At 72.1% G+C, this 55,988-nt stretch carries 51 protein-coding genes and 2 pseudogenes (1 of these 53 only partly in view); 24 read left to right on the top strand and 29 right to left on the bottom strand.

What is annotated here, in order from left to right; all coding sequences use genetic code 11:
• The 9 genes from Q5762_RS24280 to pssA form a co-directional block, all read left to right on the top strand.
• On the top strand, positions 1–446 hold the 3' portion of the coding sequence (locus Q5762_RS24280; protein WP_315894339.1) for a 3-hydroxybutyryl-CoA dehydrogenase. Its footprint begins 1,336 nt before the window's first position; only the last 446 of its 1,782 coding nucleotides appear in the window; its start codon lies beyond the left edge, outside the window; it ends in the stop codon at positions 444–446.
• A 121-nt stretch (positions 447–567) separates the two neighbouring features.
• The gene (locus Q5762_RS24285; protein ID WP_315894340.1) at positions 568–1,416 is read left to right on the top strand and encodes a TetR family transcriptional regulator; all 849 of its coding nucleotides are present in this window, start codon (positions 568–570) and stop codon (positions 1,414–1,416) included.
• A gap of 368 nt (positions 1,417–1,784) precedes the next feature.
• Positions 1,785–3,122 carry a crotonyl-CoA carboxylase/reductase gene (gene ccrA / locus Q5762_RS24290; protein WP_315894341.1) on the top strand — a complete coding sequence of 446 codons (1,338 nt, stop codon included), beginning with the start codon at positions 1,785–1,787 and terminating at the stop codon, positions 3,120–3,122.
• Positions 3,123–3,136: 14 nt separating this feature from the next.
• Positions 3,137–5,278, top strand: coding sequence for a protein meaA (locus Q5762_RS24295; RefSeq protein WP_399495255.1), 2,142 nt, complete (start codon positions 3,137–3,139; stop codon positions 5,276–5,278).
• Entirely contained in the window at positions 5,275–6,237 is a 963-nt protein-coding gene (locus Q5762_RS24300) for a CoA ester lyase (protein WP_315894342.1), read from the top strand. The genes Q5762_RS24295 and Q5762_RS24300 overlap by 4 nt, the downstream gene beginning before the upstream one ends.
• 5 nt (positions 6,238–6,242) lie before the next feature.
• Entirely contained in the window at positions 6,243–6,767 is a 525-nt protein-coding gene (locus Q5762_RS24305; protein ID WP_315894343.1) for a MaoC family dehydratase, read from the top strand.
• A gap of 2 nt (positions 6,768–6,769) precedes the next feature.
• Positions 6,770–7,975, top strand: a complete 1,206-nt coding sequence (locus Q5762_RS24310) for an acyl-CoA dehydrogenase family protein (protein WP_315894344.1) — start codon at positions 6,770–6,772, stop codon at positions 7,973–7,975.
• Between the two features lie 169 nt (positions 7,976–8,144).
• Complete coding sequence (locus tag Q5762_RS24315) at positions 8,145–8,801, top strand: phosphatidylserine decarboxylase (protein WP_315894389.1); 657 nt, start codon at positions 8,145–8,147, stop codon at positions 8,799–8,801.
• Positions 8,794–9,669 (top strand): CDP-diacylglycerol--serine O-phosphatidyltransferase, encoded by an 876-nt coding sequence (pssA, locus tag Q5762_RS24320; RefSeq protein ID WP_315894390.1) that lies wholly within the window; start codon positions 8,794–8,796, stop codon positions 9,667–9,669. Before Q5762_RS24315 ends, pssA begins: the two co-directional genes overlap by 8 nt.
• A 91-nt stretch (positions 9,670–9,760) precedes the next feature.
• Here the strand turns inward: pssA and Q5762_RS24325 are convergent, their stop codons facing one another.
• From Q5762_RS24325 to Q5762_RS24345, 5 genes are all read right to left on the bottom strand, one after another.
• Positions 9,761–11,035, bottom strand: coding sequence for an ABC transporter substrate-binding protein (locus Q5762_RS24325; protein ID WP_315894345.1), 1,275 nt, complete (start codon positions 11,033–11,035; stop codon positions 9,761–9,763).
• Positions 11,032–12,135, bottom strand: a complete 1,104-nt coding sequence (locus tag Q5762_RS24330) for a branched-chain amino acid ABC transporter permease (protein ID WP_399495256.1) — start codon at positions 12,133–12,135, stop codon at positions 11,032–11,034. Before Q5762_RS24330 ends, Q5762_RS24325 begins: the two co-directional genes overlap by 4 nt.
• A complete protein-coding gene (locus tag Q5762_RS24335) occupies positions 12,128–13,018 on the bottom strand; it encodes a branched-chain amino acid ABC transporter permease (RefSeq protein WP_315894346.1) in 891 nt (296 codons plus the stop codon). Before Q5762_RS24335 ends, Q5762_RS24330 begins: the two co-directional genes overlap by 8 nt.
• On the bottom strand, positions 13,015–13,860 hold the full coding sequence (locus Q5762_RS24340; RefSeq protein WP_315894347.1) for an ABC transporter ATP-binding protein: 846 nt from the start codon (positions 13,858–13,860) through the stop codon (positions 13,015–13,017). Before Q5762_RS24340 ends, Q5762_RS24335 begins: the two co-directional genes overlap by 4 nt.
• Before the next feature lie 217 nt (positions 13,861–14,077).
• Positions 14,078–14,896 carry an ABC transporter ATP-binding protein gene (locus Q5762_RS24345; RefSeq protein WP_315894348.1) on the bottom strand — a complete coding sequence of 273 codons (819 nt, stop codon included), beginning with the start codon at positions 14,894–14,896 and terminating at the stop codon, positions 14,078–14,080.
• A gap of 179 nt (positions 14,897–15,075) precedes the next feature.
• Between Q5762_RS24345 and Q5762_RS24350 the strand changes: the two genes are divergently transcribed.
• Positions 15,076–16,281 carry a helix-turn-helix domain-containing protein gene (locus Q5762_RS24350; protein WP_315894349.1) on the top strand — a complete coding sequence of 402 codons (1,206 nt, stop codon included), beginning with the start codon at positions 15,076–15,078 and terminating at the stop codon, positions 16,279–16,281.
• A gap of 761 nt (positions 16,282–17,042) precedes the next feature.
• Here the strand turns inward: Q5762_RS24350 and Q5762_RS24355 are convergent.
• Positions 17,043–18,197, bottom strand: coding sequence for a glycerate kinase (locus Q5762_RS24355; protein ID WP_315894350.1), 1,155 nt, complete (start codon positions 18,195–18,197; stop codon positions 17,043–17,045).
• Between the two features lie 112 nt (positions 18,198–18,309).
• Here Q5762_RS24355 and Q5762_RS24360 point away from each other — a divergent pair, with 112 nt between their 5' ends.
• From Q5762_RS24360 to Q5762_RS24370, 3 genes are all read left to right on the top strand, one after another.
• Positions 18,310–19,995 (top strand): BCCT family transporter, encoded by a 1,686-nt coding sequence (locus tag Q5762_RS24360; protein WP_315894351.1) that lies wholly within the window; start codon positions 18,310–18,312, stop codon positions 19,993–19,995.
• 99 nt (positions 19,996–20,094) lie between these two features.
• Positions 20,095–21,168, top strand: coding sequence for an ADP-ribosylglycohydrolase family protein (locus Q5762_RS24365; protein ID WP_315894352.1), 1,074 nt, complete (start codon positions 20,095–20,097; stop codon positions 21,166–21,168).
• A complete protein-coding gene (locus Q5762_RS24370; RefSeq protein WP_315894353.1) occupies positions 21,165–21,656 on the top strand; it encodes an NUDIX hydrolase in 492 nt (163 codons plus the stop codon). The genes Q5762_RS24365 and Q5762_RS24370 overlap by 4 nt, the downstream gene beginning before the upstream one ends.
• Before the next feature lie 6 nt (positions 21,657–21,662).
• Here the strand turns inward: Q5762_RS24370 and Q5762_RS24375 are convergent, their stop codons facing one another.
• The 6 genes and pseudogenes from Q5762_RS24375 to Q5762_RS40040 form a co-directional block, all read right to left on the bottom strand.
• Complete coding sequence (locus tag Q5762_RS24375; protein ID WP_315894354.1) at positions 21,663–22,079, bottom strand: universal stress protein; 417 nt, start codon at positions 22,077–22,079, stop codon at positions 21,663–21,665.
• Between the two features lies 1 nt (position 22,080).
• Complete coding sequence (locus Q5762_RS24380; protein WP_315894355.1) at positions 22,081–23,619, bottom strand: APC family permease; 1,539 nt, start codon at positions 23,617–23,619, stop codon at positions 22,081–22,083.
• 95 nt (positions 23,620–23,714) lie between these two features.
• Complete coding sequence (locus tag Q5762_RS24385) at positions 23,715–24,935, bottom strand: saccharopine dehydrogenase C-terminal domain-containing protein (RefSeq protein WP_315894356.1); 1,221 nt, start codon at positions 24,933–24,935, stop codon at positions 23,715–23,717.
• Between the two features lie 70 nt (positions 24,936–25,005).
• Positions 25,006–25,179 carry a hypothetical protein gene (locus tag Q5762_RS24390; RefSeq protein ID WP_315894357.1) on the bottom strand — a complete coding sequence of 58 codons (174 nt, stop codon included), beginning with the start codon at positions 25,177–25,179 and terminating at the stop codon, positions 25,006–25,008.
• A gap of 1 nt (position 25,180) precedes the next feature.
• The gene (locus Q5762_RS40035; protein WP_399495257.1) at positions 25,181–25,363 is read right to left on the bottom strand and encodes a hypothetical protein; all 183 of its coding nucleotides are present in this window, start codon (positions 25,361–25,363) and stop codon (positions 25,181–25,183) included.
• 95 nt (positions 25,364–25,458) lie between these two features.
• Positions 25,459–25,662 (bottom strand): annotated as a pseudogene (locus Q5762_RS40040) (NUDIX domain-containing protein); the annotation flags it as partial.
• A 64-nt stretch (positions 25,663–25,726) separates the two neighbouring features.
• Here Q5762_RS40040 and Q5762_RS24400 point away from each other — a divergent pair.
• Positions 25,727–26,446 carry a Sir2 family NAD-dependent protein deacetylase gene (locus Q5762_RS24400; protein ID WP_315894358.1) on the top strand — a complete coding sequence of 240 codons (720 nt, stop codon included), beginning with the start codon at positions 25,727–25,729 and terminating at the stop codon, positions 26,444–26,446.
• Here the strand turns inward: Q5762_RS24400 and Q5762_RS24405 are convergent.
• On the bottom strand, positions 26,443–26,940 hold the full coding sequence (locus tag Q5762_RS24405) for a methylated-DNA--[protein]-cysteine S-methyltransferase (protein ID WP_315894359.1): 498 nt from the start codon (positions 26,938–26,940) through the stop codon (positions 26,443–26,445). The two genes, Q5762_RS24400 and Q5762_RS24405, sit on opposite strands and share 4 nt — an antisense overlap.
• A 15-nt stretch (positions 26,941–26,955) precedes the next feature.
• A complete protein-coding gene (locus Q5762_RS24410) occupies positions 26,956–28,449 on the bottom strand; it encodes an AlkA N-terminal domain-containing protein (RefSeq protein ID WP_315894360.1) in 1,494 nt (497 codons plus the stop codon).
• Positions 28,450–28,683: 234 nt separating this feature from the next.
• Here Q5762_RS24410 and Q5762_RS24415 point away from each other — a divergent pair, with 234 nt between their 5' ends.
• A complete protein-coding gene (locus Q5762_RS24415) occupies positions 28,684–31,479 on the top strand; it encodes a SpoIIE family protein phosphatase (RefSeq protein ID WP_315894361.1) in 2,796 nt (931 codons plus the stop codon).
• Between the two features lie 80 nt (positions 31,480–31,559).
• On the opposite strand, the gene Q5762_RS24420 is transcribed toward Q5762_RS24415, so the two are convergent.
• Positions 31,560–33,620 carry a SpoIIE family protein phosphatase gene (locus Q5762_RS24420; protein WP_315894362.1) on the bottom strand — a complete coding sequence of 687 codons (2,061 nt, stop codon included), beginning with the start codon at positions 33,618–33,620 and terminating at the stop codon, positions 31,560–31,562.
• A gap of 307 nt (positions 33,621–33,927) precedes the next feature.
• Here Q5762_RS24420 and Q5762_RS24425 point away from each other — a divergent pair, with 307 nt between their 5' ends.
• Positions 33,928–35,844 carry a cellulase family glycosylhydrolase gene (locus Q5762_RS24425; RefSeq protein ID WP_315894363.1) on the top strand — a complete coding sequence of 639 codons (1,917 nt, stop codon included), beginning with the start codon at positions 33,928–33,930 and terminating at the stop codon, positions 35,842–35,844.
• Here the strand turns inward: Q5762_RS24425 and Q5762_RS24430 are convergent.
• A complete protein-coding gene (locus Q5762_RS24430; protein ID WP_315894364.1) occupies positions 35,783–37,006 on the bottom strand; it encodes an aromatic amino acid transaminase in 1,224 nt (407 codons plus the stop codon). The genes Q5762_RS24425 and Q5762_RS24430 overlap by 62 nt on opposite strands.
• Positions 36,999–37,922 (bottom strand): DMT family transporter, encoded by a 924-nt coding sequence (locus Q5762_RS24435; protein WP_315894365.1) that lies wholly within the window; start codon positions 37,920–37,922, stop codon positions 36,999–37,001. The genes Q5762_RS24430 and Q5762_RS24435 overlap by 8 nt, the downstream gene beginning before the upstream one ends.
• Positions 37,923–38,102: 180 nt before the next feature.
• On the opposite strand from Q5762_RS24435, the gene Q5762_RS24440 reads away from it, so the two are divergent.
• Entirely contained in the window at positions 38,103–38,591 is a 489-nt protein-coding gene (locus Q5762_RS24440; RefSeq protein ID WP_315894366.1) for an Lrp/AsnC family transcriptional regulator, read from the top strand.
• Between the two features lie 144 nt (positions 38,592–38,735).
• A complete protein-coding gene (locus Q5762_RS24445) occupies positions 38,736–38,867 on the top strand; it encodes a hypothetical protein (RefSeq protein ID WP_315894367.1) in 132 nt (43 codons plus the stop codon).
• Positions 38,868–38,993: 126 nt separating this feature from the next.
• Here the strand turns inward: Q5762_RS24445 and Q5762_RS24450 are convergent, their stop codons facing one another.
• The 3 genes from Q5762_RS24450 to Q5762_RS24460 form a co-directional block, all read right to left on the bottom strand.
• On the bottom strand, positions 38,994–39,572 hold the full coding sequence (locus tag Q5762_RS24450; protein ID WP_315894368.1) for a tellurite resistance TerB family protein: 579 nt from the start codon (positions 39,570–39,572) through the stop codon (positions 38,994–38,996).
• Positions 39,573–39,668: 96 nt separating this feature from the next.
• Entirely contained in the window at positions 39,669–40,193 is a 525-nt protein-coding gene (locus Q5762_RS24455; protein ID WP_315894369.1) for an O-acetyl-ADP-ribose deacetylase, read from the bottom strand.
• Positions 40,194–40,200: 7 nt separating this feature from the next.
• The gene (locus Q5762_RS24460) at positions 40,201–41,622 is read right to left on the bottom strand and encodes an NAD(P)/FAD-dependent oxidoreductase (RefSeq protein ID WP_315894370.1); all 1,422 of its coding nucleotides are present in this window, start codon (positions 41,620–41,622) and stop codon (positions 40,201–40,203) included.
• A 209-nt stretch (positions 41,623–41,831) separates the two neighbouring features.
• On the opposite strand from Q5762_RS24460, the gene Q5762_RS24465 reads away from it, so the two are divergent.
• From Q5762_RS24465 to Q5762_RS24480, 4 genes are all read left to right on the top strand, one after another.
• Positions 41,832–42,848 carry a hypothetical protein gene (locus Q5762_RS24465; RefSeq protein WP_315894371.1) on the top strand — a complete coding sequence of 339 codons (1,017 nt, stop codon included), beginning with the start codon at positions 41,832–41,834 and terminating at the stop codon, positions 42,846–42,848.
• 142 nt (positions 42,849–42,990) lie between these two features.
• Complete coding sequence (locus tag Q5762_RS24470) at positions 42,991–43,575, top strand: hypothetical protein (RefSeq protein ID WP_315894372.1); 585 nt, start codon at positions 42,991–42,993, stop codon at positions 43,573–43,575.
• 103 nt (positions 43,576–43,678) lie between these two features.
• Positions 43,679–44,734 carry a biotin/lipoate A/B protein ligase family protein gene (locus tag Q5762_RS24475; protein WP_315894373.1) on the top strand — a complete coding sequence of 352 codons (1,056 nt, stop codon included), beginning with the start codon at positions 43,679–43,681 and terminating at the stop codon, positions 44,732–44,734.
• A 22-nt stretch (positions 44,735–44,756) separates the two neighbouring features.
• Positions 44,757–45,647: a hypothetical protein gene (locus Q5762_RS24480; RefSeq protein WP_315894374.1), complete on the top strand. Its 891-nt coding sequence runs from the start codon at positions 44,757–44,759 to the stop codon at positions 45,645–45,647.
• Here the strand turns inward: Q5762_RS24480 and Q5762_RS24485 are convergent.
• From Q5762_RS24485 to Q5762_RS24495, 3 genes are all read right to left on the bottom strand, one after another.
• Positions 45,644–47,056: an amidase gene (locus Q5762_RS24485; RefSeq protein WP_315894375.1), complete on the bottom strand. Its 1,413-nt coding sequence runs from the start codon at positions 47,054–47,056 to the stop codon at positions 45,644–45,646. The two genes, Q5762_RS24480 and Q5762_RS24485, sit on opposite strands and share 4 nt — an antisense overlap.
• Positions 47,057–47,170: 114 nt before the next feature.
• Positions 47,171–47,854: a DUF6766 family protein gene (locus Q5762_RS24490; RefSeq protein ID WP_315894376.1), complete on the bottom strand. Its 684-nt coding sequence runs from the start codon at positions 47,852–47,854 to the stop codon at positions 47,171–47,173.
• Between the two features lie 81 nt (positions 47,855–47,935).
• Positions 47,936–48,334, bottom strand: coding sequence for a hypothetical protein (locus Q5762_RS24495; RefSeq protein ID WP_315894377.1), 399 nt, complete (start codon positions 48,332–48,334; stop codon positions 47,936–47,938).
• Positions 48,335–48,568: 234 nt separating this feature from the next.
• Between Q5762_RS24495 and Q5762_RS24500 the strand changes: the two genes are divergently transcribed.
• Positions 48,569–48,724: a DUF6131 family protein gene (locus Q5762_RS24500; protein ID WP_315894378.1), complete on the top strand. Its 156-nt coding sequence runs from the start codon at positions 48,569–48,571 to the stop codon at positions 48,722–48,724.
• Between the two features lie 216 nt (positions 48,725–48,940).
• Here Q5762_RS24500 and Q5762_RS24505 read toward each other — a convergent pair whose 3' ends face one another.
• From Q5762_RS24505 to Q5762_RS24525, 5 genes are all read right to left on the bottom strand, one after another.
• Positions 48,941–49,942, bottom strand: a complete 1,002-nt coding sequence (locus Q5762_RS24505; RefSeq protein ID WP_315894379.1) for a TIGR03842 family LLM class F420-dependent oxidoreductase — start codon at positions 49,940–49,942, stop codon at positions 48,941–48,943.
• Positions 49,943–49,954: 12 nt separating this feature from the next.
• Positions 49,955–51,358 carry a dihydropyrimidinase gene (hydA, locus tag Q5762_RS24510; protein WP_315894380.1) on the bottom strand — a complete coding sequence of 468 codons (1,404 nt, stop codon included), beginning with the start codon at positions 51,356–51,358 and terminating at the stop codon, positions 49,955–49,957.
• 28 nt (positions 51,359–51,386) lie between these two features.
• A complete protein-coding gene (locus Q5762_RS24515) occupies positions 51,387–52,667 on the bottom strand; it encodes an aspartate aminotransferase family protein (protein ID WP_315894381.1) in 1,281 nt (426 codons plus the stop codon).
• Positions 52,664–53,506: a nitrilase-related carbon-nitrogen hydrolase gene (locus Q5762_RS24520; RefSeq protein WP_315894382.1), complete on the bottom strand. Its 843-nt coding sequence runs from the start codon at positions 53,504–53,506 to the stop codon at positions 52,664–52,666. The genes Q5762_RS24515 and Q5762_RS24520 overlap by 4 nt, the downstream gene beginning before the upstream one ends.
• A gap of 198 nt (positions 53,507–53,704) precedes the next feature.
• Positions 53,705–54,262, bottom strand: coding sequence for a TetR/AcrR family transcriptional regulator (locus tag Q5762_RS24525; RefSeq protein WP_315894383.1), 558 nt, complete (start codon positions 54,260–54,262; stop codon positions 53,705–53,707).
• Between the two features lie 99 nt (positions 54,263–54,361).
• On the opposite strand from Q5762_RS24525, the gene Q5762_RS24530 reads away from it, so the two are divergent.
• On the top strand, positions 54,362–54,976 hold the full coding sequence (locus Q5762_RS24530) for a DUF2867 domain-containing protein (protein WP_315894384.1): 615 nt from the start codon (positions 54,362–54,364) through the stop codon (positions 54,974–54,976).
• Positions 54,977–54,997: 21 nt separating this feature from the next.
• Here Q5762_RS24530 and Q5762_RS24535 read toward each other — a convergent pair.
• Positions 54,998–55,988: pseudogene (locus Q5762_RS24535) on the bottom strand (hypothetical protein); the annotation flags it as partial.

Below are 55,988 nucleotides of genomic sequence, written 5' to 3' on the forward strand. Positions count from 1 at the left end.
GGATGCACTTCTTCAACCCGGCGCCCGCGATGAAGCTGGTGGAGATCGTCCGTACGGTCCTGACCGCCGACGACGTGCACGCCACGGTCCGCGAGGTCACGGCGAAGATCCGGAAGCACCCGGTGGACTGCGGCGACCGGGCCGGCTTCATCGTGAACGCGCTGCTCTTCCCGTACCTGAACAACGCGATCAAGATGGTCCAGGAGCACTACGCGTCCCTGGACGACATCGACGCCGCGATGAAGCTGGGCGGCGGCTACCCGATGGGGCCGTTCGAGCTCCTCGACGTCGTCGGCCTGGACGTCTCGCTCGCGATCGAGCAGGTGCTGCACCGCGAGTTCCGTGACCCGGGCCTGGCCCCGGCGCCCCTGCTGGAGCACCTGGTGGCGGCCGGCTGCCTGGGCCGTAAGACGGGGCGCGGCTTCCGCGAATATGCCCGTCGCTGAGCCCTCCGCGGGCTGGGGAGGGTTGCTGAGCCCCGGGAGCGCCTCCGGCACCCCGGGCGCGGGCCCCGGCGACCCTCCCCCACCTGGGCACACTCCCGCACTGATGCAGTACGTTCAGGACATGTCCAAGGCCGCGAAGTCACCCCGTGCCACGTCCACGCCCGACGCTCAGGAGAGCCCGGCCGGCACCCGTGCGGCCGCACAGCGGCTGAAGATGCGCCGTGAGCTGGCGGCCGCGGCCATGGAGCTCTTCGCGACCAAGGGGTACGAGGCCACGACGGTCGACGAGATCGCGGCGGCGGCCGGGGTCGCCCGCCGGACGTTCTTCCGCCACTTCCGCTCCAAGGAAGAGGCGATCTTCCCCGACCACGACGACACCCTGGTGCGGGCGGAGGCGGTCCTGAACGCCGCCCCGCCGCACGAGCACCCGCTGGACACCGTCTGCCGGGGCATCAAGGAAGTCATGAAGATGTACGCGGGGTCCCCGGCGGTCTCCGTGGAGCGGTACCGGCTCACCCGCGAGGTACCCACCCTGCGGGAGCGCGAGATCGCCTCGGTGGCCCGCTACGAGCGGCTGTTCACCCGCTATCTGCTGGGCCACTTCGACGAGCGCGACCACCACGACGGCAACGACGACCCGCTGCTCGCCGAGGTGGCAGCCTCGGCGGTCGTCACGGCCCACAACCACGTGCTGCGCCGCTGGCTGCGCGCGGGCGGCCAGGGGGACGTGGAGGCGCAGCTGGACCACGCCTTCGCGATCGTGCGGGACACGTTCGGCTCCGGCATAGGCGCCCGGCCGGCCTCGGCCGGCCAGACCGGCCAGCAGGCCGGCCCCCAGACGTCCGCACCGGTGGCGACGGCGGCCACAGCGACGATGTCCGGCGAGGGCGACGTGGTGATCGCCGTGGCCCGCACGGACGCGCCCCTGGACGAGGTCATGCGGACGATCCAGCAGGCCCTGAAGGGCTGAGCTCCCCCTCGTACGGCGAAGGCCGCCCCGGCACCCGGGGCGGCCTTCGCCGTTTTTGTCCTGCCCTTCGATCGATCATCGCTCATGTGTGACCGGCAGATTGCATATGAGTGAAATTGTTGGCACCCAGTGCCTTGTCAGGTGACACGCGGTGCCATACGTTGATGTTGTCCGGGCGGTCGGCGCGCAGAGGTCTCCTCGTGCGCCGGCTGTCCCCACAAGCGATCGTGATTGTGCGCCCGGACGCCTGCGTCACAGGCAACTTCAGCGCCCACCAGGCGCGGCCCCACCGCACCACCCGCCGAACCGACGGCACACCTCCACCGCAGCAACTCCCCTCGACGAAACCGCACCGCCGGAGGCACCCCGTGAAGGACATCCTGGACGCGATCCAGTCCCCGGACTCCACGTCCTCGGACTTCGCCGCCCTCAAGCTCCCCGAGTCGTACCGCGCCGTGACCGTCCACAAGGACGAGACCGAGATGTTCGCGGGCCTCGAAAGCCGCGACAAGGACCCGCGCAAGTCGCTCCACCTGGACGACGTGCCGCTCCCCGAGCTCGGCCCGGGCGAGGCGCTGGTCGCCGTCATGGCCAGCTCCGTGAACTACAACTCGGTCTGGACCTCGATCTTCGAGCCCGTGTCGACGTTCGGCTTCCTGGAGCGCTACGGCCGGCTCAGCGACCTCAGCAAGCGCCACGACCTGCCGTACCACGTCATCGGCTCCGACCTCGCGGGCGTCGTGCTCCGCACCGGCCCGGGTGTGAACTCCTGGAAGCCCGGCGACGAGGTCGTCGCGCACTGCCTCTCGGTCGAACTGGAGTCCTCGGACGGCCACAACGACACGATGCTCGACCCCGAGCAGCGCATCTGGGGCTTCGAGACCAACTTCGGCGGCCTGGCCGAGATCGCCCTCGTCAAGTCCAACCAGCTGATGCCGAAGCCGGACCACCTGAGCTGGGAGGAGGCGGCGGCCCCGGGCCTGGTCAACTCCACCGCGTACCGCCAGCTGGTCTCCCGTAACGGCGCCGGCATGAAGCAGGGCGACAACGTGCTGATCTGGGGCGCGAGCGGCGGACTCGGTTCGTACGCCACCCAGTTCGCGCTGGCCGGCGGCGCCAACCCGATCTGTGTCGTCTCCTCCCCGGAGAAGGCCGACATCTGCCGGGCGATGGGCGCGGAGGCGGTCATCGACCGCAACGCCGAGGGGTACAAGTTCTGGAAGGACGAGCACAACCAGGACCCGAAGGAGTGGAAGCGCTTCGGCAAGCGCATCCGCGAGCTCACCGGCGGGGAGGACGTGGACATCGTCTTCGAGCACCCGGGCCGCGAGACCTTCGGCGCGAGCGTCTACGTCACCCGCAAGGGCGGCACGATCGTCACCTGCGCCTCGACCTCGGGCTACAACCACGAGTACGACAACCGCTACCTGTGGATGTCGCTGAAGCGGATCATCGGCTCGCACTTCGCCAACTACCGCGAGGCGTGGGAGGCCAACCGCCTGGTCGCCAAGGGCAAGATCCACCCGACGCTCTCCAAGGTCTACTCCCTGGAGGACACCGGCCAGGCCGCCTACGACGTGCACCGCAACCTGCACCAGGGCAAGGTCGGCGTCCTCGCGCTCGCCCCCGAGGAGGGTCTCGGCGTCCGTGACCCGGAGATGCGCGCGAAGCACATCGACGCCATCAACCGCTTCCGTAACATCTGAGACCGGGGCCGTACATGACAGAGCGTCAGACTGCGCCTGCGGCTGAGGGCGCGCCGGAGTCGAAAGAGACGAAGGCAAGGGAGCGAAGCGACCGCGGACCGAGGAACGTCGACACCGGCACAGAGCGCCCTCAGCCGCAGGCGCGGAAGGAAAAGGACCGGCCGTGGCTCATGCGGACGTACGCCGGTCACTCGACCGCCGAGGCGTCCAACGAGCTGTACCGGCGCAACCTCGCCAAGGGGCAGACCGGCCTCTCGGTCGCCTTCGACCTGCCCACGCAGACCGGCTACGACCCCGACCACATCCTCGCCCGCGGCGAGGTCGGCCGGGTCGGGGTCCCGGTCTCGCACCTCGGTGACATGCGCCGGCTGTTCCAGGACATCCCCCTGGAGCAGATGAACACCTCGATGACCATCAACGCCACGGCGATGTGGCTCCTGGCGCTCTACCAGGTGGTCGCGGAGGAGCAGGGCGGCAAGGACGTCGTCACCCGGCTCCAGGGCACCACCCAGAACGACATCGTGAAGGAGTACCTGTCGCGCGGGACACACGTCTTCCCGCCCGGCCCCTCGCTCCGCCTCACCACGGACATGATCACCTACACGGTGAACCACATCCCGAAGTGGAACCCGATCAACATCTGCAGCTACCACCTGCAGGAGGCGGGGGCCACTCCGGTCCAGGAAATCTCGTACGCGATGTCCACCGCGATCGCGGTGCTCGACGCGGTCCGGGACTCCGGCCAGGTCCCGGCGGACCGCTTCGGCGAGGTCGTCGCCCGTATCTCGTTCTTCGTGAACGCGGGCGTCCGCTTCATCGAGGAGATGTGCAAGATGCGCGCCTTCGGCCGCATCTGGGACCAGGTCACGCGCGAGCGGTACGGCATCGAGAACGAGAAGCAGCGCCGGTTCCGCTACGGCGTCCAGGTCAACTCGCTCGGCCTGACCGAGGCGCAGCCGGAGAACAACGTCCAGCGGATCGTCCTGGAGATGCTGGCCGTCACGCTCTCCAAGGACGCACGCGCGCGTGCCGTCCAGCTGCCCGCCTGGAACGAGGCGCTGGGCCTGCCCCGCCCCTGGGACCAGCAGTGGTCGCTCCGGATCCAGCAGGTACTCGCCCACGAGTCCGACCTGCTGGAGTACGAGGACATCTTCGCGGGCTCGCACGTCGTCGAGACCAAGGTCGACGCCCTGGTGACGGAGTGCCTTGCGGAGATCGAGCGGATCCAGGCGATGGGCGGCGCGATGGCCGCCGTCGAGTCCGGCTACCTCAAGTCGCAGCTGGTCTCCTCGCACGCCGAGCGGCGGGCCCGGATCGAGGCCGGCGACGAGAAGATCGTCGGCGTCAACATCTTCCAGTCGACCGAGGAGAACCCGCTCACCGCGGATCTCGACACGGCGATCATGACGGTCGACCCGGCCAACGAGGCCAAGGTCGTCGCCAAGCTCCACGAGTGGCGCGACAACCGTGACGAGAGCCGTGCCCAGGAGACGCTGGCAGCGCTCAAGGCGACGGCGGCCGGGGACGGCAACCTCTTCGCCGCGACCCTGGAGTGCGCGCGGGCCGGTGTGACGACCGGCGAGTGGTCCTGGGCGCTGCGGGACGTCTTCGGCGAGTTCCGCGCCCCCACCGGCGTCTCCTCCGCCCCGGTCGCGGTGACCGCCGAGGCGGGGACGCCGATGGCTCTCGTACGGGAGAAGGTGACGCGTACCGCAGACGAGCTGGGCTCCGGGCGGCTGCGGCTCCTGGTCGGCAAGCCGGGCCTGGACGGGCATTCCAACGGGGCCGAGCAGATCGCGGTACGCGCGCGTGACGCCGGTTTCGAGGTGGTCTACCAGGGGATCCGGCTGACGCCCGAGCAGATCGTCGACGCGGCCCTCGCGGAGGACGTGCACTGCGTCGGTCTGTCGATCCTCTCCGGCTCGCACGCCGAGCTGGTGCCGGACGTCCTCGACCGCCTCCGGGAGGCCGGCGCGCAGGACATCCCGGTCATCGTCGGCGGGATCATCCCGAACGCCGACGCCGTAGAACTGAAGCGGGCGGGTGTGGCCGCCGTCTTCACCCCGAAGGACTTCGGTATCACCGAGATCATCGGCCGTATCGTCGACGAGATCCGGAAAGCGAACAAGCTCGACCCCCTGGAGGTCCCCGCATGACGACCGTGAACCGGCTCCGGCCGCGCCGCTCCTGCCTCGCCGTCCCCGGCTCCAACCCGCGCTTCCTGGAGAAGGCCCAGGGGCTGGACGCCGACCAGGTGTTCCTGGACCTGGAGGACGCCTGCGCGCCGCTCGCCAAGCCCGATGCCCGCCACACCATCGTCAAGTTCCTCAACGAGGGCGACTGGACCGGCAAGACGCGCGTCGTTCGGGTCAACGACTGGACGACCCACTGGACGTACCGGGACGTCGTCACCGTCGTCGAGGGCGCCGGCCAGAACCTCGACTGCATCATGCTGCCGAAGGTCCAGGACGCCCAGCAGATCGTGGCGCTCGACCTGCTGCTGACGCAGATCGAGAAGACGATGGGCTTCGAGGTCGGCAAGATCGGCATCGAGGCGCAGATCGAGAACGCCCAGGGCCTGAACAACGTCAACGCCATCGCGCAGGCCTCGCCGCGCGTGGAGACGATCATCTTCGGCCCGGCCGACTTCATGGCCTCCATCAACATGAAGTCGCTGGTCGTCGGCGAGCAGCCGCCCGGCTACGGCGCCGACGCCTACCACTACATCCTGATGGCCATCCTGATGGCGGCCCGCGCCAACAACCTCCAGGCCATCGACGGTCCCTACCTGCAGGTCCGCAACCCCGAGGGCTACAAGGCGGTCGCCCAGCGCGCCGCCGCGCTCGGCTTCGACGGCAAGTGGGTGCTCCACCCGGACCAGGTCGCCGCCGCGAACGAGATCTTCTCCCCCTCGCAGGAGGACTTCGACCACGCCGAGCTGATCCTGGACGCGTACGACTTCTACACGTCCGAGGCCGGTGGCAAGAAGGGCTCGGCGATGCTCGGCGACGAGATGATCGACGAGGCCTCCCGCAAGATGGCCCTGGTCATCTCCGGCAAGGGCCGCGCCGCCGGCATGCAGCGCACCAGCAAGTTCCAGATCCCGGAGGCCTGAGTCCGATGCAGTTCGGCCGCACCTACGAAGAGTTCGAGATCGGCGCCGTCTACAAGCACTGGCCCGGGAAGACGGTCACCGAGTACGACGACCACCTCTTCTGCCTGCTGACGATGAACCACCATCCGCTGCACATGGATGTGAACTACGCCGAGAACACCACGGACTTCGGCAAGAACGTCGTCGTCGGCAACTACATCTACTCGCTGCTGCTCGGCATGTCCGTGCCGGACGTCTCGGGCAAGGCGATCGCCAACCTGGAGATCGAGTCGCTGCGCCACGTGGCGCCGACCTTCCACGGCGACACCATCTACGGCGAGACCACGGTCCTCGACAAGACCCCGTCGAAGTCGAAGAACGACCGCGGGATCGTGTACGTGGAGACCAAGGGCTACAAGCAGGACGGCACCCTCGTCTGCGTCTTCCGCCGCAAGGTGATGGTCCCCACCGAGACGTACATCAAGGAGCGCGGCGGCGAGCAGCCCGGCCGCCCCACCCTGATCGAGCCCGCCAAGAAGACGGAGAAGTAGCCATGGCCCGACTCGCCCAGACCGCCGGGCTCACGGACGTCCAGCAGGAGATCCTCAAGACCGTCCGGGAGTTCGTCGACAAGGAGATCATCCCGGTCGCGACGGAGCTGGAGCACCGCGACGAGTACCCGCAGCAGATCGTGGACGGGCTGAAGGAACTCGGCCTCTTCGGTCTGATGATCCCCGAGGAGTACGGGGGTCTGGGCGAGTCGCTGCTCACCTACGCGCTGTGCGTGGAGGAGATCGCCCGTGGCTGGATGTCGGTCTCCGGCATCATCAACACGCACTTCATCGTGGCGTACATGCTCAAGCAGCACGGCACCCAGGAGCAGAAGGAGTACTTCCTGCCCCGGATGGCGGCCGGCGAGACGCGTGGCGCGTTCTCGATGTCGGAGCCGGGCCTCGGCTCGGATGTGTCGGCCATCACGTCGAAGGCCGTGAAGGACGGCGAGGAGTACGTCCTCAACGGTCAGAAGATGTGGCTGACGAACGGCGGAACGTCAACGCTCGTCGCCGTTCTCGTCCGAAGTGACGAAGGACACCCCGAGGGCACGGCGCCCCACAAGTCGATGACGACCTTCCTCGTCGAGAAGGAGCCCGGCTTCGGAGAGGTCCGCCCCGGCCTCACCATCCCCGGGAAGATCGACAAGATGGGTTACAAGGGCGTCGACACCACCGAACTCATCATGGACGGACTGCGCATTCCGGCCAATCGGGTCCTCGGCGGGACCACCGGCCGAGGGTTTTACCAAATGATGGACGGCGTGGAAGTCGGCCGCGTGAATGTCGCGGCACGTGGCTGCGGCGTCGCTCAGCGTGCCTTCGAACTGGGTGTCTCGTATGCCCAGCAGCGCCACACTTTCGGCAAGCCGATCGCCCAGCACCAGGCGATTCAGTTCAAGCTCGCCGAGATGGCTACCAAGGTCGAAGCCGCTCATGCCATGATGGTGAACGCAGCACGCAAAAAGGACTCCGGGGAACGAAACGACCTCGAAGCAGGGATGGCGAAGTACCTCGCCTCCGAATACTGCAAGGAAGTCGTCGAGGACGCCTTCCGTATCCACGGTGGGTACGGGTTCTCGAAGGAGTACGAGATCGAGCGTCTCTACCGTGAGGCGCCGATGCTGCTCATCGGCGAAGGTACCGCCGAGATCCAGAAAATGATCATCGGTCGCAGGCTCCTCGAGGAGTACCGGCTCCAGGGTTGATTGTCGCTTTTGCGTCGGTTCGGCCGCGAAGAAGATCACACCCCGTGTTCGCCTTCCGGCCGTCGACTCGGCTTCTGGCTTACCCAGTTGCGGCCCGCAACCGATAGCATCGTTTGAAAGCCGCCGTCCCCTGTTGCCAGTGCGGCATCATCCGCTACGAAGGTCATCCATGCCCCACAGCCAAACCTCTGCACCTCGCGACAGCCTCACCGGCGTACGCATCGCACGCGGAGCATCGCCGTGGCTTCTGCCGACCGTCGCCACCGCGGCGCTGAGCCTCGTGCGTGCGCGCAGGTCTCGGCGTGCCGCGGCCATCGCCGTGCCCACCACCGCGCTCGCGGCGGGCATGCTGTGGTTCTTCCGCGACCCCGAGCGTGAGATCGCTCAGGGCCGGGTCATCTCCCCCGCCGACGGTGTGGTGCAGAGCATCATGCCGTGGAAGGACGGACGCACCCGGGTCGCCATCTTCATGAGCCCGCTGAACGTCCACGTCAACCGCGCGCCGCTGGCCGGCACGGTGACGTCCGTGGAGCACGTCCCGGGCGGGTTCGTCCCGGCGTTCAACAAGGAGAGCGAGAACAACGAGCGCGTTGTCTGGCACTTCGACACCGAGCTCGGTGACATCGAGATGGTGCAGATCGCCGGTGCCGTGGCACGGCGCATCGTGCCGTACATCCCCCAGGGGACGAAGGTCGAGCAGGGCGAGCGCATTGGTCTGATCCGCTTCGGATCGCGCGTTGACATCTACCTTCCGGAAGGTGTCGACGTCGCCGTCGAGGTCGGTCAGACCACGACCGCGGGGGTGACTCGCATTGACCGTGATTGATCCCGACACCAGGGCCGCCGACTGGGCCGCCGACGCGGACGAGGACTCGGCCGACGAGGCCGAGGAGATGCCGCTGTCGTTGCGGCTGTCCATAGCGGACGCCCTCACGCTCGGTAACGCCACGTGTGGATTCATGGCGGTGTACTTCACCACCACCGGCATCCTCATCCCGCACCTCACCGGCAGCACGGAGACCGGCATGGCGCGCAACAGCGCCGCCACCGCCGTGATCCTGATGCTGGCCGCGGCGATCTTCGACCTCTTCGACGGCATCGTGGCGCGCAAGCTGCGCTCGTCGCCGATGGGCGCGGAGCTCGACAACCTCTCGGACCTGATCAGCTTCGGTCTGGCCCCGGCCTACTTCGTACTCGTGTACGGCATGGTCACGCCCGGCGCGCAGCAGAAGGTCTCGGCGGTGGCCGCGATCGTGGTGTTGCTCGCGGTGGTGCTCAGGCTCGCGAGATTCTCCTGCGTGACCATGAAGGACGGCATGTTCCAGGGCATGCCGAGCCCCTTCGGCGCGCTGACGGTGGTCTCGATCGTGCTCCTGGAGCTGCCGTTCATCCCGACGCTGCTCGCGATCATCGGGGTCGCCTGGCTGATGGTGAGCCGGGTCGAGTACCCGAAGCCGCGGGGCATCCTCGCGGTGGCGATGCTCAGCTGGATCGTGGGTGCGATGGGCATGCTGGCGGCCTGGGCGTTCGACGCCCCGGGCGGGCAGCTCCTGCTCCAGACCGGCTGCGCGCTGCAGGTGGTGCTGGGCGCCGTGATCCCCCTCTTCGCGACGGCCCGGCGAGTGAACACCTTCCGCGACAACCGCCGCGAGAGCCGCGAGGCCCGCCAGGCGGAGGCGGCGCAGCTGCCGTAGGCGGTACGTGCACGTGTACGACGAAGGGCCCGGGTGCTTCCCCAGCACCCGGGCCCTTCGTCGTACCCGCCTCGGTTCCGTACGGCCGGGGTCAGCCGACCTTGGGGGTGAACTCCTTCGCCGTGTCCGAGACGAAGGGTTCGCGGACCGTGCGCATGCCGCCGGGGACGGTCTTGTCGGGCTGGATGATCACCGACTCGCGGGACGACGGGGCCTTCGGGTCGCTGAAGTCGTGCGTCATGCCGAAGCCGAGGTCGACGTCCTTCAGGGTCAGCAGCGCCTTGTCGATGCCCTCACGGGTGAGGTCCTTGCCGGCGCAGGCCTTCTTCAGTGCCTCGCCGAAGACGCTCGCGGCCGTCCAGCCGGCGACGATGCCGTTGTCGAGGCTGTCGCTCGGGTACGCGGCCTTGTAGTCGGCGACGAGCTTCTTCGCCGACGCGGTGTCCGCGCCGATCGGCAGGCTCGGCGAGGCGAACCAGTACATCTTCTCCAGGGCCGGTCCGGCCTGGGTGCCGAGCAGCTGCGGGGCGAAGGCCGAGTTGTTGCCGATGACCGGCACCTGGAGCTTCGTCGCGGCCGCGACGCCGACCAGGGAGGCGGCCTGCCGCGGGCCCGCGCTGATCACGATGCCCTTGACGCCCGCCTGCTTGAGCGCCGCGACCTGCGCCGACATGTCGTTGTCGGTCGGCTTGATCTTCTGCTCGACGACCGTGAGGCCCGCCTTCTCGGCCGCGTACTTCGAGCCCGCGAGCGCGTTCTCGCCGTAGTCGCCCTCGAAGTAGACGTGGCCGAGCTTGTCGCCCGACTTCAGCCCCTTCTCCTTCACCAGGAAGTCGACGGCGTTGATCGTCTCGACGTCGTACGTGGTGCCCAGGACGCGGATGTACGGGGAGCCCAGCAGCGAGGCGGACCAGGCCTGGGGCAGGACGAGCCCCTTGTCCTGGCCGTCGACGCGCTGCTTGACCGCCGCCACGAACGGGGAGCCGATGAACTGGGCGTAGCCGACCACCTTCGGCTCCAGCTCGGTGTACGCGGAGAGCGCCTTCTGCGGGTCGTAGCCGTGGTCGCGGACGGTCAGCTCCAGCTGCCGGCCGCAGATCCCGCCGGACGCGTTGACCTGCTTCACGTACAGCTGCTGCGCCTGCGTGACGCTCTTGCCGAGGGTGGCGTACACGCCGGTCATGTCGGTGAGCGCGCCGAGCGTGATGGTGGTGTCGGTGACGCCCTTGCCGGCCTTCACACCGCCCGCGCCGGTGTCCTTGTCGTCGCCGCTCTTCGCCTTCGAGCTGCAGCCGGCGGCGGTCAGGGCGACGAGGGTGGCGAGCGTGACGGCCAGGGTTCTGGTCGCCGGTCGTCGGTGGGTCATCGGTCCTCCCGAGAGGAGTGTGAGGGTTGGGCGGTTCGCTTGGGTTTCCGGGCGGCCAGCCGGGCCAGGCCGCCGGGCAGGAAGAGCACCACCGCGACGACGGCGGCGCCGTAGAGGTAGCGGGCGGCCTCCCCCGGTGCGATCCCGCCCGTCCCGGGGGCGGAGACCAGGGGAAGCGTGTCGCTGTACCGGTTGAGGAGCTGCGGCAGGAGGGAGACGAAGACGCCTCCGATCACCGCGCCGGCGACCGAGCCGAGACCGCCGATGACGATCATGGCCAGGTATTCGAGGGAGAGCAGCATGCCGAAGTACTCCGGCACGGTCCGCTGGAAGACCAGCGCGAGGAGCACGCCCGCCAGACCCGCGTACATGGACGACAGGACGAAGACGGCGGCGCGGTAGCGGGCCACGGGGATGCCCATGACGCCCGCGGCGATCCGGTGGTCCCGGATGGCGTTCATGGCGCGGCCGGGGCGGCCGCGCAGGACTCCGCGGGCGAAGAGGGCGCCCGCGAGGAGGAGGACCAGGCCGAGGTACCAGAGCTTCTCGGCGGAGCCGAACGGGACCTGGGCGACGAGGAGTTCGGTGTCGTCGAAGGTGAGGCCGAAGAGGCTGAGCGGGGGCACGGCCCGGCCGTTGAAGCCGCCGGTGAGGTCGTGGGCGTTGAACAGGACGTGCTGGCCGATGAAGATCAGCGCGAGGGTGGCGATACCGAGGTACGCGCCCGTCAGCCGGCCCGCGATGGGGCTGAACACCCCGCCCGCCAGGCCCGCGAGGACGACGGCGAGGACGGCGGCGAGCCAGCCCGGCAGGCCGAACCCGGTGAGCCCGTCGGAGCCGTCGCCGGCGAAGGCGCAGTAGCCGTAGGCGCCGACGGCGAGGAAGAAGGCGTGGCCCATGGAGAGTTGGCCGGTGGCGCCAGTCAGCAGGTTGATGCCGATGGCGCCGATCGCGGCGGCCATGGCGAAGAGCCCTGCCTGGAGCCAGAAGCGGTCCAGGTAGAAGGGGAAGGCGACCAGGAGGAGGCCGGCGACGGCCCAGCCGTAGACGCGGGGGCGGGCGAGGGCGGCCACCGACCGGGGTGCGAGGGTCTCAGACACGGGCCAGCTCCTTCGTACCGAAGAGTCCGGCGGGGCGGATCAGCAGCACCGCGACCATCACGAGATACGGGGCGAGGTCGCCGATGCCCCGGCCGAGGAAGGTCAGATCGCCCTGGTAGCCGGTGGCGAGGGACTCGGTGACGCCGACCAGGAGGCCGCCGACGAGGGCGCCGGTGGTGGAGTCGAGGCCACCGAGGATGGCGGCCGGGAAGGCCTTCATCGCGGCGAACGAGGTGGAGCGTTCCAGGCCGGGGGTGGGGAAGACGGTCAGGAAGAGCGCGGCGACGGCGGCGAGGCCGCCGGCCACCGCCCAGGCGCCGAGCGAGACCCGGCCGAGCCGGATGCCCATGAGGGCGGCGGTCTCCTGGTTCTCGGCGGCGGCGCGCATGGCGACGCCCCAGGAGGTGTACCGGAAGGCAAGCAGGAAGGCGGTGATGAGCAGCGCCGCCGCGAGGAAGGCCGCGATCCGGGTCTGCGCGAGGGTGACCGGGCCGAGGGTGACGACGGCGTCGCCCCAGGGGTCGCCGAGCGACAGGATGTCCGTACCGATGCGGCGGGTCAGTTCGGTGGCGAGCAGGATGTCGACGCCGATGGTGACGATGGCGAGGACGCTGTGGTCGGAGCCCCGGTAGCGGCGCATGACGAGGAACTCGACGGCCGCGCCGACCAGCGCCGCGCCGCCGATGCCGACGAGCAGCGCGGGCCAGAAGCCGATGTCGTCGTGGAGCACGGCGGTGAAGTAGCCGCCCGCGAGGAGCAGGGAGGCGTGGGCGAAGTTGACGACCTCGGTGGCGCGGAAGATCACCACGAAGCCGAGGGCGATGAGGGCGTAGATGGATCCCAACGAGACGCCGTTGAGCAGGAGTTCGGCGAAGGTGGTCACTCGGCGGTCTCCTCTCCGAGATAGGCGCGGACGACCGCCGGGTCGTTCTGTACGTCGCCGGGGGCGCCGTCGGCGATCCGGCGGCCGAAGTCGAGCACGGTGACGGCGTCGGCGAGCCGCATCACCACTCCCATGTCGTGTTCGACGAGGACGATGGAGATCCCGAGGCTGTCGCGGACGCCGGCGATGACGGCGGCGGTACGGCGCCGCTCGTCGGCGGTCATGCCGGCGACGGGTTCGTCGAGGAGCAGCAGCTGGGGCTCCATGCAGAGCGCGCGGGCGAGTTCGGCCAGCTTCTGCTGCCCGTACGGGAGCGAGCCCGCGGGCTGCGCGAGCTGCTTCTCCAGGCCGACGAAGGCGGCGATCTCGCGGACGCGGGCGCGGTGGCGGGCGTCCTCGCGGGCGGCGGCGGGCAGCCTGAGCCCGGCCGAGACGAAGCCGGTGCGGGTGAGCCGGTGACGGCCGAGCATCAGGCTGTCCTCGACGGAGGCGCGGGGCGGCAGCGCGAGGTTCTGGAAGATGCGGGCGACGCCGAGGTCGGCGATCTTGTGCGGGGGCAGGGCGGTGAGTTCGTGGTCGCCGAAACGGACGCTGCCGGAGGTGGCCTTGTAGACCCCGGAGAGCACGTTGAAGCAGGTGGACTTGCCGGCGCCGTTGGGGCCGATGACGGCGTGCACGGTGCCGGGCCGGACGGTGAAGGAGACGGCGTCGAGGGCGGTGAGGCCGGCGAAGCGGACAGTGAGGTCCCGGACGTCGAGGGCGGGAACCGCGGCGATGCCCGCCCGGGACGGCGTGGTGTCGGCCGCGCCCGCTGCCTTTCCGGGAGACGGGGTCTGGCTCATCGGTCCTCCCCACGGGACAGGGGCGGGCGGGAAGCGGCGGCGTGCGGTGCGCGGGCTGCCGCGGGACGGGGATGGGAAGCGGCGGCGTGCGGTGCGCGGGCTGCCGCGGGACGGGGATGGGAAGTGGCCGCGTGCGGTGCGCGGGCTGCCGCGGGACGGGGATGGGAAGTGGCCGCGTGCGGGGCGCGGGCTGCCGCGGGACGGGCGGAGGTCGTTGTCATCGGCCGCCCTCCCAGCGGGAGAGCACGGGGTGGACCGTGGCGGCGGTCGCCGCGTCGGCGGCGGCGTCCTCGTCCACGACGCCCAGATAGCGGCGGCGGACCTCGTCGGACGCGGCGAGTTCGGCGGCCGGCCCGGACAGGGTGACCTCGCCGACCTCCAGGACGTACGCCCGGGAGGCGAGCCGCAGCGCGAGCGCCGCGTTCTGTTCGACGAGGAGGACGGCGGTGCCCTGGGCGTTGATCTCGCGGATCGTGTCGGCGATCCGGGCGGCCATCAGCGGGGCGAGGCCGAGCGAGGGCTCGTCCAGGAGCAGCAGCTTCGGCGAGGCCATCAGGGCGCGGCCGACGGCGAGCATCTGCTGCTCGCCTCCGGAGAGGAGGCCGGCGCGCTGGTGGGCGCGTTCGGCGAGGACCGGGAAGAGCTCGTGGACGCGCTTGAGGGCCGTAGCCCTGGTGGCGCGGTCGCCGCTCGCGCCGAGCGCCCCGGCGCGCAGGTTGTCCTCGACCGTCATCCGGGCGAAGACCTGCCGCCCCTCCGGTACCTGGGAGACCCCGGCGGCGACGATCCGGTCGGGGGCGAGCCCGCCGATCGGGCGGCCGCCGAAGGTCACGGTGCCGGAGGTGACGGCTCCGCCGTGGAACGACAGTGTGCGCGAGACGGCGCGCAGCAGCGTGGACTTGCCCGCTCCGTTGCCGCCGAGGACGGTGACGACGCCGCCTTCCGGCACGGCGAGCGACACCTGCCTCAGCGCACGTACCGGTCCGTATCCCGCCGACAGGTCCGCTACCTCGAGGGCGAGTGCGGTCCCTCCCATGGCTCCCCTTCCGTGGCCCGTTCAGTGGCGCTCACCCCAGCACCGCGGTGCCCGTCCGTCCACGTGCGGCGGCCGAAACGCTGCCGGTGACCAGCGGACGCGGCGGTGGGTTGTGCACGCGCACAACACCGCGTGTCAGGGGCCTGTCGGGATGGGGTCCGGGGTGGCATCCTCCGGGCATGGGACGGCGCAGACCGCGTACCGGCGACGACTGGAAGCTGCTCGCGGAGGCGTGTACGGCGCTTCTGGAGCGGCTGCCCGAGCTGGTGGACGAGCATCTGAGGGAGCTGCACGAGTACGAGCCGGCGTACGGCCGGATCGTGCCGTACGACCAGCACTGGCGGGAGGCCCAGGAGGCGATTCGGATCGGGATCGAGATGATCTCGGCGCCGCGGGACTCGCCGCGGCGGGATCTGGAGCACGCGGACGAGCTGGGGCGGCGGCGGGCGGAACAGGGCATGCCGCTGGAGCTGCTCGTGCACGCGTACCGGCATGCCGGGCAGCTGGTGTGGGACGCGCTGATCGAGGACGCGTCGGGGTTTCCGCCCCGCCTTGCCGCCTTGACCCAGTCGGCGACGATCATGTGGTCGGCGGTGGACGCGCAGGCGGACACGGCGTCGGAGGCGTACCGGGCGACGGAGCTGGAGCTGCGGCGGCGTACGGACGAGCAGCTCCAGGCGCTCCTGGACGCGCTGCTCCAGGGGCAGCGCTCGCCCGAGGTCACGTCGCGTGCGGCGGCGGGCCTGGACCTGCCGGAACACGGGCGGTACGCGGTGGTGGTGCTGCGGCACGACCGCCGGGAGGTGCCGGAGCCGTTCCACCGGCGGGTGCGGGGGGCCGGGGTGCGGTTCCTGTGGCGGATGGGCGCGGACTGCGAGATCGCGGTGGTGTCGCTGGCGGAGGGCACGGGCCTGGACGCGCTGTCGGAGCTCCTTGAGGGGCGGTGCCCGGGCCCGGGCGGGATCAGCCCGGTGGTGACGGGCCTTGCGGAGCTGGGCCGGGCGCGGCGGCTCGCGGAGCTGGCGCTGCGGACGAGTCCGCCGGAGTCACGTCTGATCGTCCGTCTCGACCGCCGGATGGCGGGGGCGCTGGTGGTGGGGCAGCCGGAGCTGGCGGGGCTGTTGGTGGCGGATGTGCTGGGTGCGTTGCTTGAACTGGATCCGGCGGATCGGGCGGTGTTGCTGGAGACGCTGGATGTGTGGCTGGACTGCGAGGGGTCGGCGGGGCGGGCGGCGTCTCGCCTGTACTGCCACCGGAACACGGTCTTCAACCGCCTGCGCCGCCTGGAGCAGCTGACGTCGCGGTCGTTGTCCCGGCCGCGGGACCTGACGGAGATGACGCTGGCGCTGGACGCGTTTCGGTTGACGGGGGTGGGGGCTACCTGAGGCCGGGGGCCGCGCCGCAGGCGGGCGGGGCTCAGTACGGACTCTCCCGGCGCCGGGGGCCTGGCCCGCAGCGGGGGCGGGGCCCATGACGGCTCACCCACCCGCCCGGGGGCGGTCCCCCGCCGCGGACGGGCGCGGCTCAGAACGGACTCCCCCACCCCACCCCTTCCCGAAACCCTGCCGGGGGCGGGTGGGGGTACGGCCCGGGGCCCGGGTACGGCCCGGGGGGCGGGTACGGCCCGGAGGGGCCGGGTACGGCCCGGAGGGGCCGGGTACGGCCCGGAGGGGCCGGGTACGGCCCGGAGGCGACGCCCCCCGGACCCCGTTACGGGGCGGCAGCTTCGCGCCGCCAATCGCCACACCCGACCACACCCGTTGTGGACAATCGTTCCGCTGGGGCGATGGGGGTCCCCCTGCTCGAGCGAAGCCGAGAGCTTGGGGGAGGGTGGGGGAGGGTGGGGGAGGGTGGGCACAGCGGAACGGGGCCCTGGCTGGCGCGTCCGCTCCGTGAGCCCGGCGACCACGGGGGCGGCGGCTTCGCGCCGCCGGCAACCACGGGCGCGCCGTACCGCCCGCGGCCGGCGCCCCCTGTCGGGCGCCCATGGGCCCGGCCACCGCGGAGAGCGGCGGCTCTGCGGTGCCGGTGGCCCCGGCGCCGTAGCGCAAAGGCCAAAAGCGCCCCTGGCAGGCGCCCGTGGGCCCGTCCGCCACGGAAGCCGTGGCTTTGCGGGGCCGGTGACCCGGGGCGCCCCCACCCCGCCCTACGCCAAGTAGTCCTCGGCGATCGTCGCCGCGACCCGCTCCAGCAGCGGGCCCGCGTTCGGGATGGACTTGGCCGGGTCGGGTTCGAGGGCCGAGAGGGGGTACGCGCGGGCGATGCCCGCCGCCGTCAGGGCCTCCGGGGTGAGAGCCAGGCGGCCGCAGACCGCGACCACCCGCTTGCCCGCCGCCCGCGCCGCCGCCGCGACGCCCGCCGGGGCCTTGCCGTGGAGGGTCTGCTCGTCCAGCGAACCCTCGCCGGTGATGACCAGGGTCGCCCGGTCGAGGGCCGGGGCGAAGCCCAGGACGTCGAGCATCAGCTCGATGCCGGGGCGGAAGCTCGCGTCCAGGCCGACCAGCGCCCCGTACCCGATGCCACCCGCGCCACCCGCGCCCGGCGCCATCGCACACTCCGACGCCTTGGGGCCGATCGCCTTCTCCAGGACCGTGACGAAGTGAGCGAGGGCCGCGTCCAGCGTCGCCACGTCCTCCGGCGTCGCGCCCTTCTGCGGACCGTAGACCGCCGGCGCGCCCTTCGGGCCCGTAAGGGGGTTGTCGACGTCGCTCGCGAGGATCAGGTTCACCGCGGCGAAGCGCGGGTCCAGGGCCGACAGGTCCGCGGAGACGAGCCCCGCCAGTGCCGCGCCGCCCGGGCCCACCGGCTCGCCCTCCGCGTCCAGGAAGACCGCGCCCAGCGCGGCCAGCATCCCGGCCCCGCCGTCCGTCGTCGCGCTCCCGCCCACGCCGAAGACGATCGTCGTCGCCCCCGCGTCCAGCGCCGCCCGCAGCAGCTCGCCCGAGCCGTACGTGGTCGACGTCAAAGGCGCGAAGACGCCCGGCGGCAGCAGCTGGAGGCCTGACGCCTCCGCCATCTCCACTACCGCCGTCCCGTCGCGCAGCGCGAACGCCGCCGTCACCGGGTCGCCGACCGGCCCCGTCACCCGTACCTCACGTCGTTCGAAACCGGCCGCCACCGCGGCCGCGACCGTACCGTCGCCGCCGTCCGCAACCGGCAGGGTCTCCACTTCCAGCTCCGGGACGACCCGTCGCAGACCTGCTGTGACCCGCTCCGCGACCTGTACGGCCGTGAGCGAGCCCTTGAACTTGTCGGCCGCGACGAGTACGCGTGCGACCTCAGTTACTGCTCCGTCCGTCACCTTGCATCCCTTGCTTTCGAACGTGCAGTCGCGCCGTGGCCGACCCTATCCGCACCCCCAGACGGCGTGCCACCCCCTGATAAGGCGATATTCCGCACCATAGTGGGTCCATATGAGCACGGAACCGGATCCGATCGATCAGAAAGATCAGCAGGCCCCCGACCTCACGGTCGTCGGCATCGGCGTGGCGGCGGTCGTCGCGATGGTCGGCTGGGCCGCTCTCGGCAAGGACTCCTTCGACAGCGCCTCCTCCTCCGCCCTGAGCTGGGTCCTGAACAACTTCGCCTGGCTGTTCGTGATCGCCGCCGATGCGTTTCTCGTCCTGTGTGTCGTGATCGCCGTAAGCCGTTACGGGCGGATTCGGCTCGGGGCCGACGACGCCGAGCCCGAGTTCACCAATCTCGCCTGGATCGCCATGATGTTCAGCGCGGGCATGGGGATCGGCCTGATGTTCTACGGGGTCGCGGAGCCGCTCCAGCACTATCTGTCGCCACCTCCGGCGAGCGGCGCCGAGCCGGGCACCGGCGAGGCGGCCCTCACCGCCATGGAGTACTCGTTCTTCCACTGGACGCTCACGCCCTGGGCGATCTACGGCATCGCGGGCCTCGCCCTCGCCTACGCGGGCTTCCGCAAGGGCCGCGGCTCCCGGCTCAGCTCCGCGTTCGTCCCGCTCATCGGCGCCCGCAGGGCGGCGGGCTGGCAGGGACAGGCGATCGACCTGCTCGCCGTCTTCGCGACGGTCTTCGGCACGGCGACCAGCCTCGGCGTCGGCGCGCTCCAGGTCTCCAAGGGCCTGAACCTGACGATGGACATCGAGGACTCCACGGCGACCCAGCTGATCATCATCGGCTCGCTCTCCGCGGCCTTCGTCCTGTCGGCGTTCTCGGGGCTGCACAAGGGCGTGAAGTGGCTGTCGACGATCAACATCGTGCTCGCCGCCTGTCTGATGATCTTCGTCTTCCTGCTCGGCCCGACGGTCTACATCCTGGACTCCGTCCCCGCCTCCGTCGGCGGCTACCTGTACCAGCTGCTGCCGATGGCGAGCCGTACGGGCGCCTTCACGGACCCCTCGTGGCTGGGCGCGTGGACGATCTTCTACTGGGCGTGGTGGCTGTCCTGGGCGCCCTTCGTCGGCACGTTCATCGCCCGCATCTCGCACGGCAGGACGATCCGGGAGTTCCTCATCGGCGTGCTGCTGGTGCCGAGCGGCGCGACGGTCATCTGGTTCTGCGTGATGGGCGGGACCGCGATCCGGCTGGAGTCGACCGGCGCGGCGGACCTCGCGGGCGCGGTGCAGGACGGCGCGGAGGCCTCGCTCTTCGCGATGCTGGACGCGCTGCCGATCGGCACGGTCACCTCGGTGATCGCGATGATCCTGGTGATGACGTACTTCGTGACGAGCGCGGACTCCGCCTCCCTGGTGATGGGCTCCCTCACGAGCCGCGGCTCGCTGCACCCGCCGACCTGGCTGGTGGTCACCTGGGGCATCCTCATGGCGGCCGTGGCGGCGGTGCTGCTGGTGGCGGGCGGGCTGAACTCGCTGCAGACGGCGACGATCCTGGTGGCGCTGCCGTTCGTGATCGTGATGCTGGCGCTGTGCTGGGCGCTGTTGAAAGAGCTCCGCGAGGACCCCGGGGCGGGTCCGGCGCGGCACCACGCGCTGCACGGCGTACGGGACGCGGTACGGGCGATGGTCGGCGAGGCGATCACCGAGCAGACCGCCTCCCGCCACCACCGGCTCCGCCGCGCGGCGCAGTCGCGCAGCGACACGGACGGCGAGCCGGGCGGAGAGTCCTGAGGAGCTGAGGCCCGAGGCGCAGAGGCCCGAGGCGCACAGGTCTGACGGGGGCGGCGTGTTCGGCGCGCGGTGCGGCGCGGCATTCGGTACACCGGACGTATGGCGCTCACGCACGGCGAACTCGCCGACCGCATCCTCGGTGGCTGGACCGGACGGATCGCCGGGAACATGCTCGGCAAGCCCGTCGAGCGCGGCGACCTGTGGACGCCCGAGCGTATCGACCGGTACCTGCGGCTGACGGACGCCCTCCCGCTCACCGACTACCTGCCCCCGCCGCCCGCCGACGCCCTGGCCGAGGGGTTCGAGCTGCGGCCCGAGTGGCCGCAGTGCGTACGCGGGCGGATCGACGGGAGCTGCCGGGACGACGACATCGACTACTCGATCCTCGGTCTGCACCTGCTGGAGACCCGTGGGTTCGCGTTCACCACCGAGCAGGTGGGCGAGCTGTGGCTGCTGCGGCTCCCGTACCTCCAGACGTTCACGGCCGAGCGGAATGCCTACCGCAATCTCGCCAACGGCCTGAAGCCGCCGCTCACCGCGACGTACGACAATCCGCAGCAGGAGTGGATCGGCGCGCTGATCCGGGCCGACGTGTACGGCTGGACCTCCCCGGGCGACCCGCGCCGCGCCGCCTCGCTGGCCCGCAAGGACGCGGTGCTGTCCCACACGGGGAACGGGGTGTACGGCGCGATGTGGGCGGCCGCGCTGGTCGCCGCCGCCTTCACGGCGCCGGACGTCCGCACGGCCCTGGAGACGGCGCTGGAGCGGATCCCGGCGAGCAGCCGGCTCGCGCGTACGGTCCGGCACACGATCGCGCTGTACGAGTCGGGGGTGGAGTGGTCGGACACCCTCGCCGAGCTGGCGGAACGGACGGCCGGCCTCGGCTGGATCCACACCGTCCCGAACGCGGCGGTCCTGACGGCCGGGCTCCTGTACGGCGGCGGCGACTTCACCACGACGATCGCACTGACCGTCCGGGGCGGCCTGGACACCGACTCGAACGGGGCGACGGCGGGCTCGGTGGCCGGGGTGATGTGCGGGGCGGCGGCGATTCCGCCGCAGTGGTCGGAGCCGCTGCGGGACCGGGTGCGCAGCGCGGTGTTCGGCTTCGAAGGGGTGCGGATCGGCGAGCTGGCGGAGCGGACGCTGCGACTGGCTACGCTGACGGAATGACGACGACCGACTACACCACGTACATCGCCGGCCTGCCCCGGGTCCTCGCCGGTGCCGCCGCGCTCTTCCGCGACGCCGACGGCCGGATCCTGATCGTCGAGCCGAACTACCGTGAGGGCTGGGCGCTGCCCGGCGGCACGATCGAGTCCGACGCGGGCGAGACGCCCCGTCAGGCGGCGCGGCGCGAGACGGCCGAGGAGATCGGCCTGGACGTGGAGCTCGGGCCGCTGCTCGCGGTCGACTGGTCGGTCGGCACGGAGCGGCCGCCGATCGTGGCGTACATCTACGACGGCGGGGTGCTCACCGAGGAGCGGTTCGCCGCGATCCGGCTCCAGGAGGAGGAGTTGCTCTCCTGGAAGCTGATCGACCCGGCCGAGGCCACCGCGTATCTCCCTGGCTCGCTGGGCCTTCGGGTGGTCGCCTCCGTCGGCGTCCTCGCGCGGGGCGACGGTCCGGTCGAGCTGGAGAACGGCCTTCCGGCCCGCTGACCGCCCTCATTCCTCGGGCGGCACGCAGAGCACGGGGACGCTCGACAGGTGCAGGAGCTTGTGCGGGGTCGAGCCCAGGAGCGCACCGCGGATCGGGCTCTCGCCCCAGCTGCCGACCACGATGACGCGGGCGGCGTGGCGGTTCGCCGCGTCGATCAGGGCCTGGGCCGGCTTGTCGTCGATCACCTCGACGACGGTCGGCACGCCCTCCCGGGCGGCCTCCGTGACCGCGTGCTCCAGGCCGATGCGGCCGGCCTGGCGGATGGCCTCGCGGTGGGACGCGTACTCCTCCCCGGTCGGGCCGGGGGCCGCGGCACCGTAGACCAGTACGAGCGTCTCGTCGAACGCGGCGGCCACCTCGACCGCGATGCGCAACGCGCGGGCGGCGCCGGGGGATTCGTCGTAGCCCAGAACGACCGACATCTCAGGGCTCCTTGCCGGAACCGCCGCCGCGGCCCTGACCGGAGCCAGGACCGTGCCCATGGACCAGCTCGGGGTCGGCCACACCCGGGCGCTCCTGCCAGAACGCGGGTGCCCGCAGCCGCCATACGAACATGACGACCACACCGGTCAGGGCGATGCCGATGCCGATCACGAGCGGCGGGCCGAGACCGAACCACGACGTGCCGCTGTAGGAGTTCGCCGGATCGGACATGTCGGAGACCGACCGCACCAGGAGCCACGTCAGCAGCCCGGCACCGACCAGTGGACCGAGGCCGATCAGCAGGAAGTTGTGGACGCTCTCGAAGAGATGGCGGCGGTAGTAGACGGCGCAGGCGATGCCTGTGAGCGCGTAGTAGAAGGCGATCAGCAGCGAGAGCGCGGTGAGCGAGTCGAAGAGGGCGTTCTCACTGATCCGGTTCACCACGAGGTACCAGGCGATGGCGATGCCGGCGACCCACCACGTACTGACGTCAGGGGTGCGGAAGCGCGGGCTGATGTGGCTGTAGTGCGCGGGCAGCGCCCGGCGGCGGGCCATGGACAGTGCGGTGCGCGAGGCCGGGATGATGGTGGTCTGGGTGGACGCGATCGCGGAGGTGGAGACGGCGAGCAGCAGGATCCAGTCCCAGCCACCGAGGACGTCGCCGGCGAGCTGGGCGAAGATGAACTCCTCTTCCCCGGCGTTCTCGGCCAGGAACACCGGACCGGCGTAGGCCACGACCGCGAATCCGACGGACACGTAGGTCACCAGGAGGATGACGGTCGACCAGAGCCCCGCCTTGCCGGGGGCGGTCGCGGAGTCCTCGACCTCTTCGGTGAGGTTGACCGCCGATTCCCAGCCCCAGTAGATGAAGACGCCCAGGAGCAGCCCACCGGTCAGCGCCGCGCCGCCGGCTCCGAACGGGTTGAGCCAGCTGAAGGCGGGTTCGACCGAGGGGTATTTGCTGGTGTCGGTGTAGACGGCGTAGAACGCCACGGCCACGAAGATCAGCAGGCAGGCGATCTGCGCCAGGATGAGGACGTTCTGCACCTTGGCCGACAGTTCGGTGCCGATGACGCAGATGGCCGTCATCACGAGGATGAGCAGCACGGTGAGCAGCTGGCGTACGAAGGTGTTGTCCACCCAGCTGTCGAGGCCGACGGCGAGCAGGCCGAAGCTGACCGCCACGTCGGCGAGCGAGCCGACGACCAGGACTCCGGTCATCGCGATGGCCCAGCCGCCGAGCCAGCCGGCCCAGGGGCCCATGGCGCGGGTGACCCAGGAGAAGGTCGTTCCGCAGTCCTGGTCGACCTTGTTGAGGTAGTAGAACGCCGACGCGATGAGCAGCATCGGCACGAAGGACGCGAACATCACGCCGGGCGCGTAGATCCCGACCAGTGCGACGACGGGGCCGATGACGGCGGCGAGGGAGTACGCGGGAGAGGTCGAGTTGAGCCCGATGACGAGGGCGTCTACGAATCCGATCGCGTTGGCCTTCAGGCCCGCGGGTCGCCCGGTGGGCGCGGCATCATCGGCGGCCATGTTCCCTCGCTACGGGTCGAGAGAGACGTACGACTTCATCTGAGTTCATCGTAGGGAGGCTCGGCCGCACCTGCATGCGCGGGAGCCGGACGCGGTCACTGTTCGCGCATGCCCCACGGCGCCCCGTACTCCGTGAGCAGGTCGAGGAAGGGGGCCGGGGGCAGCGCCTCGGGGCCGAGTACGCCGCTTCCGTGCCAGGCGCCGGAGGCGACGAGCTCGAGAGCGGCCACGGGGTTGATCGCGGTCTGCCACACGACGGCCTGGGAGCCGTACTCGCGCATCGACCACTGGTTGTCGACCACGTGGTACAGGTACACCTCGCGGGGCCGCCCGTCCTTGGTCCCCTTCACCCACGTGCCCGCACACGTCTTGCCGTGCATGCGGTCGCCGAGGGTCGCCGGGTCGGGGAGACAGGCGGCGACGACGTCCCGCGGGGAGACGGCGACCTGGCCGTCGGCGCCGGGCACCGTGACGGGGTCGGTGCGGTCGAGGCCCAGCTGGTGGAGGGTGCGCAGGACGTCGATGAAGGCGGCGCCGAGTCCGTACTTGAAGGTGACGCGCCGGGCTTTCACCCATCGCGGGACGAGGAGCACCTCCTCGTGCTCGACGTTGACGCACTCCACCGGTCCGATGCCCTCGGGGAAGTCGAAGACCTCCGGTTCGCTGAAGGGCGCGGTGGTGAACCAGCCTCGGCCCTCCTCGTAGACGACGGGCGGGTTGAGGCACTCCTCGATCGTCGTCCAGATGCTGAAGGACGGGGCGAAGTCGTAGCCGTCGACGACCAGGTTCGCGCCGTCGCGGATGCCGATCTCCTCGATCTCGTCGAAGAGCGTGTCGGCGGCGTGGCGGGCGAAGACGTCCGAGAGGCCCGGCTCCACGCCCATGCCCACCAGGGCGAGCCGGCCCGCCGCCGCCCATGCGGCCGCCCGGTCGAACTGCGCGTCGCCCAGCTTCACGCCGCACTCCTCGTACGGACGCGTGGGGTGCGGCCGGGACAGGGACATGGCCATGTCGAGGTAGTGGGCGCGCTCGGCGAGCGCGGCCTCGAAGAGCGGCAGGACGAAACGGGGATCGGTGGCGTTGAGGAGGACGTCGCAGCGGCGCTCGGCGAGGGCCGCCCGCACCGCGCCGGTGTCCGAGGCGTCGAGCCGGGCCGCGCTGAACCGGCGCTCGTCCGCCCCGAGGGCGGCGACGGCGGACTCGGCCCGCTGCCGGTCGTAGTCGGCGACGACCATGTACTCGAAGAACGTACGCCGGGCGGCGATCCTGGTGATCGCCGTGCCGACGCCTCCGGCGCCGACCATGAGGATGCGCATGGTGCAGCTCTCCTTCGTCCGACCGACGGCGGCGGTCGCCTCCTCCCGATGATCCCGCCTCACCGCCGGCTCAGCCCGTGGGAGCGACGACCTTCTTGGGCGGCTCGGCGGGCCGGTCGAAGAACCCGGTGACCATGACGGACGCGAGCAGGAGACCGACCACGACCAGCAGGATGGCGCCGATGACCGCGTAGAGGCAGCCGAGGGTGCGGACCCGGGCCGGTCTGTCGGGATCTCCGGTCATGTCAGGCCGTCCCCGCGCCGCCGTCGCGGAACCGCGCGAGCAGGTCGGCCAGGTCCGGCGGCCAGAGCGCGTCCTCGGCGGCCGCCAGCTCCTCGGGGCTCCACCAGCGCCCGTACTCGATGCGGTCCGCCGCGTGCGCGGCCAACAGGTCCCCGGCCGGTTCACGGCGGGGGCCGTACGCCACGTAGACGTGCTCGTGCTGTCGTACGGCACTCCCGCGCGGGTGAAGTCGTGCTCCCAGGCGCACAGCAGCCCGCCCGGCTCGATCCCCTCCGAGCCGGTCTCCTCGCGCAGCTCCCGCACGGCACCGTCCCGCGGGCTCTCCCCCGGCTCCAGGCCACCGCCGGGCATCGCCCAGTGCACGCCGACCTCCTCGTTGTCGTAACGGAAGAGGAAGACGGCACCGCGGGGATCCAGCACGGCGACCCGGGCGGCGCGCCGGGGGACGCGTCGCGGGGTGGGGCTCGGCTCAGCCTTGGTCATGGCGGGAACGTAGCAGCAGGTAATCCGTTCGCGGGAGACGCTCGGACCGGCCTACGCTCGGCCCATGACCATGGTCGCGATACTCAGCGGGGCCGGTATCTCCACGGACTCCGGCATCCCCGACTACCGGGGCCCGCACGGTGTGTGGACACGCGACCCGGCGGCCGAGAAGCTCGCGACCTACGAGCACTACATGGCCGACGCCGACATCCGGCGCCGCGCGTGGCGGGTGCGGCTCGACGGCCCGGTGCTGCGGGCCGAGCCGAACGCGGCGCACCGGGCCGTCGCCGCGCTGGACAGGACGCCGGGGGTCGCCGTCCGCGTCCTCACGCAGAACGTCGACGGGCTGCACCAGATCGCCGGGCTTCCTGGCCGCAAGGTCCTCGAACTGCACGGCTCCGCACGGTCGGTGGTGTGCACCGGCTGCCACGCCCGCTCCTCGATGGCGGCCGCGCTGGACCGGGTACGGGCCGGTGAGGACGATCCGAAGTGCCCGGAGTGCGGCGGGATCCTGAAGTCGGCGACGGTCATGTTCGGGCAGCGGCTCGATCCGGTGGTGCTCGGGGAGGCCATGGGGATCGCGAAGGCCGCCGAGGTGTTCATCGCGGTCGGGACGAGCCTGAAGGTGCAGCCGGCCGCCTCGCTCGCCGGGGTCGCCGCCGAGCACGGGGCCCGGCTGATCATCGTGAACGCCGAGCCCACCCCGTACGACGCGCTCGCCGACGAGATCGTGCGCGAGCCGATCGGCACCGCCCTGCCCGCGCTCCTGGAGCGGCTCCGCTAGAACAGGCCGTCCGGTTCCGCGCCCGACTCGAAGGCGAGGAGTCGTCGTTTGCGGTCGAGGCCGCCGCCGTAGCCGGTCAGGGAGCCGCTCGCGCCGACGACGCGGTGGCACGGTACGACGATGCCGACCGGGTTCTTGCCGTTGGCGAGGCCGACGGCCCGGGAGGCGCCCGGGTTGCCCAACTCCTCCGCCAACTCGCCGTAGCTGCGCGTCTCGCCGTACGGGATGTGGCGGAGGAGCTCCCAGACGCGGAGCTGGAACGGCGTACCGATCAGGTTCAACGGCAGGTCGAACTCGGTGAGTTCACCGGCGAAGTACGCGTCGAGCTGGCGGATCGTCTCGCCGAAGGGGCCCGGGTCGGGCGGGCCGAAGGTCTCCTCGGCGGGGCGATGGCGCTGCTCGGTCATGTGGATGCGGCTCAGGACGCCGTCGACGGCGACCAGGGTCAGCGCGTCGTACGGGCTGTCGATGACGGTGTGCCGGACGTCGGTCATGGCGGGTCGACTTCCTTATGCGGGGAGGTGGTTGATCGGGTGGCTGTCGGTGGCCCAGAGGTACTGGACGGCGTACGCGCGCCACGGCCGCCACCGCGTGGCGCGGGCGGTCAGCGCTGCGGGCGTGGACGGCAGGCCGAGGCCCTCGGCGGCGCGGCGGACGCCGAGGTCGCCGGGGAGGAAGGCGTCGGGGTCGCCGAGCGACCGCATGGCGATGACCTCGGTGGTCCAGGGGCCGAAGCCGGGCAGGGCCAGGAGCTTGGCGCGGGCCTCGTCCCAGTCGGTGGCCGGGCCGAGGCTCAGCGAGCCGCCGGCCAGGGCATCGACGAGGGTGCGGAGGGTGGTGCGGCGGCTGCGGGGCAGCGCGAGGGCCTCGGGGTCGAGGCCGGCGAGCGCCTCGGGGGTCGGGAAGAGGTGGGTGAGACCGCCCTCGGGGTCCTCGACGGGGACGCCGTGCGCGGTGACGAGCCGGGCCGCGTGGGTGCGGGCGGCGGCCGTGGAGACCTGCTGGCCGAGCACGGCCCGGACGGCGAACTCCGCCGCGTCGACGGTCCTCGGCACGCGCCGGCCGGGCGCCCGGTCGACGAGCGGGGCGAACAGCGGATCCGTACGCAGCTGTTCGTCGACGGCGACCGGATCGGCGTCGAGGTCGAGCATCCAGCGGCAGCGGCTGATGGCGAGGGTGAGGTCGCGGGGGTCGGTGAGGGAGAGCCGGCAGGCGATGTGGTCGGGCCGCGGGCTGAGCGCGACGATGCCGTGCCCGTGGGGCAGGGTCAGCGTCCGCCGGTACGCGCCGTCGCTCCACTCCTCCACACCGGGGACGGCGGTGGCGGCGAGGTGGCCGAAGAGGTTGGAGGGGTTGAGCGGGGCGCGGTACGGCAGCCTGAGCGCGATCACGCCCGGGGTGCCGTCGAGGGTGCCGGCCTGGGTACGGGAGGGCGACGAGCGCGCCGCCCTCGCGCGCAGCTCCCCGGGGGCGAGCGCGAAGACCTCGCGGACGGTGTCGTTGAAGGTACGGACCGAGGAGAACCCGGCCGCGAAGGCGATCTCCGCCATCGGCATCGGTGTCGTCTCGATGAGCAGCCGCGCGGTCTGGGCCCGCTGGGCGCGGGCCAGGGCGAGCGGTCCGGCGCCGAGCTCGGCGAGGAGCTGGCGTTCGATCTGGCGGGTGGAGTAGCCGAGCCGGGCGGCGAGGCCCGGCACGCCCTCGCGGTCCACGATCCCGTCCTGGATCAGCCGCATGGCCCGGGCGACCGCGTCGGCGCGGACGTTCCACTCGGGCGATCCGGGGCTGGTGTCGGGGCGGCAGCGCTTGCAGGCCCGGAACCCGGCGCGCTGACAGGACGCGGCGCTCGGGTGGAACATCATGTTCTCGGCCTTGGGCGGCACGACCGGGCAGCTGGGGCGGCAGTAGATCCGGGTCGTGAGCACGGCGGTGAAGAACACGCCGTCGAAGCGGGCGTCCTTCGACCGGACGGCCCGTACGCAGCGCTCGGTGTCGGTGTACATGGCTCCATGGTCGGGGACCGGAGGGGGCTTCCGCTGGCGAAAAAACGACATGGACCTTCCACCGTCCACGACCCTCGCACCTGTCCGGGTCGCTCCGCCTCGATATCCCGCCGCCACGGGCGCAGCATGGAAGGAGCGGATCCCCGAGGCCGCCGGCGGGCCGAGGAACCGAGGAAGTGGACGGGTGACTGCAGAATCCCTGACGACAGCCGAATCTCCGAGAAGAAGCACCCCATGAGCGGACGGCTGGGCCGTCGGCCCAAGGGGCTGGGGCTGCGCAGCGTCGCCGGACAGGTGTTCGCCCTCCAGGCGGTCATCGTGGTGGTGCTGGTGACCGTGGGTGCGCTGGCCCTGATCTTCCAGGCGAGGTACGACACCGAGCGGGACGCCCGGAACCGTTCCCTCGCCGCCGCGGAGTCCTTCGCGCACGCGCCGGGCATGGTGGACGCGCTGCGGGCGCCCGATCCCACCGCCGTGCTCCAGACGCGGGCCGAGTCGGCCCGCCAGGCCGCAGGGCTCGACTTCCTCGCCGTGATGACCCCGGACGGGATCCGCTACACGGATTCCCGGCCCGAGCTGATCGGGCAGCGCGCCACCGGCGATCTGGCGCGGGCCCGGACGGGCGAGTCGTTCACGGAGATCTTCTACGGGGAGCCGACGGACGCGGTCCGGGCCGTCGTCCCGGTGCGCACGGACGACGGCGACATCGTCGGCCTCGTCAGCACCGGCATCGAGGTCGAGAACGTCGGCAACGTCGTCGAGGGCCAGCTGCCGCTGCTGCTCGGCACGGCGGGCGGCGCCCTGCTGCTCGCGGTCGGCGGTGCGGCCCTGGTGAGCCGGCGACTGCGCCGGCAGACCCACGGGCTGGGGCCGGTCGAGATGACCCGGATCAACGAGCACCACGAGGCGGTCCTGCACGCCGTGCGCGAGGGGGTGCTCATCATCGACGCGGACCGGCGGCTGCTGCTCGCCAACGACGAGGCCCGGCGGCTGCTCGACCTGGGGCCCGAGGCCGAGCAGCGGCACGTCACCGAGCTGGGTCTCGATCCCCGTACCGCCGCGCTGCTCTCCTCGGACCGGGTCGTCAACGACGAGGTGCATCTGGTGGGCGACCGGCTGCTCGCCGTCAACGTACGCCCCACCAAGCCGTACCGGGGCCGTCCCACCGGCACCGTGATGACCGTGCGGGACTCGACCGAGCTCGCCACCGTCTCCGGGCGGGCCGAGGTGGCCAGGGGCCGGCTGCAGCTGCTGTACGAGGCGGGGGTGCGGATCGGCACCACGCTGGACGTGGTGCGGACGGCCGAGGAGCTGTCGGAGGTCGCCGTTCCGCGCTTCGCCGACTTCGTCACCGTGGAGCTGCTGGAACCGGTGCTGCGGGGCGAGGAGCCGTCGGGGGCGTTCACCGAGATGCGGCGGACGGCGCTGACGGGCGTCCGCCCCGACCATCCGTTCCAGCCGGTGGGCGACCTGATCCGGTGTGTCGTGCCGACCACGCCGATGGCGCAGGCGCTCGACAGCGGTCACGCGGTCCTGGTGGACGATCTGTCCACGGCCGACGGCTGGCGGGCCCAGGACCCCGAGGGCGCCTCGGCGTCCCTCGCGTACGGGCTGCACTCGCTCGTCGCGGTGCCGCTGCTGGCCCGGGGCGTGGTCCTGGGGATGGCGAACTTCTGGCGGTCGGAGACCGAGGAGGCGTTCGGGGAGGAGGACCTGAACTTCGCCGAGGAGCTGACCGCGCGCGCCGCGGTCTCCATCGACAACGCCCGCCGGTTCACCCGCGAGCACGAGATGGCGGTGACCCTCCAGCGCAGCCTGCTCCCCCGGATCCTGCCGGATCTGTCGGCGGTCGACGTCGCGTACCGCTATCTGCCCGCGAAGGCGGGGGTCGGCGGCGACTGGTTCGACGTGATCCCGCTGCCGGGTGCGCGGGTGGCGCTGGTCGTCGGCGACGTGGTCGGGCACGGGCTGCACGCGGCGGCGACGATGGGCCGGCTGCGGACGGCGGTGCTCAACTTCTCCACCCTCGACCTGCCGCCGGACGAGCTCCTGGGCCACCTCGACGAGCTGATCGACCGGATCGACCGGATCGACCAGGACGCCTCGGAGCGCCGTAGGGCGGACACCACGGAGGACTCCGGGGCCCCGGGCGGCACCGGGCCCGGCCGTGCGGAGGACGACGCGGGGCGCGAGCGGATCACCGGCGCCACCTGTCTGTACGTCATCTACGATCCCGCCGACGGCCGCTGCACGATGGCGCGGGCCGGGCACCCCGGTCCCGCGCTCGTCCATCAGGACGGCCGGGTGGAGTTCCCGGAACTGCCCGCCGGACTGCCGCTGGGCGTGGGCGGGATGCCGTTCGAGACCTCGGAGCTGCAGTTGCCGGAGGGGAGCCGACTGGTGTTGTTCACGGACGGCCTCCTGGAGGACCGCGACCGGGACTTCGACACCGGTCTCGGGATGCTGCGCGACGCCCTGGCCACCACCGGCCGCAGCCCGGAGCAGGCCTGCGCGGACGTCCTGCAGGCGCTGCTGGTGCCCGCGCCGGACGACGACATCGCCCTGCTGGTCGCCGACACCCGCCGCCTGGAGGCCGAGCGGATCGCGGAGTGGGACGTGACCGTCGACCCGGCGGACGTCTCCCGGGTCCGCAACGCGGGCGCCGCGCAGCTGGCGGCCTGGGACCTGGAGGAGATCGCGTTCACGGCGGAGCTCATCCTCAGCGAGCTGATCACCAACGCGATCCGGTACGGCGCCGAGCCCATCCGGGTCCGGCTGCTGCGGGATCGCCGGCTGATCTGCGAGATTTCCGACGGCAGCAGTACGGCTCCGCATCTGCGGTACGCGGCGACGACCGACGAGGGCGGCCGCGGGCTCTTCCTGGTGGCCCAGTTCGCGGAGCGGTGGGGCACCCGGTACACCGAGCGGGGCAAGGTCATCTGGGCCGAGCTGCCCCTGACCACGACCGGTTCGGACATGCCGCCGCTGCCGGTGCCGGACCTGGACGCGCTGGAGGACCTCGCCTGGTGAACCTGGTGACCGATCCTGGTGACCCTTGGTGAACCTGGTAATCCGCCGCCCGGCCGTTGGTGATCCGCCGGCCGCCGCCGTCACCGCAGCGGCGTACGGGCGAGCAGCACGGCCACGTCGTCCGGCGGCGCGCACGGCAGCAGCTGGTCGAGGATGTCGTCGCAGACCTGGCTGAGCGGCCGTTCGAGGTGGAGCAGCGCCTCGGCGAGCCGGTCCATGCCCTCGTCGAGGTCGCGGTCCCGGGCCTCGATGAGGCCGTCGGTGTACAGCACGAGCAGGCTGCCCGGGGGCAGCAGGACCTCCTCGGTGGCGAAGTCCTGCCCGCCGGTGCCGAGCGGGGTACCGGGCGGCCCCTCCAGGAAGGTGATCGCACCGTCGGCGGTGGCCACGGCGGGCGGCGGGTGGCCGGCCCGGGCAAGGACGACGCTTCCGGTGGCCGGGTCGTGGACGGCGTAGACGCAGGTCGCCATCTCGTACTCGCCCAGGTCGGCGACGACGGCGTCGAGCGAGCGGAGCAGCTCCGCGGGCGGCACCCCGTGCCGGGCCAGGGTCCGTACCGCCGTACGGAGCTGGCCCATGACGGCCGCCGCGTGGATGCCGTGGCCCATGACGTCGCCGATGGCGAGTCCGGTCCGGCCCTCGGGCAGGGCGATGACGTCGAACCAGTCGCCGCCGACGTCGTGGTCGCTCGCGGGGAGGTAGCGGCCGGTCAGCTCCAGGCCCTCGACCCTCGGCAGCTCGCTGTTGGTGAGGCTGCGCTGGAGGGTGAGGGCGGCCTCCCGCTGGGTGGTGTACATCCGGGCGTTGTCGATGTTCAGGGCGGCGCGGGCGACGAGTTCGTCGATGAGGACGCAGTCCTGCTCGTCGAAGGGTTCGCGCTCGTTGAGCCGGGTCACGGAGACGCCGCCGAGCACCTTGCCGCGGGCCACGAGCGGGACGATGCGCGCCGAGCCGATGTTGGCCTTGAAGTAGGCGCGCAGGGGTTCGGTGCGGGGGTCGGGGAAGAGCGCGGGGAGGTCGGAGTGGTAGAGGTTCATCGGCCGGGCGTCGGTGATGACCTGCTCGTACACCGTGCCGAGCGGGATCTGGAAGGTCTGCCCGGGGGCGAGCATCGCGGTGGGGGCGCTCGGGTCGGGGAAGACGGCGGCGAGACGGCGCAGCAGGCCGTGGGTGGAGGCGCCCGCCTCGTCGGGTTCGAGGACGGATTCGAGCAGCTGGACGTCGGCCGAGTCGGCGAGCTGCGGCACGAGGACCTGGACGATCTCCTCTGCGGTCTGGCGCAGGTCGAGGGTGGTGCCGATCCGGGTGCCGGCTTCGGCGAGCAGGGCGAAGCGGCGGTTGGCCCGTTCGGCCTCGACCAGCGCCCGCTGGCCCTCGGTGATGTCGATGAGGGAGGCGATCAGGCCGAGCCTGCGGCCGGAGCCGTCGAGCAGTGGGGCGTAGGAGCAGGACCAGGTGTGGTCGTGGTCGGGGTCGGCCGGGGTCCGGCCGGTGCGGCGTACGTCGACGACCGCCTCGCCGCTCTCCATGACCTGACGCATGGTGGCTTCGAGGGCGACGGCGTTGACCCCGGGCACCACCTCGGTGAGCCGTCTGCCGACGTGTTCGGCGGGCGGGACGCCGTTCATCCGCGCCAGCGCGTCGTTGACGCGGATGAACCGCAGGTCGGTGCCGAGGGTGGCGAGGCCGATGGGTGACTGGGTGAAGAGGCTCTGGAGCGCGGCGAGGGAGTCCCGCATGCGCAGGACCTCGGAGGTCTCGACCGCGATGAGCATGGCTCCCGGGCGTCCCCGAGGGTCGACCTCGGGGACGATCCACATCTCCATGGTCACTTCGTGACCGTCCCGGTGCCGCACCGGCAGGGTGCCGACGACGGTCTCGCCGGACTGGACGCGCCGGGTCAGCTGTTCGGCGAGTTCCTGGTTGGCGTCGGGCACCAGAATGGGTGAGGCGGCCCGTCCGAGCACGTCCTCGGGGCGGTAACCGAGCAGGTCCTGCGCGGCCAGCGACCACTCGACGACACGCCCGTCCTCGTCCTCCCGCCACAGCGCGATCGGGAGGACTTCCCGCAGGACACCTGCGTAACCGATGGCCGCCGGCGGCCGCTCCGGCGTCTCGCTCGGCGACTGAGTAGTGTCCAACGCTTCGACCTAACCCCGGGGGGTGTCTTCCTACCTGATCACCCTAGCCGAGCCCTGCTCACGGGGCCCTGCGGTACGGCTCCGGAGGGTGGCCGCGAGGACGCCCCCCGCTACAGCACCGGCAGCTCCCGGCCGACGAGGAGCTCGACCGCCGCCTGGGCGCAGACCCGGGCCGCCGACTCGACGTGCTGGGGGTGCCGCGCGCCTGGTAGCGGTCACCTCCGCGTCACCCGAGGGGGTTCCACTCGTACGGACCCGCCGGTAACTTGGCGCCGCCCGCTCCCCCACCCCCCTTGGCAGGTACGAGATGCAGAGCTTGTTACGCGTGGTCCGGGGCGCCCTGCTCGTGGGCGCCCTGCTTGCCCCGGCCGTCGTGCCGGGCGCCGCGGCGGCGCAGCCCGGCCCGAGTTCCACGGCCCCCACGGCGGCGGCCGCCGACTGGACCCCGCCCCTGTCCACTCGCGGCCGGTACATCGTCGACGCCGACGGCGACCGCTTCCGGCTCCGCTCCGCCAACTGGGACGGCGCCCAGGGTTCGTGGAACGGTTCGGGCGACATCGCCGACCCGGCCAACCACCACGCCGGGCAGAACGCGCACGGCATCCCGATCGGCCTGGACCGCACCCCGCTGCCCACGCTCCTCGCCGACTTCCGCGCCCTCGGCCTGAACAGCATCCGGCTGCCGTTCTCCAACGAGATGCTGCGCACCGCGACTCCCGTACCGGACACGGCCGTCGCGGCCAATCCGGCGCTGCGCGGCAAGACCCCGCTCCAGGTCTTCGACGCCGTCGTCGCCGCGCTCACCGACGGCGGCTTCGCGGTCATCCTCAACAACCACACCGTGACCACCCGTTGGTGCTGCGGCGTGGACGGCAACGAGCGCTGGAACAGCAGCGGGCAGTCCACCGCCCAGTGGGCCGACGACTGGGTCTTCATGGCGAAGCGCTACCGCTCCGACCCGCGTGTGGTCGGCGCCGACCTCTACAACGAGGTCCGCCGGGACATCTGGGACGACCCCAACTGGGGTCTGGGCGACAACCACGACTGGCACGCCGCCGCGCAGGAGGCGGGCGACCGGATCCTGGCCGAGGCCAACCCGAACCTGCTGATCGTCATCGAGGGCATCAACTGGCAGGGCATTCCGGTCGACGGCTTCCCGCACGGCCGCCCGACCCTCACCCCGGTCCGTACCCTCTCGCACACCCTCGTGGTCTCCAACAAGCTCGTGTACTCCGCCCACTTCTACGGATACACCGGCCCGAACCACAGCGGCGCCACCGGTGTCGGCGAGACCAGCGACCTGCGCTACCAGGACTTCACCCGCGAGCAGCTCCGCCAGGTCGTCCAAGACCAGGCGCTCTACGTCTCCGCCGAGACCGGCCGGCACTTCACCGCCCCGGTCTGGGTCAGCGAGTTCGGCATCGGCGCCGACGAGCGCGTCGACAAGCCGCGCGCCTGGTTCCAGAACATGACCGAGCTGTTCACGGACGCCGACGTGGACTTCGCGTACTGGCCGCTGGTCGGCTGGAACAACAGCGGTGGCGGCGGCGACAGTTGGGCGCTGCTGCGGTACGACTCAGAGGGCCGGCGGACCGGCGTCCTGGACGCGGGCGACTGGCGCACCCCCGCCTGGACCGGTCTGACGGGCACGCCCGGACGCACCGGAGCCGTGCCGGTGACCCAGGCCTGGTACCAGCTGACGACCGACCACCGCGACCACAACGCCTCACTGCGGGTGCGGGCCGGCGGCGACTGGGACAGCGGAGCCCGTAAGGCGGTCTGCCCCGACGGCTCCCGGCTCGCCGGGCTGAGCCACACCGGTGGCCGGGGCCTGTGCGTGAGTTCGGGGCTGCGGGCCGCCACCGGCGGGCACACGGTCGTCCGCGACGAGTCACACGTCCCGGCGGGCGGCGACTGGGCCTCGGGCTACACCAAGTACCAGTGCCCGGCCGGGCAGTTCCTCATCGGCTACAGCCTGCGCGGCGCGCGGGTCTCCGCCGCCCTGTGCGCACCGGCCGGCACGGCGCTCCCCACGGGCGCGGGCCGCACGCTGTGGTTCGACCGGGGCGACAACCGCCCGGCCGGGGCGCCCGGCGGGGAGTACGCGCAGGGCCACTACAAGGGCCAGTGCGCGCCCGGCGAGTACGCGGCCGGGATCGCCTTCACCACGCGGGCTGCCGCCCGACCGTCGCCGGCAGCCCTGCTGTGCCGCCCGGAGGCGTAGCGGGAGAGTCCAGCGCGGCGGCGACGGACTGGGCCAGGAACGGGATCCGGTGCGCGCAGACCCCGGCGATGTTGATGCGGCCCGCGTCGGTGCCGTAGACGCCTGACTCGCCGCGCATCCGGCGCATCTGCTCCGGCGTCAGGGGGAGCATGGAGAACATGCCCTTCTGGCGCCGGAGCGAGGCCGCCACGTCCGGGCACCCGAGGGCGGTCAGGTGCGCGACGAGGTCGGCGCGGTTGGCGGTGATCCGGCCGCGCATGGCGTCGAGTTCCGACCGCCAGGTGGCCCGGAGCCCGGGGTCCCCCAGGACGGTGGCGACGACGGCGGCGCCGTGGTCGGGCGGCATCGAGTACATGACCCGGGCGGCGTTCTGGAGGGCCGTCTCGACGTGCCGCAGCGTCTGCCGCGAGGGCCCGAGGACGATGGCGCAGCCGGTGCGGTCGCTGTAGAGGCCGAAGTTCTTGGAGCAGCTGACGGCGATCAGCACCTCGGGCAGCCGGTCGGCCAGCATCCGGGTGGCCCACAGATCGGCGTCGAGGCCGTCGCCGAGCCCGTGGTAGGCGAGGTCGACGCAGGGGACCCAGCCGTTGGTCTCGGCGAGCCCGGCCAGCTCCTCCCAGGTCTCGGCGTCGGGGTCGGATCCCGTGGGGTTGTGGCAGCAGCCCTGGAGCAGGACGACGTCGCCGCGCCGGGCGGCCCGCAGGTCCTCCACCATGCGGTCGGCGTACCCGTACGTCCGGACCGTGAGCCCGGCGCCTTCGAGTATGGGGCGGTGGTTGACGTACGCGGGGTCGCTGATCCACACCGTGGTGCCGGGGCGGGTCCGGCGTACGAGGTCGGCGAGGAGGCGCAGGGCTCCGGTGCCGGCCACGGTCTGGACGGCCGTCGCGCGCGCGGTCCTGGCCTCGGTGCCGAGGACCAGGTCGAGCATGGCCCGGTTGAAGGCGGTGTTTCCGGAGAGGCCGCGGTACTCCTTGGAGCCGGCCCGGTCGGCCAGACGTATCTCGGCCTCGTTGACCGCCGCCATGACCGGGGTGACGCCGGTGTGGTCGCGGTAGACGCCGAGGACGAGGTCGAGGCGCTCGGGGCGGGGGTCGGCGGCGAACTCGGCCGACAGGTCCCACAGCGGGTCGACGGGTGGGGCGGCGAGCAGCTCAAGCATGGGCGGAGACCTTGGTTCGGGGGCGCCGGTTGGCGAGCGCGACGCCGAGGGTGATGAGGGGGACGCCGACGAGCACGGACAGGGTCGGCGACTCGTCGAGCAGGGGTACGGCGAGCAGGACGACGGCGACCGGGCTGAGGCTGCCGACCACGGAGCTGCGCTCGGGGCCGAGGCGGCGGATGGCGAACGCGTACAGCAGCCCGGCGCACAGGCCGACGCCCAGGCCCTGGACGACGAGGAAGAGCGCGATGTCGCCGGTGGCGGCGTGGGCGAGGCCGGTGGGCAGGACGCCGGTGAGGGCGAGCAGGACGATGACGGCGAAGGACGGCAGGCAGAGCAGGCCGATGGAGCCGACGGGATCGAGGTCCACCTCGCGCAGGCCCACGGTGTAGAGGGCCCACAGGCCGCTGGCGAGCAGCAACGTTCCGGCACCGAGCAGCACGTCCGCGTCCAGGGCGGCCGTGTAGCGCCAGACCAGGGCCGCGACCCCGGCCACGATCAGGGCCAGGCCGGCCGCCTGCGTACCGCGCGGGATGCTCTTGCCGCCCGCGACCATGAGCGCGGAGACGAAGAGCGGGACCATGCCGGGGACGATCGACCCGACGAAGGCGGCCGAGGTCAGCGAACCGCCGTACATCGCGGCGAGGAAGAAGGGGACGCCCGCGCCGCAGACGATCTTGGCGGCGGTCCCGGGCCGGACGGCGACCAGCTGCCGCCTGCGCCGCCACAGGGCGGGGGCGAGGACCACCAGCGGAACGCCGAAGCGCAGCAGGGCCGCGTCGGCCGGCAGCAGCGTGGAGGCGCCGAGGGCCCGGGCGCTCAGTGCGAAGGCGGCCCAGATGGCGACGGTGAACAGCAGGGCGACGAGGCCCACGGTCTGCGGCGAGAACCGTCCGTTCCGGCGTGCCACCCCCATCGGAGCCGGTGTCGCCACCGTCCGTATCCCGCCCACCCGGAGCCTCCCGCTCGAAACCGCTCGAATCCACCGCTGTCGAGCAACGTTATGACTTTCGGCGGGGCAGCCGATTGCCAGTTCTGCTCCTCGGACCTAGCGTGAGGGCAGAATCTGCCAAGAAGCAGTCATGAAGCGCCAGGAGTGACGTTGGACGCGGTCGACTTCCAGATCATCCACGAGCTGCAGGAGGACGGACGGCTGTCCAACCAGGACCTCGCCGACCGGATCAGGCTCTCCCCCTCCCCCTGCCTGCGCCGGGTGCGCCGCCTGGAAGAGGCGGGCCTGATCCGCGGCTACACGGCGATGGTGGACCAGGTCGCCTTCGGCCTGCCGATCACCGTCTTCGTCCGGATCCGGCTCGAACGCCACACCCGCGACATCGTCGCCGTCTTCGAGGAGCACGTCGGCCGGATCGAGCACATCCAGGACTGCTATCTGATGGCGGGCAGCAGCGACTACCTGCTCAGGGTCGTGATCGAGAGCCTGGAGGCGTACGAGTCCCTGGTGCGCGACCGGATCCACGCGATCCCGGGCATCGCCTCGATCGAGTCCAGCTTCGCCTACGGCAGCGTGAAGCAGTCCAAGGTCTACCCCCGCCCGACGGCTCCGGGCAGCATCCGCCGGGCCTGAGCTCCCCCCGGCGCCCGGCCGGCCGGGCACCTCGTCGGTGTTCCCGAATGCTCACCTCAGGAGGCTTCGATCCCCAGCCGCGCGTGGGAGCAGGGTCTGCCCGACCGGTACGTCGCCACCACCGCCGCCGCCCGGGACCCGGAGGTGCGTACGGCGGCACGCGACAGCTGGCGCTGGAGCCGCGACCTGGCCGCCGAGGCGGCCGACCGCTGGGCCGTCCGCCTCCCTCACGAACTGCACGAGGAGATCGGCGCTCTCCTGAACCACCGTCACTGACGATCGGCCGGGGCCGGGCCGGTCGGGACCGGCTGGGGCCGGGCCGGTCGGGGCCGGACCGATCGGGACCGGTCGGGGCCGGGCCGATCGGGGCCGCAGGGCCCTCACGCGGTCCCGGCCGGTCCGTCAGAGGCCGAAGACCTGGGGGGACATGCCGAGCGTCGTGCACGCCTCCCGGAGGACCTGCTCCTCGGCCGGGGCCATGTACCCGTCCGCGCCGGCGATGACGAAGCCGATCTGCACGACCGCCTTGGCCTCCACCGGCTTCTTCGCCGCCTTGGCGATCTCCTGCAGGGCCTCGGCCTTGCCCTGCTGGAAGTTGGACGTCAGCCGGTCGACGTGCTTGTTGAAGCGCTGCTGCAGCTGCTCGGGCGGGAAGTTCCGCAGGACGTCGTTCTGCAGGATCAGCGACTCCACGTGCTGCCGCTCGGCCGGGTCGACCGACCCGTCGGCGGCCGCGACCAGGGCGCACATGGCCATGCTGGCGTCCCGGTAGGCACCGCTCTTCAGCTCCGCCTTGAGGGAGGCGAGCTGGGACTTGACCACGCCCACGAGCTGGGCCTTCGACCCTCCGCCCGCGCCGGAGCCGGACCCGGAACCCGCACCCGCACCCGGCTGTCCGTGGCCGCCGCCGGAGCCGCGCGCTCCCTGGGCCTGCTGCTGCAGCCCCTTGGCCTGGTCCTTGATCCGGTCCCACATCGCCATCCGTGCCACCTCGGCTAGCCGTTCACCCGACCGCGCGTGTTCCGCACGTCGCCCTGGAAACGGCCACCGACTCCCCCGAGTTCCCTGCCCGCCGAGCTACACCGAGCGGACCCGCCGGGCGAACGCCTGGTAGGCCTCCTCGTCGTAGAGGACGAACCTGACCTCCTCGACGGCGCTCTCCGCGCTCCGTACCGTCTCGACCGCGATGCGCGCGCCGTCGTCCATGGGCCAGCCGTAGATCCCCGTGGAGATGGCCGGGAAGGCGACCGTCCGCGCGCCCAGTTCGTCCGCCACGCGGAGCGACTCGCGGTAGCAGGAGGCCAGTTGGTCCGAGCGGTCCTCGTCGCGGGACCAGACCGGGCCCACCGTGTGGATCACCCAGCGCGCGTCGAGCAGGCCCGCCGTCGTGGCGACCGCCTGGCCGGTGGCGAGGCCCTTCCCGTAGTGCCCGGCCCGGAGCGCACGGCACTCCGCCAGGATCTCGGGCCCGCCCCGCCGGTGGATCGCGCCGTCGACGCCGCCTCCGCCGAGCAGGGAGGAGTTCGCGGCGTTGACGATGGCGTCCGCGTGCTGGTCCGTGATGTCGCCGAAGTCGAGGACGACGGCCGGGTGCGTGGTCATACGGCCATCATCGCCCGGCCGCCCGGAGCCTGCGCCAGACCGCCTTCGCCGCGTTGTGTCCGGACATGCCGTGCACGCCCGGCCCCGGCGGGGTCGCGGAGGAGCAGAGGAACACGGCCGGGTGCGGGGTGGTGTACGGGAAGAGGGAGAGCTTCGGGCGTAGCAGCAGCTGGAGTCCGCGCGCCGCGCCGCAGGCGATGTCGCCGCCCACGTAGTTGACGTTGCGGGCGGCGAGTTCCGCCGGGCCGGCCGTGGCGCGGGCCAGGATCAGGTCGCGGAAGCCGGGCGCGAACCGCTCGATCTGGCGCTCGATCGCGTCCGTGAGGTCGCCGTCCCAGCCGTTGGGCACATGGCCGTACGCCCAGTAGACGTGCTTGCCCTCGGGGGCGCGGCCGGGGTCGACGAGGGTGGGCTGGGCGGTGATGAGGAACGGCGTCCGGGGGGCCGTACCGGAGGAGGCCTGGCGCAGGGCGGCGCCGATCTCGCCGCTGCTCGGCCCGATCTGGACGGTCCCGGCCTCGCGCGGGGCCTCGGCCGTCCAGGGCACGGGGCCGTCGAGCGCGTAGTCGATCTTGAAGGCGGCGGCGCCGTACCGGTAGTGGTCGTAGTACCCGCCGAAGCCGGCGATCCGGGCGAGGGCGGTCGGCGAGGTGTCGAAGACGTACGCGCGGGCGGGCGGCAGGTCGTCGAGGCGCTTCACCTCGTAGTCGGTGTGGACCGCGCCGCCGAGGTCCTTCAGGTACGCGGTGAGGGCGTCCGAGATCGACTGGGAGCCGCCCCGGGGCAGCGGCCAGCCGCCCTCGTGCGCGGCCAGCGCGAAGACGAGCCCGACCGCCGAGGTGGCGAACCCGTCGAGCGGGGCGATGACATGGCCGACGAGGCCGGCGAACAGGGCGCGGGCCTTGTCGTCCTGGAAGCGGCGCGTGAGCCAGGTCGAGGGCCGCAGACCGTCGAGGCCGAACCGGGCCAGCGTGACCGGGTCCCGGGGCAGCGCGGTGAGCGGCAGGGACATGAAGTCCCGGGTCAGGGTGTCCCACTTGCCGAGGTACGGGGCGATCAGGCGGCGGTACGTGCCGGCGTCGCGCGGCCCGAAGGAGGCCGCGGTCTCGGCGACGGACCGGGAGAGCACGGCGGCGCTGCCGTCGTCCCACGGGTGGGCCATCGGCAGGCGCGGGTGCAGCCATTCAAGGCCGTACCGGTCGAGCGGCATCGTCTTGAAGACGGGCGAGCCGATCCCGAGCGGGTGCACGGCGGAGCAGGGGTCGTGGCGGAAGCCGGGGAGGGTCAGCTCCTCGGTCCGCGCGCCGCCCCCGATGGTGGACCGGGCTTCGAACACGGCGACGGAGAAGCCCCTGCGGGCGAGTTCCACCGCGGCGGTCAGTCCGTTGGGCCCCGCCCCCACGACGACGGCATCGAGCATCGACGGCACCTTGGGACTCCTTCGTCAGCCGATGGCCAAGGATCCCAGGATATTCCGGTGCGCCGCCGGGCTTCACCGCCCCCGCGGCAGTGTCCGGATCCGCTCGGTGCGCCCCTGCCCGGCGCGGCTCGGGGATTCGGCCGCCCGGGGGCGGGGCAGATGGTCGAGGACCAGGGTCCGCCGGGCCCGCGTCCACCCGTCGGGGGAGGTGAGGCGGAGTGCCCGCCCAGCATCAGGAACGCCGGTCCTTGGTTTCCTACGCCTTCGCGCTGGCCTGTCTGGCGGCGCTCACCGTCGGCCTGGCGATGGCCTGGTTCGACGACGGGCTGACCGCGCGCGCCATCATGTCCGCCGTCGGGCTCAACCTGGTCGCGAGCGTCATCTTCGCCGTGATCTTCACGCTCCTCAGCCAGCGCATCCAGGAGCGGAGCCTGGACGCCACCTTGAAGGAGGGGCTGGCGGAGTTCTCGACGAACGTGACCGCCGAGCTCGCCAAAGGCCGGCGCGAGTACCTGCCCCAGGCCCTCTACCCTCCGGTCGAGCCGGCCGGCGGGAGCTACGGGGACCGGTTCAACATCGACATGACCAGGAGCCTGGAGCAGACCGGGTCCTACGCGTTCCGCGGCCCGAGCGCCCGTTACGTGGCCGCCCGGCTGCGCAGGTCGAGCCACTACCCCCACCAGGTGACCGTGGCGATGCTCAGCCCCGGCGACTCCCGCGCGGTCGCCCGGAGGGCGGCGGACCGCCGGCACTGGACCCGGTTCGCGGGCCAGACGGCGGAGGAGCTGGAGGAGGGGCTGCGCCGCGAACTCGTCCTGAGCGTGGTGTCGCTCTTCGACTACCGCCGGTACTGCCCGATCAACCTCCTGTACACGGAGGACACGGCGGTCTACCGCTACGAGATGTTCGACGACTCGGTGTACATCTCCTGGTACCACGGGGACAGTTCGGAGGCCCGGGAGATGCCCGAGACGATCCGGTTCGGCCGGGAGTCGTTCATGTACCGGACCCTCCAACTCGACCTGTGGCGCCGCTTCGACATCTCGTCCAGCACGGTCACCTTCACCGCCACCCACGACGACGAGGACCTCAAGACGCACCTCGGCTCCGTGATCGGACGGCCCGTCACCGACGCCGACCTCCGCCGGTGGCGGGCGGAGTACGAGACATACGTCCACGACTTCACCCTCTACCTGGACACCGTCTACGAGCACGTCGACCGACTCCGGCCCTGACCCGACCTGGCCGGACGTGACGTGACCCGACCTGACCCGACCAGATCCGGCCACCGGCCGCCGGCCCGCGCGAGGAGGAACCCTGTCCGGAACCGTCACCGCCCTGCGCGCGCTGCTCTCGGCGGGCGGCGGCCCCGAGCCCATGCGCCCGCTCGTCGCGGGCCTGCTGCGGGACCTCGCCGATCAGCGCCTCGACGCCCCGGCCGTCCGTCACCCGCTGGGCTTCCTGTACGCCCCGCTCCACCGGCTGCCCGATTCGGTGCTGCGCATCCACCTGTGGCCCGCCCGGCCGCACTGGTACACGCTGACGACCTCGCCGTACCACATGCACGCGTGGGACCTGGTCAGTTACGTGCATACGGGCACGGTCCGGAACACGACACTGGTCGTCTCCCCGTGCCGGGAGGACGAGGGCTACCGGGTCTTCGACGTGCACGGCGAGGCGAACGTGGACCGTCTCGTACCGTCGCGCGACACGGTACGGATCTCCGGGCGGGGCGACGAGACGCTGGCCGCGGGATCGGTGTACCGGCTGCCCGTGGGCACGTTCCACACGACGGAGCTGACCGGGCCCGGCGGCGCGGTGACCGTGGCCCAGGTGACCCGCGTACCCGGCGCTCGCGAACGCGTCCTCGGCCCCCGCGAGCTGGGACCCCACCGGACCACCCGGACCGTCTGCCCGCCGGGTGAGCTGGCGGCGGCCGCCCGGGCCTTCCTCGACGGCTGACGGCACTCCCCACCGCCAGGGCCCTCCGCCACGACAATCCGCCACGGCGTACGCTTTGGACCGGTTCGACCCTTACGGGTGAGCGGGGCGAGAGGGAGGGTCCGTGCACGGCGAGTACAAGGTTCCCGGCGGGAAGCTGGTGGTGGTCGACCTGGAGGCGCGCGACGGCGTCCTCGCGGACGTCCGGGTCGCGGGCGACTTCTTCCTGGAGCCGGACGAGGCGATCCTCGCCATCGACCGCGCCCTGGAGGGCGCCTCCGTCGACACCGACGCGTCGGGGCTCGCGGCCCGGATCGACGCGGCGCTGCCCCCGGGCACGGAGATGTACGGGCTGACGACGGAGGGCATCGGGGTGGCCGTCCGACGGGCCCTCGCGCACGCCACGGACTGGACCGACTACGACTGGCAGCTGATCCACGAACCGCCGCAGTCCCCCGCCCTGCACATGGCCCTGGACGAGGTCCTCACCGCCGAGGTCGCGGCCGGGCGCCGCCCGCCGACCCTGCGGGTCTGGGAGTGGGGCGCGCCGGCCGTGGTGATCGGCAGCTTCCAGTCGCTGCGCAACGAGGTGGACCCGGAGGCGGCCGAACGGCACGGCATCGAGGTGGTGCGCCGGATCAGCGGCGGCGGGGCCATGTTCATCGAGCCCGGCAACACCATCACGTACTCGCTCTCGGTCCCGGACGCCCTGGTCCAGGGGCTGTCCTTCACCGACAGCTACGCCTATCTCGACGACTGGGTCCTCGGCGCGCTCGGCGACATGGGCGTCAAGGCCTGGTACCAGCCGCTGAACGACATCGCCACGGACGCCGGGAAGATCGCGGGCGCGGCGCAGAAGCGCGTGGCGGCGGGCGCGGGCGCGGTGCTGCACCACGTGACGATGGCGTACGACATCGACGCCGCCAAGATGACGGACGTCCTGCGGATCGGCCGCGAGAAGCTCTCCGACAAGGGCACGAAGAGCGCGAAGAAGCGGGTGGACCCGCTGCGCCGGCAGACGGGGCTGCCGCGCGAGGCGGTCATCGAGCGGATGATCGCCTCCTTCCGCGACCGGTACGGCCTGTCGGAGGGGCGGGTCACGGAGGAGGAGCTGGCGCGGGCGAAGGAGCTGGCGGCGACGAAGTTCTCGACGGTGGAGTGGACGGCCCGGGTGCCGTAGACCGCCCCCGTAGGCTGGGGCGATGCATGTCGAACGGCCGGTGAAGCCGGGTCTGCGGATGGAGTGCGCCGACGGGCGGCGGTTGCTGCTCCTCCAGGACGGCGCCCCCGTGCTCTTCGCACGGCAGCGTGCGACCCACCATGGCCTGCACTACGCCAGGACCGGCCGGTACGTCTCCCCGCTGGCTCCGCTCCGGGCCGAACAGGCGCGCGCGTTCGCCGAGTTCACCGAGCCGGCGAGCGAGCAGTGGACGGAGCGCTGGGCGGCGTACGCGGCGGCGGCACTGCGTACGGCAGCCACCAACGGGCCTCTCCACGAAGGGGATTGGAACATCACGCCTGGACTCTCCGGGTGGTTCGCGGACGTCAACTGGCCCAAACTGCTCTCCCACGACCCCGATCGGGGCCATCTCACCTGGTTCGGCTACGGCGATCCGGACGAGGACGCGCGGGATCTGCTGCCGCTGCGGGCGCTGTCGCATCCGGAGGCGCCGCGCGTGAAGGCGTACCGCCGTCAGCACCGGGAGGGCATCCTGCCGCCGGTCCTCGCCTGGTGGATCAGCGGGCTCAACTCCCCTGTGGTGCTTGACGGTCACGACCGGCTGACGGCGACGCTCGCCGAGGGAGACCGGCCTCGCCTCCTGGTCCTGTCGCGGGCGGTGGACGCGGACTGGATCGCACTGTGCGCGGAACGACCGGTGCTGGAGTACGAGAAGAAGATGGCCGCGATGACGGGCGGCCCCATGGCGACCGTGTACGCGTCCGCCGAAGCGCGTCGGCTCGCGGAGACCCTGCGGAACATCGCCACTGCTCCGGACATCACCAGGGCCTGGCCGCTGCCGGGTGGCGTGGCGGCCTGGGAGGCGGCGGTGGAGGAGCACGTCCAAGGCTGGGCCCCGGACGCCGACCGCTAGAGCGCCGGGGCGGGCTCCGGTGGACGGTGGGCGAACCACTTCTGGTCGTCCTCCAGTTGGGCCGCGAGCGAGATCAGCAGCGGCTCGCTGCCCGCCGGGCCGAGGAGTTGGGCGCCGATCGGCAGGCCCTCGGGGGTGAAGCCGGCCGGGACGTTCACGCCGGGCCAGCCGAGGACGTTCCACGGCCAGGCGTAGGGGCAGGCGGAGGCCATCGTCAGGTCCGTGCGCCAGGCCGGCATCGTGTCGAAGGTGCCGATCCGGGGCGGCGGCACGGCCGTCGTCGGGGCGAGCAGCACGTCGTACGCGTCGAAGAAGGCCCCGATCCTGCGGTGCTGGTGGGCCTCGCGGGTGCGGGCGGTGCGCAGCGCCCGGCCGGCGAGACGACGGCCGCTGCGGGCCGCGCCGCGGGTGCGCGGGTCGAGCAGCGCGGGGTGGGGGTGCCGGTCGACGTACTCGGCGATCCCGGCGGTCGCGCGCGGCAGGAAACTCAGCCCGATCAGGCCGTAGCGGGGCCGCGCCTCCTCCACCGTGTGGCCGAGCCCGGTGAGCGCGTCGGCGAGATCGGCGACGGCCCGGCGTATGGCACGGTCGAGCGGGTTGTACGTGGCGGTGAACGGGGCCCGCCAGGCGAGCGCGATCCGCAGCCGGCCGGGCTCCCGGCGGGCCGCCGCCGAGGCGTCGACGGCGGTCGGCTGGAAGCGGTCGCCGGGATGCGGCCCGGCGACCGCGTCGAGGAGCAGGGCGGCATCGCCGACGGTACGGGCGAGCGGGCCGTTGACGGTGAGGCCCTGGAAGCAGTCGTCGTACGGGTGGACGGAGACCCGGCCGCGCTGCGGTTTGATGCCGACGAGATGGGTCCAGGCGGCGGGTATCCGGATGGAGCCCGCGCCGTCGGAGCCGAGCGCGGCCGGCACGATCCCGGCGGCGACGGCCGCCGCGGATCCCCCGGAGGACCCGCCGGGGGTGTGGCCGGTGTGCCACGGGTTACGGGTGGCGCCGAAAGCGGGGCCTTCCGTGAACGGCCACTGGCCCAGTTCGCAGGCGTTGGTCTTGCCGACGACGACCGCGCCGGCGGCCCGGAGCCGCCGTACCGCCTCGCCGTCCTCGGCCTTGTCGGGAAGGTCCCCGGCGCAGCCGAAGCGGGTGGGCAGTCCGGCGACGTCGGTGTCGTCCTTGACGGCCATCGGGACGCCGAGCAGCGGCAGCCGGTCGCCCCGCGCGAGCCTGCGGTCGGCCTCCGCCGCCTCGGCGAGGGCGGCCTCGGGCCGGGTGGCGCGGAAGGCGTTGAGGGTGGGCTGCGTGGCGGCGATCCGGCCGAGCGCCGCCTGCACGAGGGCGGTCGACGTGACCGTACCCTCGGCCAACTGCCGTGCCTGCTCGGCCAGTCCGCTGTACTCGACCGCACTCACGACAGCCCCCTCGTCTCGACGGATGCCGGAACCCTACTGGAGCGTAACCTCGTTGTCAGCAGGCGTCCGGATGTCCTGCGGGGCGGCGCCGGCGGGCCGGGGCACGAGGCCGTCTCAGCCCTCGACCCCGGTGGCGTCGTGGGCCGCGCCGACGGGCTTGGACTCAGGTGAGCCGCGCTGGCGGAGGTAGACGGACAGGACCGCCATCGCGGCGACCGCGAGGAGCTCGGACTGCCAGTTCTGCAGCGTCCGGTTCCAGAATTCGGCCGAGCCGAGGTACGTGACCCAGCCGACCGGGTCGTGACGCTGCCGCAACTGCTCCTCGTTGAAGGCGATGCGTCCGGTGACGGACTGGGCCAGCCAGGACAGTCCGAACACCATGAGCATGACCGTGCCGAGAGACCGGGAGTACAGGGCCTGCCGCACTCCCCCGGCGCCCGCCCATCGCGGTGAGTCCGACCGCGCCCACCTGCCGACCCGCTGCTCCCGGTCCGACTCGGTCCCGGTCTTGTCGAGCCGTTTGGACTCCGGGGAGCCGCGCTGCAACAGCCATACCGTTCCGATGATGTACAGGGAGAACTGGAGGAACTCCGACTGCCAGTTCTCCATGACGTCCACCATGAAGGCGGAGGAGAACAGGTACGCGGTGAACGTGGGCGGGTGAAGCCCCTCCGCGGTCAGGACGGCGGTGAGTTCGGCGTGGCCGGACAGCGCCTGACCGGCCAGGGAGAGCAGGAAGCCGGCGAGGAAGGCCAGGGTGAGGCCGTTCTCGCGGAGGAGGTGCCGTAGGCGCGTCACCGCTGCGACAGCCCGACGGCGAATGCGTACGCAAGGCCGGCGAGGATGACGGCCAGGCAGAGCAGGAACACCGCGCGCACCTCAGTCCCCGTCCACGGCGCACCGGTACGGGCGCGGGGGCCGGGGCACGCAGCCGGCCGCCGTGACCTTCCAGCCGTCGGGAAAGGCGGCGAGGAACAGGGTGTCCGCGGCGAACACGGCACGAGCCTGGGAACCGAAGACGTCCACCCGGCGCGCGCGGCCCACCGCCGGGACGAGGTCGAGGGAGGCCAGGGCCGTGGCGCACGGGCCATGGCGTGCGAGTTCCTCCCGGGTGGCGGGGGCCAGGGCGGCGCAGGCTCTCATGGTGTCCTGGTCCCGCAGCGCGGCTTCGAACCCGGCCGCCGCCTCCGCCACGGCGGCCGACCGCGCGTCGGCCGCGCCGCACCCGGCGGCGGCCAGGGTCAGGCCCAGCAGGAGGGGGGTGACGTTCCGGCGCATGTGCCGAGCATGGATCGCCGCGTCGCTTCGGTACGGCGATCCGCGCCGGCGACACGCCGCGGGGTGGGCTGTCCGTGTTCCGGGCAGCCGGGAAAGTACCGCCGGGCACCCATACAGCGGCGGGATTCGGGCACACGCGGCACATGGGTGGCGGGGCACGAGGACCGCGCCGCCCCACCGTCTGTCCCGTGGCGCCGCCGCGCGGCGGGGCCGTTCCAGAGACCGAGGCACGCCATGATCCTCGTCGGACTCATCCTTATGGTCATCGGATTCGCCACCGGCGTCTCCGTCCTGTGGACGATCGGGGTCGTCCTGGTCGTCGTGGGGGCCGTCCTGTGGATCCTCGGCGCCGTCGGCCACGCCGTGGGAGGCCGACGCCACTACTGGTAATCCCGGAGCACCCGACGAGCCCAGCTCGGAGCGCGGCGGCGGCCTTGGCGCCCGCACCCCGAGCACAGTCGGCACCGGCCTGACCCACCAGCAGCTGTAGTTCGTGGGACCCCATCGGCTACTGCGGGCTGATCATCGTGCGCGGATGCCGCTATTGCGACCGGGCGGAAACGGCTCTGGGCGACCGTCGGCGCGGGGCGGCATTTCGTGAGCGGGCTAGGAGTTGAGGGCCGGGATGATCTCGGAGCCGTACGCGTCGATCGTCACTTCCTTCGCGTCGTGCATGTTGTAGACGGCGAACTGGTCGACGCCCAACTCCCGCAGCCGGCGCAGTTTTTCGATGTGGGCCTCGGGCGGGCCGAGCAGGCAGAAGCGGTCCACGATCTCGTCGGGGACGAAGTCGGTGGAGGGGTTGTCGGCGCGGCCGTGGTGGCTGTAGTCGTAGCCGTGCCGGTCCTTGATGTACGCGGTGAGGGCCTCGGGGACCATGTCGGAGTGTTCGCCGTACTTGGCGACCAGGTCGGCGACGTGGTTGCCGACCATGCCGCCGAACCAGCGGCACTGCTCGCGGGCGTGCGCCAGGTCGTCGCCGACGTACGCGGGGGCGGCGACGCAGATCGTGAGCGCGTCGGGGTCGCGGCCGGCGTCCTCCGCCGCCTTGCGGACCGCCTTCACCATCCATTCCGTCAGGAACTCGTCGGCGAGCTGGAGGATGAAGCCGTCGGCCTTCTGGCCGGCGAGGGCGAGGGCCTTCGGGCCGTACGCGGCCATCCAGACCGGCAGTTTGCCGCCCGCCACCCACGGGATACGGATCGGGCTGCCGTCCACCACGGCTTCCCGGCCCTCCGCCAGGTCGCGGATGACGTCGATGGCCTCGCCCAGCCGCGCCAGGGTGTTCGGCTTGCGGCCCGCCACACGCATCGCGGAGTCGCCGCGGCCGATGCCGCAGATCGTCCGGTTGCCGTACATGTCGTTGAGGGTCGCGAAGGTGGAGGCGGTCACCTCCCACGTCCGCGTGCCCGGGTTCGTCACCATCGGGCCGACGTGCAGCTTGGTGGTGTGTTCGAGGATGCGGCTGTAGATGACGAAGGGCTCCTGCCACAGCACGGCGGAGTCGAAGGTCCAGCCGTAGCGGAAGCCGTTGCGCTCCGCGCGGCGCATCAGGCCGACGACCTCGGAGGCGGGCGGGTCGGTCTGCAGGACGAGTCCGAAGTCCACGTCGTCGTTCTCCTAGTTCAGGTACTGGCAGGTGGATCGCGGCGTGAAGACGCCGTGGCCGGCGCGGCCCACGTACTTCCGCTGGTCGATGACGAGTTCACCGCGCGAGAGGACCGTCTCGACCTGGCCGGTGACGGTCTTGCCCTCGTACGCCGAGTAGTCGACGTTCATGTGGTGGGTCTCCGCCGACAGGGTCTGCACCGCGTGCGGGTCGTAGATCACCACGTCCGCGTCCGCGCCCGGCGCGATCGTGCCCTTCTGCGGGTACATCCCGAACATCCGCGCCGGGGACGCGCAGGCGATCTCGATCCAGCGGCGGCGGGAGATGTGGCCGTCCACCACGGCCTGGTGGAGCAGGTCCATGCGGTTCTCCACACCCGGCAGGCCGTTGGGGATCTTCGAGAAGTCCCCTCGGCCCAGATCCTTCTGGCCCGTGAAGCAGAAGGGACAGTGGTCGGTGGAGACGACCTGGAGGTCGTTCGTCCGCAGGCCGCGCCAGAGTGCCGCCTGGTGCTCCTTCGGGCGCAGGGGCGTACTGCACACGTACTTGGCGCCCTCGAAGCCGGGCTCGGCGAGGTTGTCCGTGGACAGGAACAGGTACTGGGGGCAGGTCTCGCCGAAGACCGGAAGGCCCTTGTCCCGCGCCGCCGCCAGCTCGGCGACGGCCTCCTCCGCCGAGACGTGGACGACGTACAGCGGGGCGCCCGCGACCCGGGCGAGCTGGATGGCCCGGTGGGTCGCCTCCGCCTCAAGGAGGACCTTGCGGACCTCGCCGTGGTAGCGGGGGTCGGTCTCGCCCCGGGCCAGCGCCTGCTCCACCAGTACGTCGATCGCGATGCCGTTCTCGGCGTGCATCATGATCAGCCCGCCGTCGTCGGCGGCCCGCTGCATCGCGCGCAGGATCTGGCCGTCGTCGCTGTAGAAGACCCCCGGGTAGGCCATGAAGAGCTTGAACGAGCTGACGCCCTCCTGGACCAGCCGGTCCATCTCCTTGAGCGTCGACTCGTTCACGTCCGACATGATCATGTGGAAGCCGTAGTCGATCGCGCAGTTGCCGTCGGCCTTGGCGTACCAGGCGTCGAGCCCTTCGCGCAGGGAGTGCCCGACGCTCTGGACGGCGAAGTCGACGATGGTCGTGGTGCCGCCCCAGGCGGCGGCCCGGGTGCCGGTCTCGAAGGTGTCGGAGGCGAACGTGCCGCCGAACGGCAGCTCCATGTGGGTGTGCGCGTCGACGCCGCCCGGGATGACGTAGCGGTCGGTGGCGTCGATCGTACGGTCGGCGGTCCAGCCGGCGGCCGCGTCGGAGCCGTGCGCCGCGAGGGCGGCGATGCGGCCGTCCTCGATCAGGACGTCGGCGTGGATCTCGTCGGCGGCGGTGACGACGAGGCCGCCGCGGATGAGGGTTCGGGTGCTCACGGGTCTCCCCCTGGCTGACGGCGGTGAACTACAGGGACTGGAGGGCCTGTTCGAGGATGGCGGCGCCCTCCTCGGCCTCGGCGACGGTGAGCGAGAGCGGCGGCGCGATCCGCAGGGAACTGGTGTTGTGGCCGCCTCCCTTTCCGATGAGCAGGCCGTTCGCGCGGGCCGCCTCCAGGACGGCCGAGGCCGCCGCCGGGTCCGCCTCGTCGGTGCCGGGCCGGGTCAGTTCGATGCCGAGCATCAGGCCGCGGCCGCGGATCTCCCGTACCGCCTCGACGCCGGCGGCCGCGGCCCGCAGCCGCTCCATCAGCAGGCCGCCGACGCGGCGGGCGTTGCCCTGGAGGTCGTGATCGAGGAGGTACGTGAGGTTGGCGAGGCCCGCGGCCATGGTGATCGGCGAACCGCCGAAGGTGGAGATGGAGTTGGCGTCCAGGCAGTTCATGATCTCGGCGCGGGCGACGACTCCGCCGACCGACATGCCGTTGGCGATGCCCTTGGCGAAGGTGAGGATGTCCGGCGGGCCCGCCGCTTCGTGTGCCTGCCAGCCCCAGAAGTGGTCGCCGGTACGGCCCCAGCCGGTCTGCACCTCGTCGGAGATCCACAGGATGCCGTGCCGGTCGAGGACGCGGCGGAAGGCGGCGTACAGCCCGTCGGGCGGGGAGGTGAAGCCGCCGACGCCCTGGATGGGTTCGGCGATCAGCGCGGCGACGTCCCGGGTGTGGCCGAGCAGGTCTTCGAGGTCGGCGACACAGGCGTCGATGAAGCGCTCGTCGGTGTACTGGGCGTACGGGCCGCGGGTGCGGACGCCGCCGTGCACGTACAGGGTCTGGAGCGGCGAGAGGCTCGTCGGGGACCAGGCGCGGTTGCCGGTGATGCCGACGGTGGAGAAGGAACGGCCGTGGTAGCTGTTGCGCATCGCCAGGATCTGGTTGGAGCGGCGGTACGCGGTGGCGAGCAGCAGGGCCGTGTCGTTGGCCTCGGTGCCGGAGGTGGTGAAGAAGACCCGGGCGTCGGGGATGCCGGACAGGACGGCGATCCGCTCGGCGAGCTCCACCATGGGGCGGTTGAGGTAGAGGGTGGAGGAGTGGATGATCCGGCCGGCCTGCTCGGCGACGGCCTTGGTGACCTCGGGCACGGCGTGCGCGGTCATCGTGGTGAGGATGCCGCCGAAGAAGTCGAGGTACCGGGTGCCGTCGGCGTCCCAGACGTGGCGGCCCTCGCCGTGGGTGATCTCGATGGGGTCCTTGTAGTAGAGGGCGACCCAGTCGGGGATGACGGCGCGGTGGCGGGCATAGAGGTCGGTCACGGCTGCACCAGCCCGTCGTAGGCGTCGGGGCGGCGGTCGCGGTAGAAGGCCCACTGCTGCCGGACCTGGTCGATGAGGCGGAAGTCGAGGTCCCGGACGATGAGTTCCTCGGCCTTGTCGGAGGCGACCTCGCCGACGAACTGGCCGCGCGGGTCGACGAAGTAGCTCGTGCCGTAGAAGTCGTTGTCGCCGTACTCCTCCTGACCGACCCGGTTGATCGCCGCGACGAAGTACTCGTTGGCGACGGCGGCGGCGGGCTGCTCCAGCTGCCAGAGGTAGGAGGAGAGGCCGCGCGAGGTGGCCGACGGGTTGTAGACCAACTGGGCTCCGTTGAGGCCGAGTTGACGCCAGCCCTCGGGGAAGTGCCGGTCGTAGCAGATGTAGACGCCGACCTTGCCGACGGCGGTGTCGAAGACCGGCCAGCCGGCGTTGCCGGGGCGGAAGTAGAACTTCTCCCAGAAGCCCTTGACCTGCGGGATGTGATGCTTGCGGTACTTGCCGAGGTACGAACCGTCGGCGTCGATGACGGCGGCGGTGTTGTAGTAGAAGCCGGCGCCCTCGACCTCGAAGACGGGGACGACGATCACCATGCCGGTCTCGCGGGCGAGCTCCCGCATCCTGGTGACGGTCGGCCCGTCCGGGACGGGCTCGGCCCAGCGGTAGTGCTCGGGGTCCTGCACCTGGCAGAAGTAGGGGGCGTTGAAGACCTCCTGGAACCCGATGACCTTGGCACCCTGCCGGGCCGCCTCCCGGGCGTGCTCCTCGTGCTTGGCGATCATGGATTCGGTGTCGCCGGTCCAGGTCGCCTGGACGAGTGCGGCGCGTACGACGTCGGTCATGAGCTGCTCCTTCGGCGCGGCGTCAGAGAGCCTCTACGCACGTAGACGCGGTGCGTAGGAGGAGAACGTAAGCCCCGTCCCAGCCCGGAGCAAGACCACCGCCGTGAACCGCCGGAGTCGATCATGTTTCATACCCGAGTGGTCCATGTCGGACACGCACCGACACGCTCGGATCGCGGACGGGAGCCGGGCGGGCGGTTACCGCAGGAGCCACTCGGCGGTCAGCGCCATCACTTCGGGGCGGGTGCGGCCGGCGTGGTCGGCGGCGATGAAGTGGGTGCCGATCCGGACCGAGAAGGTGAGCATGCAGCGGACCTCGACCTCGTCCTCGTCGGGGACGAAGTCGCGGAACAGCGTGCGCAGATAGTCCATGCGCCGGTTGTCGGTGCGCCGGAGCCGCTCGGCCACGGAGGCTTCACGGCGGGCCCAGTCGCGGATCGCGAGGTCGACCGGGGTACCGGTCACCGGGCCTTCGAGGGTCGCGACGAGCGCGAACAGCCGCTTCAGCCTGGTGCGGCCGTCTCCGCCGCCGCTCTCCACGCGTTCGATCACCGCCTCGGTGACCTCTCGCTCCCAGGTGTCGAGCATCTCGGCGAGGAGGGCGTCCCGGTTGCGGAAGTACCCGTAGAAGCCGCCCTTGCTGACGCCGAGCGCCTGGGCGAGGGGCTCGATCCGGACGGCCTCGGGGCCGCCGGCGGCGAGCGCGCGCAGCCCCTCCTCGATCCACCTGCCGCGCGGCGTGCGGGTCACGCCCATGATGTGTCTCCCCTCGCATCCCCCTGATCTATACGGTGCCGTATAGATCAGGTGCTAGCCTTGTCTATACGGCAGCGTATAGACAAGGGGCTTGGCGACATGAGACTCCCCAGCACCGCACACACCTCCCGCCCCTGGCGGATCCACGAGATCGCCCCCGACTTCCGCGTCGAGGACGTGTGGGCGCTCCCGACCCCGGGCGGCCCCGACGACCTCGCACGACTGGTGGAGCAGTTCGCGAGCGAGGACGACGGCGGCGGGCGCGGGAGCGGGAGCGACGGGCCGATCTCCTCCCCGGTTCCGCGCCTGCTCTTCGCGATCCGCTGGAAGCTCGGGAAGCTGCTCGGCCTGGACAAGGACGGCTCCGGCGTCGGCGGACGGGTGACCTCCCTGCGCGACCGGCTGCCGGCCGATCTCCGCGAGGGGCCGCGGGGGCCCGACCTCCGGGCGGTCCCCATGACGTCCGTCTACCAGACGCATGACGAGTGGGCGGCCGAGATGGCCAACCGGACCGTCCACGGGCTGATGCACATCGGCTGGGTCCCGGACGGGTCCGGCGGGTACCACGGCCAGATGACGGTCCTGGTGAAGTCGAACGGCCTGCTCGGCGCCGCGTACATGGCGTTCATCAAGCCGTTCCGGTACCTGGGCGTGTACCCCGCGTTCATCAGGGGGATCGGGCGCGAGTGGCAGGCGCGTCGTTCGGGCGTGTGAGCGGAGCGCTCTGACCGTCCGTCAAGCGCCGCCGCCCATGAAGCCCGCGAGGCCCGCGACGCGCAGGGCGTGGAGCAGGTCGCGTTCGCGGTCCGGGGACACCGCGCGGGCGGCTTCCCGGAGTTGCGGGACGAGGCCGTGCGGGTCGGCGGCGGCGAGCTGGGCGGCGTCCTCGGGGGTACGGACCCGGAGGAAGGCCGTGAGCAGGGCGTGGGCCTCGCGGTGATGGCCCTCGGCGTGGAGCGCGGCGCACGCGCCGGCCAGTTCGCCGACCGGGCGGGCGACGCCCTGCCGCAGGAGCTGCTCGCAGTCCCCGGACCGGCCCGCGTCGGCCAGCGCGCCCGCGACGGCGGCGAGGCGTCCGGGCGGCAGCGAGGCCGCCTCCCAGAGGAGGGTGGCCCACTCGGCGCCGAGGCCGACGCGGTGCAGCTCCGCGGCGAGCGCCGGAAGCCGGGCGGGCGGCCCGGCGACGGCCTCGCACAGCAGCGCGTGCGCCTCACCGCTGCGTCCCTGGGCGCGCAGGCGCCGTAGCGCGTACGCGGCGTTGCCCGCCGCCCGGACCGCGTCCGCCTCGGCCTCCCGCGAGGGCGTACGACCCGTGGGCACGGGCGGCACCTCGACCCCACCGAACCGCGCCCCCCGCGGCGCGACCCCGGCGACCGGCAGCTCGACCCCGACGCTCGGCACGACCTCCTGAACCTCCTCGACCACGTCGAGCCCCGCATACCGAGCCCCCCGCGGCTTCCGCCGCGCGGGGGTGGGGGTGGAGGTCGGTACGGGGGTGCGCGCCGCTCCCCCGTCCTGCCCCAGTGGGGCGGGTGCGGGTGCGGGTGCGCGCGCCGGACCCCCGTCCCGGGCCGGCGCCGCTGGGGTGGGCGCGGGGTTGGGTGCGGGTGTACGCGGCGGACCCTCACCCCAGACCAGCGGGGTCGGCTCGGGGTTTGGCGCGGGCGTACGCGCCGGACCCTCGCCCCAGACCAGCGGGGCCGGTACGGGGTTTGGCGCGGGCGTA

Source organism: Streptomyces sp. P9(2023) (genome assembly GCF_032436795.1).
GTDB lineage: Bacteria > Actinomycetota > Actinomycetes > Streptomycetales > Streptomycetaceae > Streptomyces.

Coding starts and splice junctions, on each gene's coding strand:
- Q5762_RS24285 (WP_315894340.1), top strand. CDS start 568: ATGTCCAAGGCCGCGAAGTCACCCCGTGCCACGTCCACGCCCGACGCT.
- Q5762_RS24295 (WP_399495255.1), top strand. CDS start 3,137: ATGACAGAGCGTCAGACTGCGCCTGCGGCTGAGGGCGCGCCGGAGTCG.
- Q5762_RS24300 (WP_315894342.1), top strand. CDS start 5,275: ATGACGACCGTGAACCGGCTCCGGCCGCGCCGCTCCTGCCTCGCCGTC.
- Q5762_RS24305 (WP_315894343.1), top strand. CDS start 6,243: ATGCAGTTCGGCCGCACCTACGAAGAGTTCGAGATCGGCGCCGTCTAC.
- Q5762_RS24310 (WP_315894344.1), top strand. CDS start 6,770: ATGGCCCGACTCGCCCAGACCGCCGGGCTCACGGACGTCCAGCAGGAG.
- Q5762_RS24315 (WP_315894389.1), top strand. CDS start 8,145: ATGCCCCACAGCCAAACCTCTGCACCTCGCGACAGCCTCACCGGCGTA.
- Q5762_RS24325 (WP_315894345.1), bottom strand. CDS start 11,035: ATGACCCACCGACGACCGGCGACCAGAACCCTGGCCGTCACGCTCGCC.
- Q5762_RS24340 (WP_315894347.1), bottom strand. CDS start 13,860: ATGAGCCAGACCCCGTCTCCCGGAAAGGCAGCGGGCGCGGCCGACACC.
- Q5762_RS24345 (WP_315894348.1), bottom strand. CDS start 14,896: ATGGGAGGGACCGCACTCGCCCTCGAGGTAGCGGACCTGTCGGCGGGA.
- Q5762_RS24350 (WP_315894349.1), top strand. CDS start 15,076: ATGGGACGGCGCAGACCGCGTACCGGCGACGACTGGAAGCTGCTCGCG.
- Q5762_RS24360 (WP_315894351.1), top strand. CDS start 18,310: ATGAGCACGGAACCGGATCCGATCGATCAGAAAGATCAGCAGGCCCCC.
- Q5762_RS24365 (WP_315894352.1), top strand. CDS start 20,095: ATGGCGCTCACGCACGGCGAACTCGCCGACCGCATCCTCGGTGGCTGG.
- Q5762_RS24370 (WP_315894353.1), top strand. CDS start 21,165: ATGACGACGACCGACTACACCACGTACATCGCCGGCCTGCCCCGGGTC.
- Q5762_RS24375 (WP_315894354.1), bottom strand. CDS start 22,079: ATGTCGGTCGTTCTGGGCTACGACGAATCCCCCGGCGCCGCCCGCGCG.
- Q5762_RS24380 (WP_315894355.1), bottom strand. CDS start 23,619: ATGGCCGCCGATGATGCCGCGCCCACCGGGCGACCCGCGGGCCTGAAG.
- Q5762_RS24385 (WP_315894356.1), bottom strand. CDS start 24,935: ATGCGCATCCTCATGGTCGGCGCCGGAGGCGTCGGCACGGCGATCACC.
- Q5762_RS24390 (WP_315894357.1), bottom strand. CDS start 25,179: ATGACCGGAGATCCCGACAGACCGGCCCGGGTCCGCACCCTCGGCTGC.
- Q5762_RS24400 (WP_315894358.1), top strand. CDS start 25,727: ATGACCATGGTCGCGATACTCAGCGGGGCCGGTATCTCCACGGACTCC.
- Q5762_RS24405 (WP_315894359.1), bottom strand. CDS start 26,940: ATGACCGACGTCCGGCACACCGTCATCGACAGCCCGTACGACGCGCTG.
- Q5762_RS24410 (WP_315894360.1), bottom strand. CDS start 28,449: ATGTACACCGACACCGAGCGCTGCGTACGGGCCGTCCGGTCGAAGGAC.
- Q5762_RS24415 (WP_315894361.1), top strand. CDS start 28,684: ATGAGCGGACGGCTGGGCCGTCGGCCCAAGGGGCTGGGGCTGCGCAGC.
- Q5762_RS24425 (WP_315894363.1), top strand. CDS start 33,928: ATGCAGAGCTTGTTACGCGTGGTCCGGGGCGCCCTGCTCGTGGGCGCC.
- Q5762_RS24430 (WP_315894364.1), bottom strand. CDS start 37,006: ATGCTTGAGCTGCTCGCCGCCCCACCCGTCGACCCGCTGTGGGACCTG.
- Q5762_RS24435 (WP_315894365.1), bottom strand. CDS start 37,922: ATGGGGGTGGCACGCCGGAACGGACGGTTCTCGCCGCAGACCGTGGGC.
- Q5762_RS24450 (WP_315894368.1), bottom strand. CDS start 39,572: ATGGCGATGTGGGACCGGATCAAGGACCAGGCCAAGGGGCTGCAGCAG.
- Q5762_RS24455 (WP_315894369.1), bottom strand. CDS start 40,193: ATGACCACGCACCCGGCCGTCGTCCTCGACTTCGGCGACATCACGGAC.
- Q5762_RS24470 (WP_315894372.1), top strand. CDS start 42,991: ATGCGCCCGCTCGTCGCGGGCCTGCTGCGGGACCTCGCCGATCAGCGC.
- Q5762_RS24480 (WP_315894374.1), top strand. CDS start 44,757: ATGCATGTCGAACGGCCGGTGAAGCCGGGTCTGCGGATGGAGTGCGCC.
- Q5762_RS24495 (WP_315894377.1), bottom strand. CDS start 48,334: ATGCGCCGGAACGTCACCCCCCTCCTGCTGGGCCTGACCCTGGCCGCC.
- Q5762_RS24500 (WP_315894378.1), top strand. CDS start 48,569: ATGATCCTCGTCGGACTCATCCTTATGGTCATCGGATTCGCCACCGGC.
- Q5762_RS24520 (WP_315894382.1), bottom strand. CDS start 53,506: ATGACCGACGTCGTACGCGCCGCACTCGTCCAGGCGACCTGGACCGGC.
- Q5762_RS24525 (WP_315894383.1), bottom strand. CDS start 54,262: ATGGGCGTGACCCGCACGCCGCGCGGCAGGTGGATCGAGGAGGGGCTG.
- Q5762_RS24530 (WP_315894384.1), top strand. CDS start 54,362: ATGAGACTCCCCAGCACCGCACACACCTCCCGCCCCTGGCGGATCCAC.